This is a genomic window from Neobacillus sp. B4I6 (assembly GCF_050434045.1).
Lineage (GTDB): Bacteria > Bacillota > Bacilli > Bacillales > Cytobacillaceae > Neobacillus.
In genome coordinates this window covers 2,710,563-2,768,068 of the sequence record NZ_JBNPWB010000002.1, presented here as the reverse complement: position 1 = coordinate 2,768,068, position 57,506 = coordinate 2,710,563, and the positions used below count along the sequence as shown (strand labels likewise).

The following is a 57,506-nucleotide window of genomic DNA, read 5'->3' as shown; positions in this document are numbered from 1 at the left end:
GTGGTAAATTCTTAGTTATTTTCGCCGGCGGGATTATTGGTCTAATTATTATGAGGTTTGCAGCAAATCAGTTTGTAAAACTTTTAGAAAAACGTCCGGGTCTAGAGATTGCAGCCTTTACGATTGTTGGCTGGGTTGGTGTGAAACTTGCAGTTTACACCTTATCACATCCAGCATTGGCTATTTTAAGTGAGGAATTTGCGCATTCAATGGGATGGAAAGTAACCTTTTATGTTGTTTTGGTAGGTATTGCTGCCGCAGGCTGGTTTTTCTCAAAAGACAACAGCACAGAACCAGTAAGAAAAGAACCAGAGACTTTATAATTATTAATTCATTTTAGCCTAATAAAAGGCAGACTAAAAAGTTCTGCCTTTTATTATTATTCCTAACTAAGAACATACATTTTTGAGATACTTTTCAAAGTCTCAGTGATAGTATAGACAGTAAAGGCTTAAACTAAGAGCACATTATTATCGTACAATCACAATTCCAATTTGCCTGAGAGGTTTGAGTTGATGAATTTAAAAACGTATCTTGTTATTGCCTTTTGCATTAGTGCTGTTTCCATAATTGGATTTAGTTTGATATCCTTATTGATAAGTGATCAGAAAATCATCTATTTTGACCGTACAGTAATTGATATGGTCCAAGGGTCTGAAACATTGGTTCTTACAAATGTGATGAAATTTTTTACGTTTATTGGTTCTGCCCCCTTTTGTCATAGTTCTTAGTCTTTTTCTGTTACTTTTTCTCTATAAAGTACTTCATCATCGCTTGGAATTAATATTGTTTGCTGCGGCAATCACGGGATCGGCGATATTAAATGGTATCTTAAAACAGTTTTTTCAAAGAGTCCGTCCTGATTTCCATCGTTTAATTGATATTGAAGGCTATAGTTTTCCAAGTGGACATGCGATGAATGCTTTTACGGTTTATGGTATTCTTTCGTTTTTATTATGGCGTCATATTCCAAGCAGGTTTGGCAGAGGTGTGTTAATCTCCGTAAGCATTATAATGATTTTAGCAATCGGAATCAGCCGAATCTATTTAGGTGTCCATTATCCAAGCGATATAATCGGCGGCTATTTTGCAAGTGGGTTCTGGATTACAACGGCGATTTTGTTTTTTCAATATTACCAAGAGAAACGTTATAATAAGAAGAAACAACGAGAAAAGGGTATTGCATGATTATCTTAATTAGTATGGAGTGATACATATCATCAGAAACAGTATTCCTAATTTATTTACGATTTCTAATTTATTTTTTGGATTTTTATCAATTATGTATTCTGCGCAAGGGGATTACAAAAACGCAGCTATTTTAATTTTGATAGGGATGATGCTCGATAGTATGGATGGCCGAATTGCAAGAATGTTACGGGTGGATAGTGAATTGGGGAAAGAATTGGACTCCTTAGCAGATGTGGTAACCTTTGGGGTGGCACCAGCAATGATGGCATATTATTCGTATTTCTCAGAGTTTGGGGTAGCTGGTATGGCCATTTCTGGCCTATTTCCTTTATTCGGTGCCTATCGGTTAGCACGGTTTAATATTAATGCAGTCAAATCATCCAATAAGTATTTTACTGGTGTCCCAATAACGGCCGCAGGGGGATTGTTAACACTTCTTACCTTGTTCCACGGGAAAATGCCAGCGATTATCCTTCCTTTTGCCTTTTTTATTCTGTGCTACTTGATGGTTAGTACCATTAAAATTCCTAGCCTAAAGGATATCCCGCTGCCAAAATACGGAATTATCGTCACACTATTTTTGGGATACGCCATATACCTTGTCTTTAAAAAAGAACAGCATCGCTTTCCGTACTTCATATACGTAGCAATACCGCTTTATATAGCTTTTATCGGCTACCAATTAGTTCGGAACAAAAGAAAAAATAGTCCAAAATAAAGAAGGGTGTCAGGCACCATGTGAAATTTTCACATGGTGCCTGACACCCTATTTATATTTCCTTACTTACATTCCAAACGACATGACCCAAATGGATCCAGCAACGGTTACGAAGGCAATGAAGAAGCCGTAGATGACGTTGATGATCTGGGATTTTCCGTCTTCACCTTCATTCATATGCATGAACATATAAAGTTGAAGAGAAGCCTGGATTACAGCTAAGGAACCTATAATCCAGAGTATTGTTTTAAAAGGAAGATTGGTTTTCAGTGCCACACCAAGTGCAGCAAAGGTTAGCACTAATGACATGATAAAACCTAACACGTGCGTAAGCGGAAACCCTTTTGTATTTTTAGCCATTTATGCCACCATCCTTGCTAAATACACAAATGTGAAAATAAAAATCCATACAAGATCTAAAAAGTGCCAATATAGACCGATAATAAATGTTTTACGGGCAGTAACAGGTGTTAACCCTCTTTTTAAAATTTGGATAATCACCATAATTGCCCAGCCAATCCCCATGCTTACGTGCAGTCCATGTGTCCCAAGTAATACAAAGAAGCTAGATAGAAAAGCACTAGTTTGCATCGTTGCACCTTCGTGGACATAATGGATGAATTCCGTAATCTCCATGAACACGAAGCCAGCACCAAGTAGAAGGGTAATAATAAACCATAATAATAGACCATTACGGTTATGGCGACGCATCTCATAGATCGCAAGACCGCAAGTAAAACTACTTGTTAATAGCAGTATGGTTTCAATCATCACATCTTTTATTTCAAAAAGGTCTTTTGGTGTAGGACCACCAGCATACCGTGCATTGAGTACAGAAAAGACGGCAAAGAGAGTTCCAAAGAGGACAATCTCAGCTCCTAAGAAAATCCAGAATCCTAGAATATTCATCCGGTTCTGTTCTGTTTGATATTCGAGTGGTAAAGCTGTATTTACATTAGCTGACATGGCTGTTCCCCCTTTTATCGACGTTACGCCACGCTTTTTCCGTTTCCTTTATTTCGTCAACAGTAACATGGAAGCCATCGTTATAATCGAACGAACGAATGATTAATCCAATAATTATTCCAACAGAGGCTACAAGAGCCGCAATTTTCCATTCAAAGACAAGGAAGAATCCTGCGATTCCAAAGATCACTCCCATATAGATTGGCAAGCCGGAATTACTTGGCATATGGATTTCTTTAATTTCGTCGTCTTTCAGGGTCAATCCTTCGTTATTCTTTTTCATATACCAAAAGGTATCAACAGATTTCACTTCTGGTAGTTTTGCAAAATTATAGAATGGAGGCGGTGAAGCAGTAGCCCATTCTAAGGTTCTTGCATTCCAAGGGTCATTTGAAATATTACGGTCCGCATAGCGTGCACTCCAATAAATGTTATAGCAAAGAGCACCAAAGCCGATAGCTAAAATCACTGCACCAATGGTAGATAACATGAATAATGGTGCATAGCCTGATTCAGCTGAATACGTGTATGAACGGCGGACAGCACCGTCTAAGCCTAGGAAGAACATCGGCATAAACGTTAAGTTAAATCCAATTGTAAAGAACCAGAAATGAATTTTACCGATTTTTTCATTTAGCATATGGCCGAACATTTTTGGCCACCAATAATATAACCCGGCAAACACCGCAAACACAACACCAGGAATTAACACATAGTGGAAGTGAGCGACAAGGAATAGGGTATTGTGGTATTGATAATCTGCAGCACCCATGGCGAGCATTACCCCTGTTACACCGCCGATGATAAAGCAAGGAATGAACGCAAGCGCCCACAGCATCGCCGTTGTAAACTCGATTCGACCTTTTCTCATCGTGAATAACCAGTTAAACATTTTGACACCCGTTGGAATGGCAATCATCATCGTCGTAATGGAGAAAACAGAGTTAACTCCTGGTCCGGCACCCATAGTAAAGAAGTGGTGAACCCAAACAAGCATACTTAATAACGCAATGCCAACAATGGAGAATACCATTGATTTATATCCAAACAGCATTTTTCTAGAAAAGGTTGAAATAACCTCAGAGAACATCCCAAATGCGGGAAGGACAACAATATATACTTCAGGGTGACCCCATAACCAGAATAAGTTTGCCCACATCATATCCATACCGCCACCACTTAAGGTGAAAAAGTGCGTTCCAAAGATCCGGTCAAAGGTCATCAATGCAAGTGCAACAGTGAAAATTGGAAATGAAGCTACAATAATAACCGATGCAATGAATGAAGTCCAAGTAAACATTGGCATTTTCATTAGTGTCATGCCTTTTGTTCTCATTTTTAAAATAGTGACAATAAAATTAATTCCCGTCATTAGGGTACCAATCCCGGCAATTTGCAGGGCAATAGCGTAATAGTTATTCCCGATTCCAGGAGTAAATTCTTTCCCTGCAAGAGGGAAGTAAGCAGTCCATCCGGCATCTGGTGAACCACCAATAACAAATGAAATATTAAACAACATCGCACCACTAAAGAACAACCAGAAGCTTAACGCGTTAAGTTGAGGGAATGCCACGTCACGGGCACCTATTTGCAACGGGATCACCACGTTCATTAAACCAATTAATAATGGCATCGCTGCAAACAAAATCATGATAACACCATGTGTTGTAAAAATTTCATTGTAATGCTGCGCATCTAAAAATTTCATCTCTGGACGAGAGGTTTGAGCCTTCATTAAAAGACCATCTACGCCTCCCCGGAAAAACATCAGCACACCAGAAAGGATGTACATAATCCCAATCCGTTTATGATCAACCGTTGTCAACCATTCTCTCCACAGCCATTTCCATTTCTTTAAATAGGTAACCCCTGCTACTATTCCTATCATTGTTAATAGAATAGCAATCTGAGAACCTAGTATTAATGGGTTGCCGACGATAAAAAAGTCATGCCAATTAATGCCCATTGTGCTCACCTCCATCTGATTTTTCGCCCATGTCCATACCTTCCATGTCCATAGAATGACCATTTGTTTCTTTCTCTTTAAAAATCTTTCCTTTTACGCCATGTACTTCGTACAATTCAGGATTTGTATAAGTTTTAGAATTCATATCAGCATGGTTTACCCAGGCTAGATGAGTTCCAAGGAATGTTTCACGACCCAAGTGTGTAGGCTTAAGAAGTTGATAGTATTTCTTTTCTGTTAACTTTGGTGCAGTATCTTTGACTTCCTTTACCCATTTTTCAAAGGCCTGCGGGGATTTCGCTTCAACTGTAAATTCCATATCAGCATATCCCTTGCCGTTAAAGTTTGTATTTCTACCTAGAAATTCTCCAGGTTTGTCTGCAGTGAGATACAACTCTGTTTCCATCTTGTTCATGGTATACTTTTGACCACCTAAAGCAGGAACCCAGAAGGATTGCATTGTACCAGCAGAGGTTAATTTAAACTGTACCGGAGTGCCAGCTGGAATATTCACATAGTTCACTGTCTCGATCCCTTGTTCCGGATAGCTAAAAATCCACTTCCAATCAGCTGATGTTACATTAATGGTAATAGGTTTTTTATTTTCATACCCGGCAGGTACTTTCTCTAATTTATAGATTGTTTTAACAGTAGGAATCGTTAAAGCAATGACAATCAGAATAGGAATGACAGTCCAAATAATCTCTAATTTTGTACTGCCGTGTTCTTCAGGCGGTTCGTAATCTGCATTTTCAGGTTTCGCACGATATTTCCATATGATATATCCAAATAAACCAAATACAACGACGACCACTAGCAGCATAAAAATAAGTGACCAGTTAATCAAATCAAGAATATCACGTGCTGCAGGTCCTTTTGGATCAAAGACGACCATATTCGAACAGCCGCTTAAAAGTAGAATCGGTAATAAAGCTAACAGTGGAATTATGTAGCTTTTTTTAGACATGAATATTTCTCCCTTCCATAATGTACACTTTTAAGATTATAATCGTGAAATCTTTCACAAACAAGAAAAACTATTTCCTTTCTATTTTTTACTGAAACAAACATGGTTATATTAATTATTATTTAATATTAATTAGTCTTTATGTTTTTTCCTAAGACTTATATTAACAACTTTGCCGTGATGTTAATATAGCTTTTTGAATTAAATTGTGACAAATTTGTTAAGGATTTAATATCCATTATAAGGGGGAATAAGGTAAGTTGATTTTATACTAAAATTTAATTTGTCTTTTGTTGTCACAAACCTTTTAATTGTCTATTTTAGCTGAAAAGTGGGATAATACGAAGGAATACATAGTTGGAGGAGAGCACAAAATGAAGGTAAAAGTTAATCGGAATGCAGCAAAAGCATTGAAGAAAATGATGGAACAAGAAGAGGCACTAGGGAAATTGTTTCGAGTATATGTGACAAGTATCCACGGGGATCACGCCCATTATGATTTAAAGCTTGATACACCAACAGAAAACGATGTAGTGGTTACAAGTGATAAAGAAATTGACTTTATTCTTGATAAAAATGATCCGACCTTAAATAATATCTGGATTCAATATTTCCAATTACCAAAAGAAGAATGGCTAATTACCAACCCAACAATGGGCGTACATCATCACCATTAATAAAACAAGAAAAAACGCTTGTGAGTTCACTGCGTTTTTTTTTTGAATATATTCTTTTCTTTCTATTGAAAATTATTCCAACACACTTTTTCGAGGATAGGATATATGAAGTAGTCCATTATAAATTTGTGTTTGCATTAAATGAGCATAAGTTGGTTCTGGAAGTTCAATGACGCGTTCAAAATCACCATAGATTCGCTCTCTTTTCATTCCCATTTCAAATGGTAGAACCGGCTTTATTTTGCCATTAATTTTTAAATGTGTATTTGTGATTAAGTTAATTGAAAGATCTTCTCGATTTACTCCAGGTATTTCAAAAATAATAAAGTAATAATTTTCATTTAGATATATATCAAATTTTGGATTACATACCGCTTCTCTAAAAAATTCATCAGGATGTTTTTGCTTAAGTACGCTAGACCAAAAATTGCTCTCTCTATACTCATTTGTAATCTCTAGCCATTTTCTCATTTTTTCTATATCCATCTTACTACTCCTTTAAAGTTGATTGGCGATAGGCATAGAAGGGTTAGCTATTTGATCTTGATCACTAACATCTGGATCTACATTGCCTGAGTTCATAAGGGAAGAAGCCGGTGAAAAATCACCCAAAGAAAAATTTGCACCGACAAATTTACTATTAGCAGTATGGCTGTTATGCACAGTTGGACCTATATCAACATTTCCGTTTTGCGTAGCTCCATTAATCTTAAAATTTAAAATATTTATTTGAAATGGCATATCATATAACCCCTATAATGTTAGATTGGTAGTACAGGTTGAATGGGCTTATTTACATTGGCAACATCAGTAGTTCCAATTGAAGTTTGATCATTGACGTCAGGATCATTTAATAGGTTTTCCATCATTGCTTCAGTCGGTGAAGTGTCTCCATATGAAGCATTAATTCCTTGTGATTTAGTATTGGAAGTGGGACTATTATGAGCTGCTTCCCCTATAGTTATGGAACCATTACCCGAAATACTATTGATTTTTAAATAATATAAATTGATTACAACCGATGGCATCTTTAAACACCTTTCTATCCTTTGGCTTATGGGTACTATATGCAAAAGAGTGCCTATCTGTTACTTTATGATACTCATGTATTATGAATGGATGTAAATTCGCAGGGTTCTTCTTTGTTTAACAAATATATTAGGTATACTTAATTGTTTGATTAGTTTTTAGTAATGGTGTTAATCTTATAATGGAAAAAGTTAGAAGGGAGCACGTTAATACATATGGATAATTTTAAAAATGATGTTGAAATCAAATTAGTAGCACTGGATATGGATGGCACACTTTTAAATAATAAAGGCCAGATATCGGAAGCAAATCGCCAGGCAATCAGAGCTGCAAAGGACAAAGGGATTTTTGTCGTTCTAAGTACTGGACGTTCTGTGATTACTAGTCGAGAGCATGCTGATTCATTGGAGCTGAATTCATACTTGGTAACGGTAAATGGAAGTGAAATTTGGGATGAGAAACGGGAGTTAGTGGAAAGGAATTTGGTCAAATCGGAGCTGGTTGAGTGGATGTGGGGGTTATCTCAACAGCATAACACAAAATTTTGGGCGATTAGTACCGAGCGTAATTGGCATAATGAAATGCCGGCTGACCTACATACACTGGAATGGATGAAATTTGGCTTTAACATCGATGATGACGCAACAAGAGCACTAATCTTTAATGAATTACAGGCTAAAGGTGAATTTGAATTAAGCAATTCAACACTGAAGAACATTGAAGTAAATCCAACTGGAATTAATAAAGCGAAAGGACTTGGGATTGTTTGCAGCCGGCTGGGTTTGGATATGAAGAATGTTATGGCCGTCGGCGACAGCCTCAATGATTTAGCGATGATCAAAGCAGCTGGTTTGGGTGTAGCGATGGGAAATGCACAGGAAAAGGTAAAGGAGTCCGCGGACTGGGTAACAGCAACCAACGAAGAAGATGGTGTGGCGCAAGCAATCCATAAATGGGTGCTTTCAAAATAAAATTTGGACGAAAAAATTTATTTAAGAATTAGTATGGTATATGCAAACAGGAAATGGGTAAAAATAATTAGGCAAGTCAATTGAATTTGCAATTTACATGTAATTGTTACATGCTAGGAGGCTACAAAAATGGAACAAGGTAAAGTAAAATGGTTTAACGGTGAAAAAGGTTTTGGATTCATTGAGCGTGAAGGTGGAGAAGATGTATTTGTTCACTTCTCGGCTATTCAAGGCGAAGGATACAAAACATTAGATGAAGGTCAAGAGGTTACGTTTGAAATTGAAAGTGGTCAACGTGGACCACAAGCAGTAAACGTCCGTAAAGCATAATGACCCGCCGATAAAACAGGCCCAAGCATTTGGGTCTGTTTTTTATTGAAAGACTATGTTAAAGCTCATTGTTGATTTTGGCACATGTTGATTGGAGCGGAAGGCGCGAAGACTCCTGCGGGAGGACGGGGCAGGGGAGACCCCGCAGGCGCTTAAGCGCCGAGTTATCATGAACGAAACTAGCTCCTTACTCGTAAATTCGTAGGTTAATTTGGTAAGAATGTTTAATGTTGAAAAACAAAAAACCAAATTAGAGCTACATTACGAAAGGAGCTAGTCATTATGCAGGATGCCATAAAATTTGTAGGTTTAGACGTATCAAAGGAAAAAATTGCTGTAGCTATTGCTGAAGAGGGCCGCGGAGAGCCTAGATACTTTGGAATGATTCCTCATACACCTGAAGCAATTAGGAAATTAATAAAAAAACTTGGAGAACCTAACACTCTTCGAGTGTGTTATGAAGCAGGTCCAACTGGGTACCCACTATTTAGACTATTACTTACTTTGGGAGTTCATTGCGATGTGATAGCTCCATCCTTAATACCTAAAAGACCATGTGAGCGTATCAAGACAGATCGTAGGGATTCTATCCGACTTGCTCAGTTATATCGAGCAGGTGAATTAACACCTATTTATGTTCCTGATACGGAAGATGAAGCTCTCCGTGATTTAGTAAGAGCACGTGAAGACGCAAAAGAAGATGAACTAAGAGCTAAGCATCGTTTATCTAAATTTTTATTACGTAATAATCTTCACCCACCAGCTGGAGTTAATAAATGGACTAAAAAGTATCGTGAATGGCTAAATGTATTAAAATTTGAAAACTCATCTTTACGAGTGGTTTTTCAGGAATATTATCATCAATTAAAAGAGTTAGAACAACGAATTCTAAGACTCGAAGAGGAAATAAAATTACAAGCAGCCGAAGGTGTTCATGCTCCAATGATTCAAGCCTTACAAGCATTAAGAGGTGTTGCGCTTATAACTGCGACTAGTCTTGTCGCAGAAATTGGTTCTTTTAAACGTTTTCCAACCCCGAAACAATTTATGGCTTATGTTGGTTTAGTACCGAGCGAATCCTCTAGTGGTGAGAAAAGGAGACAAGGAGAAATTACTAAAACTGGAAATCGCCATGTTCGCCGTCTATTAATTGAGTCTGCTTGGAGTTATCGATATCAACCTTCAGTTAAAGGTGAATTAAAGAGACGGCAAGACGGCTTATCTCCAATAGTTCAAGGTATATCCTGGAAAGCTCAAAATAGGCTTCATAAAAGATATTTTCAACTACTATCCAGAGGAAAAACAGGTGGTAAAGCAATCACTGCAGTAGCAAGAGAGTTGGCAGGTTTTATTTGGGCTATTACGCAAGAGATAAATGATACTTCCAAAATTTGATTGTAAATATTGAAAATAAAATGCTTTTATATTGATTTAAAAATAGAAGATGAGAATAGGGCTCGAAGGCAAAGAGTAATACCGGAAAGGAAAATCCACGTGCCTCCTCTGTGCTATACCTTATAAGGGTTAACGCACGCGCCGAGTTAGTGGAAAAGTCCTTTAAACGGAAAGATAAAATGTGAAAACCCACGAATATCAGAATGCTAACCGCAGTAGAGATTTTTGCTTTCGTGCCGTGTTCTTAACATCTATTCAAATAAATAAGGAGCGGACATGTGATCATTTCTTCTTTAGCTTAAAATAGTGTCTCATCTCTTAGAATGGCAGTCAAGGAGAGCACTTGACAGCCATTCTAAGAGATGAGAATAGGTTGGTAAGCTAAAGAAGGAGATAATCTAGCCAGAAGGCTAATAAGACAACAATGAAAAGAAGCCAAAATTAGCTTCTCTTCTTAAAATTGCCCAAAAATAATACAAATACTAATTTAGAGTGGGGGCCTTGACAGTTTCGTTCATATCAGGAGGCTCCCCGCTACGCCCGCGGAAAGCGAAGCGCCTGGAGCGCAAATCAACAAACAAATTAACAAAGACATAAAAAAGACTGCCGGCAAACCCAAGTTTTTCGGATTTGTCGACAGTCTGCCTCTACATAAATGTAGAGGATTGGTTTAACGATTGATTTCCTTGACTCTGCCAACTTGACCATCCGTCAACCGCACTTTAATGCCATGAGGGTGAAAACTTGACTTTGTCAATATATCCTTAACAGTTCCCTCAGTGAGTTTCCCGCTTCTTTGATCTGCTTTTAGGACTATTTTGACTAAAGTCCCTGGGACAATGTCTACTCTATTTTGACCACTAGACACCCATTTTTCTCCGTGAATTACTTACTTTTTTAGTCTGCTGGCTTTGCAGCTTTTTAGTTGCCTGTGAGCTATTCGAGCTTGAATTCCCAAGGGCTGACTTGTTTTTCTTATTTTCCAGCTGTTGTTTCATCGCTTCTTGCAGACTTATTTTCTTCTTCGGTTCTTCCTGTGGATTGGTTTGGTTTGAATCACTCATAAAAAATCCTCCTAATAAAGTGTTAACCACATTATAAGCTATTTTCGTCCAAATAAAAATTTTTTGGACGTTATTTCTCATTTTTGGAATAACGTCCTTTATTTTTAATACCTATGTTATAGTGGGTACATGTTATCCTGTTGATAATCAATATTAATTTATATTAATTATAATTTAGTATTGATTTTAATAAAATTTATATTATAATTTGTTTAAGCTTTAAAAAATAGTTTACGAGGTGATCAAATGGGTAATGGTAACAAACACTTAACAACAGGATATGGAGCACCAGTCGGTGATAATCAAAATTCGATGACGGCTGGATCACGTGGACCAACATTGATTCAAGATGTACATTTACTAGAGAAATTGGCACACTTTAACCGTGAGAGAGTTCCTGAGCGTGTTGTCCACGCCAAAGGTGCCGGAGCACATGGCTATTTCGAAGTGACCAATGATATGTCAAAATATACAAAAGCAAAATTGTTTAATAGCGTTGGAAAACGCACACCTATGTTTATTCGCTTCTCAACTGTAGCAGGTGAACTTGGTTCAGCTGATACAGTTCGTGATCCGCGTGGGTTTGCTGTTAAGTTTTATACGGAAGAAGGAAACTATGATTTAGTAGGGAACAACACGCCAGTCTTCTTCATTCGTGATGCGATTAAATTTCCTGATTTCATTCATACTCAAAAAAGAGATCCTAAAACCCATTTGAAAAATCCAACTGCAGTTTGGGACTTCTGGTCACTGTCACCTGAATCCTTACACCAAGTTACCTATTTAATGGGTGACCGAGGACTTCCGGCAACACTTAGACACATGAATGGCTATGGCAGCCATACCTTTAAATGGGTTAATGCGGATGGAGCGGCAGTTTGGGTCAAATATCACTTTAAATCCGAACAAGGTGTTAAGAATATGGCACCAGAGCTTGCTGGTAAGTTAGCTGGAGATAATCCTGATTACCATACGGAAGACTTATTTCAAGCAATTGACAAGGGTGACTTCCCAGCATGGAGACTCCATGTTCAAATCATGCCTTTTGAAGATGCTGAATCGTATCGCTTCGATCCGTTTGATGTCACAAAGATATGGTCACATAAGGACTACCCATTAATCGAGGTTGGACGTATGGTGCTCAACCGTAATCCGGAAAACTATTTTGCAGAAGTCGAGCAGGCCACATTCTCTCCTGGAACAATGGTCCCTGGTGTTGAGGCTTCGCCGGATAAAATGCTTCAAGGCCGACTATTTGCTTATTCGGATGCCCACCGCTATCGTGTAGGACCGAATCATAATTTGCTCCCAATTAATCGTCCAAAGGTAGAAGTAAATAACTATCAACGTGATGGGGCGATGCGTTCCGATCATAATGGTGGTGGTTCGGTTTACTATGAGCCAAACAGTTTTGGAGGACCAAAGGAAGAACCTGAACATAAACAAACTGCCTTCCAGGTTAATGGACTTGCTGAACAAGTAGCCTATGATCAAAATGACCACTACACACAAGCCGGTGATTTATATCGCTTAATGTCAGCAGAAGAGCGGGCCCGCTTAATTGAAACAGTGGTAGGCGCAATGAAGCCAGTTGAGAGGGATGACATAAAGCTTCGTCAAATTCAACATTTCTACAAAGCAGACCCAGAATATGGTGAGAAAGTAGCCAAAGGGTTAAATCTAGCTATTCCTCAAGAGGTAAAGTGACTATTAAACTAGTAAAAGGCCGTTTATTAAGATGGACGGTCTTTTTTCATGGTAACAGGAGCTGAGATCTCGTCAGTTTTTTAAATGATTAGTCGAACTATTTTTGCAGGAATTTAAGGGCTAAGATTAGAATTATATTAATATGATGATTCAAAAGGGGGATTAGTATGAGTATCCAGGTAATAGAAAAAGAAGAAATGAAAGTTGTTGGGATTTCATGGAATGGAACTTACTCACAAATCAATACACTTCCACGTCTTTTTCAAGAAATGGTTAATCGACTAGAAGAAGTATCCTATCAAACGAAAGAACCTGTCTTGATTGCACCTTTTCATAGCAGAGAAACAGAATTCACCTATTATGTAACAACGCCCGTCGAAAAAATTGACGAAATTCCTGATGGTATGGTTGGATTTACGATTCCGAGTAAAAATTATGTTTTTGCTACCCATAAAGGAAAGCAAGAGGAAGTCGAAAATACATATCAACAAATATATGCTTGGATGAAAGAATATGGCTATGAACAGGATCATAACGCATTAAGTATTGAAGTATATAAAGAAGAGCATAAACATCTGTATGCTTCTGGGGAGCTTCACTTTGATATTTATTTACCAGTAAAGACTTATAAAGAGTAAACTAATTCTTTCAATGGAAGCAAGCTAAGGGGAGAAGAAATCACCTTAGCTTATGGATTTTATGTGAAATAATGATCAAATGATTTTAGTATGAAAATACTTTTTAGTGCGTTTCCCTTTACTGATCCAATAGAGTATACTATCATTAAAATAAGAATTGTATATTTCCTTCGGGGTCAGGTGAAATTCCTAACCGGCGGTGATGAAGCGTTGCTTCTTAGTCCGTGACCCGGTTAACATATTATTGTTAAACGGTGGATCTGGTGAAACTCCAGAGCCGACAGTTAAAGTCTGGATGGGAGAAGGAAAAGACAGGATTAATTGTAGGGTGAAGTGTACCTATTTTTAACCCTTTATTTTCTATTGTCTTTTACAGGACCCTGAGGACTTATTGTCTTCAGGGTCTTTTTCATTTTAGGGTAAGAATTTAAGTGGAACCATAGTAAGGAGAAGGAAATTATGTTTACTGGAATTATTGAAGAAATTGGGGTAGTCGCGAACATCCAGCGGACTGGCGAGTCGTTTGTTTTAGCCATTGAGGCAAAAAAAATACTTAATGATGTTCACCTTGGCGACAGTATTGCGGTCAACGGGGTATGTCTAACGGTGACATCCTTTACGGGTAAGCTGTTTACGGTAGATGTTATGCCCGAAACGGTCAAAGCTTCAAGTTTAAATATGGTCAAGCGAGGTTCCAGAGTAAATCTTGAGCGGGCGATGGCAGCAGGTGGAAGGTTTGGCGGCCATTTTGTCTCAGGACATATCGATGGAACAGGCATAATTAAAAGTAAACAGTCCTTCGAAAATGCTGTCTACTATGAGATTGAAGCAGAGCAGGACATATTAAAATATGTAATCTTAAGAGGGTCTATAACGGTAGATGGGACAAGTTTGACTGTTTTTGCGGTAACTGAAAATAGTTTTACACTATCGATCATCCCCCATACATTGTCGGAAACGATTTTGGGACTAAAGGGGTCAGGGGATATCGTTAATCTAGAATGCGATATGATTGGTAAATACGTTGGTCATTTTATGAAAAACCTTTCAGGTGATACTGCGCAAAATCATAAGACAGGGATAACGGCACAATTTTTAGCAGACAATGGTTTTAATTAAATTATAGTTTGGAAAAGTCCAATCTTAAAGGGTTTGTCATTTTGAAAGGAGAGATGTTGCGTGTTTAATACGATTAACGAAGCTCTTGCTGATTTAAAAGAAGGAAAGGTTGTTATTGTCTGCGATGATGAAAACAGGGAAAATGAAGGGGACTTTATTTCTCTTGCTGAAAAAGCAACCCCGGAGGTCATAAATCTTATGGCCACTCACGGAAGAGGTCTAATCTGTGTTCCTATTGACGAGGCATTAGCTCAAAAGCTCGACTTACATCCAATGGTTTCCAAGAACACGGATCCACATCGAACAGCTTTTACCGTAAGCATTGACCATAAATTTTCTACAACTGGAATTTCTGCATTTGAACGATCAGCAACGGTGTTGAGTATGGTTGACCCGGAATCAAAAGCATCCGATTTTTTAAGACCAGGGCATATGTTTCCGTTGATTGCTAAAAAAGACGGAGTCTTGAGCAGAACGGGGCATACAGAAGCAGCTGTAGACCTTGCAATTTTATGCGGTGCCAAGCCTGCTGGTGTCATTTGTGAAATCATGAATGACGATGGCACGATGGCACGTGTCCCACAGCTGCGCAAAATTGCTGATAAGCTAAACATTAAAATGATTACGATTAAAGATTTAGTAGAATACCGAAGCAACAAGGAAAATTTAGTTAAGCGGGAAGTTTAAAACAAATTTAGGAGGCATACTCATGGGTAATATTTTTGAAGGAAATTTAGTTGGCTCAGGATTAAAAGTTGGAATCGTGGTTGGACGTTTTAATGAATTCATTACAAGTAAACTATTAGGCGGTGCACAGGATGCACTTAAAAGACATGGCGTCAGTGAGACAGACGTAGATATTGCCTGGGTACCAGGTGCATTTGAAATTTCATTAATCGCCCAAAAAATGGCTAATAGCAAAAAATATGATGCTGTTATCACGCTTGGTACGGTCATTCGCGGCTCTACTCCACATTTTGACTTTGTTTGTAATGAAGTGGCAAAAGGTGTTTCCGCAATCAATTTAAGTAGTGGCATTCCTGTTATTTTTGGAGTACTAACCACAGATTCTATTGAACAAGCTATTGAGCGTGCTGGGACAAAGGCTGGTAATAAGGGATGGGATGCCGCTTCGGCTGCAATTGAAATGGCCAATTTGTGCAGAACGATTGAACTTTAAAATTATTGCAAAAATACATGTACAATTCATTTCATCTTTTCTATAATGAATTTAACAAAAAATATTTTTTATAATTAGGTGCTAAAATCTTATTGTAAGATTTTCGGCTTAAAAGAGAAGTTTGGTATAAGCCAACGCGGTCCCGCCACTGTAAATGAGAGCAACCTATATGGTGCCACTGTCGACTAAGATGGGAAGGCATAGGAAGCGATGATCATGAGCCAGGAAACCTGCCTAATTCTTGTGCGCCAATAAACCTACGAGGATGGGACGGTGTTGAAGGCTAGACTCCCTTTACTTATTGCTAGTAACCTGAATCTAATCATACCAACATCTCCATTACATAGTGGAGATGTTTTTTGTTTTTATCCAAGCCATTTTGTTTTTGCACAAGAAGATTTATTTTTTGTTACATAATTTTTATTAACTGAAAGTAGGGAGAAAAATGAAGAAGTTGTATTCATTGCTGTTAGTAGTATTATTGACAGTAGGAGTTTTAGCAGGTTGTGCTGAAAAGAAAGATCAAGTTAACGAAGAGAATAAGTCAAGCGTAGAGAAGAAAACAGCGGAAATTACCTATCCAGTTACACTTACTGATGCTACCAAAACTAAAGTTATCATCGAAAAGAAACCTGAAAAAATTGTTTCACTAATTCCAAGTAATACAGAAATTGCGTTTGCCTTAGGTCTTGACAAAGAAGTGGTGGGCGTGTCTGATTTCGATAATTATCCGGAAGCAGCGACGAAAAAAGAAAAAATCGGCGGGCAGGAAATAAACTTAGAAAAAATCATTTCCTTAAAACCAGATTTAGTACTAGCACATGCATCGTCCGCACATAATTCTAAAGCAGGGCTTCAGCAGCTTAAAGATGCTGGAATTACCGTTTTAGTTGTTAATGATGCGCAAAATTTTGACCAAGTTTATGATTCGATTGATATGATTGGGAAAGCTACCGGTGAAACAGCGAAAGCCAATGAGATGATTACAGGAATGAAGAATAAATTGGCCGATATTAAAGCAAAGGCTGGAGAAATAAAAGAAAAGAAAAAGGTATTAGTTGAAGTTTCGCCCGCTCCAGAAATTTATACACCTGGTAAGAATACCTTTATGGATCAAATGCTTAGTATAATCAATGCAGAAAACATCGCAAATGATCAAGAAGGCTGGATTAAAATTGATCAAGAGGCGATGATTAAACGCAATCCTGATGTAATTCTGACTACCTATGGATACTACGTCAAAAATCCAGCGGAACAAGTTTTAACTAGAAAGGGCTGGGAAACAGTCAACGCTGTAAAAAATAAGCATGTAGTCGATGTCGATTCTGGTCGCGTGACTCGCTCAGGCCCTCGGATCGTTGAAGGAGTAGAAGATCTTGCGAAGGCTGTCTATCCTGAAATTTTTAAATAAAAAGTATTTTTCCTATATGATAGCTGGAATTTTCCTATTCCTATCTATTTTATTAGGTATTTCAATTGGAACAGTTTCGGTTCCAATCTTAACCATTATTAAGATTATCAGTGCGAAAGTATTTGGGGTTATTTCATTGGGGACAATTGACCCTATGTATTCGAGTATTGTCCTAAACATTCGCTTACCTAGAGTGATTTTATCAGGTCTTGTCGGGGCTTCTCTTGCAATTGCAGGGGCAGCCTTTCAAGGACTGTTAAGAAACCCGTTAGCAGATCCTTATACATTGGGTGTATCCTCCGGGGCATCTGTTGGAGCGGTGTTGACACTGTTTTTCCACCTATCAATTCCTTTTATTGGTTCCTTCACATTACCATTGCTAAGTATTCTATTTTCCATTTTAACCATCTTTTTAGTCCTTACTTTCGCCAGTAAAATAGAGCGCTCGATGAGAGTGGAAACGATTATATTAACGGGGATAATTTTTAGTTCCTTTTTAGGAGCAATTATTTCTTTGATGATTGCACTGACTGGGGATGAGCTGCGGCAAATTATCGGCTGGCTATTAGGAAGTGTATCGATGAGAGGATGGGTGTACATAAAGATCATTTTGCCATTTTTTATCATTGGCTCAGGCCTGCTGATTTTTAATGCAAAGGAACTAAACGCCATGTCGTTTGGGGAAGAGCGGGCACAGCATTTAGGGGTCAATGTTCAAAAAAGAAAGCTAATTATTTTAACAGCTGGCTCTATTTTAACAGGAGCTGCGGTTGCGGTGTCAGGCACCATTGGTTTTGTCGGGCTAGTGATTCCTCATTTATCAAGATTATTATGGGGTCCCGATCACCGGCATCTCCTTCCGTTATCGATCATAACAGGAAGCGGTTTTTTAATTTTAGCTGACCTAATTTCAAGAACAATCATATCTCCTACAGAATTACCCATTGGTGTAATCACAGCTTTAATTGGTGCACCGGTATTTGCAATAATCCTGCTCCAAAGAAAAAGGACGGAAAGAAGTGGTTAAAGGATGCTTAGTGTTCAACAGATTTCCGGTGGATACTCGAGTGAAGCGGTTCTGAAAGACATTTCTTTTGATGTGGAAAAGGGAGAATTATTCGGGATATTGGGGCCGAATGGAAGTGGAAAGACAACCCTTTTGAAAATGCTTAGTGGAATTTTGCCCATCCAAAAAGGTGAGATTTTTATCAATCGGAAACGGCTGCAGGAATACAAAACAAAACAACTGGCCCAAATGATTGCCGTTCTTTCACAACATTCAACACAATCATTCTCATACACCGTAAAAGAAACTGTCTCGCTTGGCCGTTATGCACATCAAAAGGGGTTATTTCAAAGCTGGAGTAATGCCGATGAAGAGGTTGTCCAGCGAGTAATGAAGCAAATTGGTGTTTCCAGATTCCAAAATAAAAATATTCAAGAATTATCAGGCGGTGAAAAGCAACGAGTATTTCTTGCCCAAGCTTTGGCCCAAGAGCCTGAAATACTTTTGTTAGATGAACCCACCAACCATTTGGATTTGTCGTACCAAAAGGAATTATTAGATTTCTTAAAACAATGGACGTCAGAAAGTGGATTAACAGTTATCTCTATTTTTCACGATTTAAACCTTGCGGGGCTTTATTGTGATCGATTGCTCCTTCTCGAAAATGGAAGAATTAATATCGATCATATTCCTAATGAGGTGCTCCGGGAAGAACGAATAAGAGATGTGTATCATACAGACATTCAAAAACATCCCCATCCTAAAGTCGCTGCACCGCAAATGGTTTTACTGCCAAAAGTGAAAAACAAAGTTGTCGATTTTGACCTAGATGAGTCGATGCTGCATATCTCAGAAGAATTAATCGAGTTAACATCCCCCATGCCATTAAGGACTATGTCATCTGGGGTGATTGGTTCGGGAACCGGATGGCACCTAACATTTGTGAACCGCCATGTTAACAAGGATTACAACTGTAGTGATCATCGTATAGAAATGAGTTCATTTTTAAAATCAAACGGGTTTGAACCATCGGAAACTGTTGGCATGATGACCGCAGTTGTCCTCGAAGATGTAGTATACAAGCGGTTTGAACATAATAGCTTCTCGATATTTGCTGTTGTGACAGCTGGAGTAGGAAATGCGATTGATGCTTCGAAAAGTGAACTGCATTCATTTGAAATGACACCAGGAACAATCAATACCTGGATTTTTGTGAGCGGCGAGCTGACAGAGGAAGCTTTTATTCAAAGTATCATGACCGCAACTGAAGCGAAGGTTAAGGCATTGAATGATCTAAAGGTAATCGACGAAGTCACCGGAACGATCGCCACCGGTACATCGACAGATAGTATCTTAATTGCTGCTACTCAAACGGGTGAAGTATTAGAATTTGCGGGTACGATTACCCCGTTAGGCAAGCTTATTAGCAAGGCAGTTTATCAGTGCACGATCGAAGCGATTCAAAAATCCAGCAAGAGGAAATGCAAATGATCGTCCATCATTTAATCTCAATCACAGTTGCCTATATTATTGACCTGTTTATTGGGGATCCACCCGATTGGCCCCACCCTGTAAGATGGATTGGAAAGATGATAACATTTCTTGAAAAACGTTGGAATAATGGCAATTCTAAGCGGTGGAAAGGGCTGGCCATGCTCCTTTTTATCTTACTCTTAGTTTTTTTCGTCGTTTTGATATTAGTTTTAATAGGATATTGGATTCATCCTGTTGTTGGAATTTTAGTAGAAGGTATAATTATTTCTACAACCATTGCTCAAAAAAGCTTAAAGGTGGCTTCTCTAGAAGTCTATCGTCCATTAATTGAAGGGGACCTTCCTGAAGCAAGGAAAAAACTATCCTATATTGTTGGCCGTGATACAGATTCCTTGGATGAGAGTGAAATCGCTCGCGGTACGATTGAGACCGTGGCCGAAAATACTAGTGATGGGGTGACGGCCCCCTTATTTTGGGCACTAATAGGTGGAGCCCCGCTGGCGATGGTTTATCGCGCAGCCAATACATGTGATTCGATGGTAGGCCACTTGAACGATAGATATAAAGAGTTTGGCTGGGCGTCTGCAAAATGGGATGATGTGATGAACTGGATTCCGAGTCGAGTAACAGGGATCATCATGCTGATAGGAAAACGTCCCGTAAGGATGCCTTTTAGAAAAGCTTGGACGATTTTATTCCGTGATGCGAAAAAGCATCCGAGCCCAAACAGCGGCTGGGGTGAAGCGGCTGTCGCAGCTATTTTAGGGATACAGCTTGGCGGAATCAATTATTATAAAGGATTGATATCGAACCGGGCAAAAATGGGTGAACCCATTCAGTCCATCCAAGCGGAACATATCATCAAGGCCAATCAAATTCTTAGCAAAACGGTCTTTTTATTTTTATTATTTTTATGGATAGGGGGAATGGTCCTTGAATTGGCCGTCACATGGCTCGAATCCTCAATATTTATATGAGGCAATGGGCCTTGCACTCCCGTTGCAGTTTATTGATTTTAGCGCAAATATCAACCCAATGGGCCCGCCATCTGCTTTGAAAGAAAAATGGCTGGATTTTTTTCAAGAAATTAATGTTTATCCAGATCCTTATGCAACACAGCTGAAGGGAAGGATTGCAAAATCGGAGCAGACCCCGATCGATACAATCCTGATTGGGAATGGAGGAGCAGAGCTTATTACGCTGCTTGCCCGTATGCTTGCCGGCAAAAAAGTAGTCATCGTGGAACCCACATTTTCGGAATATGAACAAGCATGTCGGGCAAACAAATGTGAAATTGTCTACCATCAACTTGTGGAGCCAAACTTTGAATTGAATCCAGTCGATTTTCACTCGAGTCTGATGGATGCAGATGCGGTGTTTCTGTGTAATCCAAACAATCCAACAGGTATTTACTATCCGGCCTCTACGGTTATTTCGATCATAGAGGAATGTGAAAAGCGAGATTGCTTGGTCGTTTTGGATGAAGCATTTTTTGATTTTTTAATAGAATATGAATCAGTTGTTCCATACATAAACAAGTTTTCAAATTTAATTATTATTCGCTCGCTGACAAAGATGTTTGCAATTCCAGGAATACGCTTGGGATATTTAATCGCTCAGCCAGCGATTGTTTCGGGTCTTAGCCAGTTACAATCACATTGGAGTACCAATACCATTGCGTTATTAGCAGGGGAACTTTGTCTGCAAAATAAATTTTTTATTAAAGAGACACAGGCATATATTAGTCATGAGCGGAAAAGGCTGTTTGCCTTTTTTACACAGGAAGAATTTGTGGTTTCGTCTTCCAACGTGAATTTCTATTTATTGAAGGATCCGCATTTGAAAGATCAGTTTGCGTTGTTTGAGTTCCTTCTAAATCAAGGCATCATACCAAGGCATACCTTTAACTTTCCTGGTTTAGAGGGAAGATGGCTTCGGTTTGCCATAAAAAGTAATCAAGAAAATAATCAACTAATGGAAGTGTTGGCGAAATGGCGTCATCATCATTAATCTTCATAACAGGCGGAGTAAGAAGTGGGAAGAGCAGCTTTGCTGAGAGGAAAGCAGTAGAGATCGCTCGTAAGACAGGCTGCCAACTTAACTATCTGGCAACCGGCGTTCCTTCTGACTCAGAAATGAAGGAACGAATTGAAAAGCACCAACGCGATCGAGATTCAGCGACTTACCGGTGGAAAACGTATGAACAGTCAGTTCAAATCGGGAAAATAGCTGATGACTTTAATGGCGAGGATGTTATTTTGTTGGATTGTGTCACAACGCTATTAAATAATGAATTGTTTTCTTCTGAGCAAGTGTGGGATGAACATTTTTTAGAAACGGTTAAAGAAAATGTGATTACAGGGATTACTTCGATAAAAAATCGTGCTCGGACAATAATTGTCGTCAGTAATGAAGTATTAAACGAGCCGTTACTTGGCAATGAATTGGTTTTTACCTACGGCCGCTTGCTGGGCCAAATCCATCAATATTTAGTCAAGGAAGCGGAGTTAGTGTTTTTAGTGGAGGCAGGGATTCCTATCGTAATGAAGGGAGTAACGCAATGAAAGGGATCATGATTCAGGGTACGGCTTCAGATGTGGGCAAAAGTCTAATCGTAACGGCGATGTGCCGAATACTTGCCAATGAGGGAGTAAAGGTCGCCCCATTTAAATCTCAAAACATGTCCAATAACTCGTACGTGACACAAGACGGTAAAGAAATTGGCAGAGCACAAGGGATTCAGGCGGAAGCTGCTAGAGTGGAGCCAACCGTTTGGATGAACCCTATTCTATTAAAGCCAAGGTCAGATCAGCATGCAGAAATTGTTTATCTAGGAAAAGCGATCGAAACCCTTTCGGGGCGTGGGTATCGGGATCATTTTTATAAGAAGGGGTTAGAGGTAATAAAGAAATCACTTCATCAGCTTGCTGATGAATTTGATGTAGTGGTGATTGAGGGAGCAGGCAGCCCGGTTGAAATCAATTTAAAGGACCGCGAGTTGGTCAATATGAAGGTCGCCGAACTAGCCGATGTACCAGTTGTACTGGTTGCTGATATTGATCGCGGCGGGGTATTTGCTAGTATTGTTGGCACACTTGAACTATTGGAGCCTTACGAAAGGCAACGAGTTGTCGGTGTGATTATCAATAAATTCCGCGGTGATATTACCCTATTTGAGGACGGAGTTCAGTGGCTGGAAGAGAAAACGGGTGTACCTGTATTAGGTGTATTGCCGTTTGTGGAAAATCATATGATTGATGGTGAGGACTCATTATCGATTCGCAGCCAATTTTCTAATCGGAATGAAGGGACAATTGATATTGCCGTCATCAACCTGCCGTTTATTTCAAATTACAGTGATCTGGAACCATTTTTATTTGAAAAAGATGTTTCGCTCCGTTTGGTGAATCATGCGAGTGAGTTTGGACAGCCAGATGCCGTTATCCTTCCGGGTACAAAAAGTACGATTAGCGACTTAAAAAATTTAAAAGATAAACAGTTAGATATCTTAGTCCAAAACCACGTAGAAAATGGCGGTTATGTTGTTGGGATTTGTGGCGGGTATCAAATCCTTGGCGGATATTTGATCGATGAAGTTGGTTCCGACACTGGGATACGGAACTACAAGGTGGAAGGGTTAGGAGTGATTCCTGCTGCTACCACTTTTTATAAAGAAAAAGAAACAAATCGAGTCACTGCCCAGTATCACAAGAGGATAGAATTACCCATTCACCAGCCAATCGTAGGGTATGAAATCCATTTAGGAAAGACGATATTTTCTAAAGAGGTCTGTCCGTTTTTAACATTAGCAAACGGGGAAGAAGAAGGCTATTTCGCAAATGACGGTCAAATCATTGGAACGTACCTTCACCATCTATTTCATAATGATGAGTGGAGAAATCACTGGTTAAACATGATTCGGACAAGGAAAGGACTCCCTGCAGAAGAAATCCGTTCAATTAGCGACTATAAAGACAAACGATTTGATTCTATCGCAGACGAAATGAAAAGTCATCTAAAATGGGATCTGATTAAAAAGATTATCAATCAATGGGGTTCAAAAACATGACGTTCTTGAAAGGTTTCTTGATTAATATTCAATTCTTTACAGCAATCCCTATCACACTCGAGTTACCAATGGATAAAGACCATCTTAAAAAGGCAGTCCAAGCCTTCCCACTCGTTGGATTAATACAAGGGATCATTTATTCAGCGGTATTTTATCTGTGTCTTGAATTTACTCCTTTTTCCCATCTTGCCTGTGCATTCTTGCTTTGGCTGGCAACGATTCTCCTGACCGGAGGAATTCATCTGGATGGCTGGATGGATGCAAGTGATGCTTATTTTTCCTATCAAGATCAAGGGAAAAGACTAGAAATTATGAAGGATCCAAGAACGGGTGCATTTGGCGTTCTCTCCATTCTTGTTTTATTAAGCTGTCGGTTTCTATTTATGTATGAGAGTACAGCAAAGGTCGAAAATATACTATTTATCATGATTGCTGTCATCCCTTTTTTAAGTAAAACTGTCATGGGTGTTCTGTTGTTAACGGTAAAGTCAGCCAAGAATGAAGGGCTGGGCACGTTATTCCAAAGTGCGGCGAAACCGCAGGCATTATGGCTATATCCTATTTATTTAGTTGGTGTTTTAGTTCTTGTTAATTTATTCATAAAACAATTCTTCTTAATAGGTTTATTGATTTTCGCTGCAGCCTGCTGTTTATTCCTTTTTCGTCGGAAAGCTGTGAAATGGTTCGGTGGAATTACGGGGGATGTATTAGGTGCGGCTGTTGAAGGGACTGAGTTAATCCTGTGGATGACCGTGTGGTTATTGCATTATTTCGTCATGGTATAACAGAAGAAAATAGACGAAAAGCCTATCTAGGGTGGAACGATTCGCCGTTATGTCCGGAATCAAAACCTATATCGGTAACAAAAAGCTATCAGCGCTATTTTTCAAGTGATTTGCAAAGATGTACTGATACAGCGGAAATATTATTTCCAAACTCTAATCTATCCCTATTAAAAGAATTACGAGAAATAAATTTCGGTCAATGGGAAGGGAACACGTACGAAGACTTGAAAGAAAATAGACTCTATCGTCAATGGCTGGCAGATCCTGTTACGCATTGTCCGCCCGACGGTGAATCATTTGATAAGTTCACCAAGAGAGTTGATGCTGGCTGGGCCAGGCTGATTGGAGAGATTCTCGATTCTAGTTTGCAGAACGCAGCAGTAATTACTCATGGGGGAGTCATCAGATATCTTTTATCAAAATTTGCCCCACACCAAAAAGAATTTTGGGAGTGGCAGGTTAATCATGATCAGGGGTTTGAACTCATATTTGAAAAAGAATCTTTAAGGAGGGGGATGCGGTGCACTTTATTATTGGAGGTGCCTTTAACGGCAAACGGGCTTGGGTAAAGAATACCTACACTGTTTACGAGAATAAACATTGGGTCTCAGCTTATGATAACCATTCTCTCCCGTTAAATTTAATTGATTTTGGCAAGGATGTGATGATCCTTGAGGGTGTAGAAATATGGTTGAAAGATTTAACTGTGACATATGATGGCGACAAGTGTCGAGAGATTTGGAATAAATGTCTCGAGAATTGGCTTTCTTGGGAGCAGGAAGCTCTACATCGCCAATTAATTGTGATTGGGACTGATATTACAAAAGGAATTGTGCCATTGGAAGTAGAAAATAGACTGTGGCGGGATGTAACAGGATGGGCCTATCAAGATATCGCCGTAAAATCAGCTAAGGTTGACGTCATTTGGTATGGATTAAATCAAACGATTAAGTAAAGGGGAGAAGTTTCAATGAGAATTTACACAAGAACAGGTGACAAAGGAAAAACAAGCATAATTGGTGGCAGGGTAGACAAGGATGATACCCGTGTGGAAGCGTATGGAACGGTCGATGAAGTGAATTGTTTTGTCGGTCAGGCCATTCAAGAGCTTGACCTCAAATTATTCAAGGACGTGCTTGATGATCTGGAGAAAATTCAACATGAATTATTTGATTGTGGAGGAGACCTTGCTAATGTGACTGAGAAGCGAGTAATAAAGCTGCAGCAAGAATCGATTGATTACCTTGAAAAGAAAATAGATGAATATATTAAAGAGGCACCAGAATTAGAAAGGTTTATTTTACCAGGAGGGTCTAAGCCCGCGGCATCGATTCATATTGCTAGAACGGTAACAAGAAGAGCGGAAAGATTAGTTGTTAAGCTAGTCAAGGCTGATTCGAAAACACCTGAATTAGCCTTAATGTATCTAAACCGCTTATCAGATTATTTCTTTGCATTGGCTAGAGTTATAAACTTCCGATTAAATGTCAGCGACGTTGAGTATATGCGCAGTGCAAAAGTATTCAGGGATGGGAAGCGTAAGGAGGAAAAGTAGTATGAAGGGAAAAGTGGTGAGCGGGCTGGCCATGTTAACAGCATTGTCAGTTGTCGGAGCAATGATTAAAATTCCAGCCATTGTCGGCAGTGTCGCATTGGATGTTTTTCCTGCGCTATTGGCAGCAGTCCTGTTTGGAGCGAGGGCTGGAGCGGTTGTGGCTGCATTTGGTCATCTGCTATCCGCTCTAATAGGTGGTTTCCCATTGGGTCCAATGCACTTTTTAATTGCTGTAGAAATGGCAGTGCTCGTTTGGATGTTTGGCCGTTTTTATAAAAACAATAAGGTTTTAGCAAGTGTGCTCTTCATTATTGGGAATGCATTTGTTGCTCCCTTACCATTTATGTTTTTAATGAATGTCGGTTTTTATTTAGGAATTGTCCCTTCACTGCTAATCGGTTCGGTCATCAATACAGTAATCGCACTGGTTGCAATTCCACGGCTTTCTTCATTGGTCACTTTTGGCTTAGCGAAGCGTGAAGAAAAATTATGAGAGATATTATAACCATTCCTTTTAACAATATGGACTCGCTCATTATTGCATGCGACAATAGCGGAGCCATTGGATTGAAGGAACAAGACCTTGTTCAGGTCCCATACGAAACGGTAGCTTATTATTCGTTTAGAGTTGCTGTCATGGAATGTATGGCAGCAGGGGGGGAGCCCATTTCAGTGGTGCTCCACAACTTCTGCGGAAATGAACCCTGGGACGAGTTAGTTTCAGGAATACAAAATGGGCTGCAAGAACTAAAATTATCGGATGTACGGATAACTGGTAGTACAGAAAGTAACTTTTCACTCATGCAATCTGCTCTTGGTTTAGTCGTTCTTGGGAAAAAGTCCATTGCTCGAACGACAGAGCTAGCTTACTCTAACCAATTGAAATTTGCAGTGGTAGGCAGGCCTCTTGTTGGAAACGAAGTGATCGAACAAAAGGATCAAGTTGCCCCTCTGTCCGATTTTCAGATGATCAGCAAGATTCAAGATGTCATGGTCTGGCCGGTTGGTTCCAGAGGGATTTTATATGAGATCAATCAGATGTTCCCTAATGAAGAAGTTTCAAAGGAAATGGTCATCACAAACGTGGATATTTTAAAATCGGCTGGACCAGCTACCTGCTTTCTGGCTGTGTATGATCCAGGACAGGAAGAAACAGTAATAAATACAGCAGGAAGATTTTTCAACCTATTGGAAATAAAAAAATAGCACGCATCGATTGCGTGCTATTCACCTCTATTCTTAACCTTTTCAACTAATGAATTTACGGCCTCGCCGAGCTTATATAAAGCCTTATCCAAGCCCTTTTTCCATCCAGGGGCTTGTTCTTTTATGGTTTCACCTAGTTTTTGAGCATTTTCATTTAATTCTTTGCTTATCTTCTTCGCCTGTTCATTGATTCTTAGATTTGGGGGAGCTTCTCCGGCGAGCTGTGCATTAATTGAAGAAACTTCGAATTGTTCTTTCGGAAGATGCTGAATAGACTCCTTCATCATCTCTTTAAAAATTGGCACCACATTGGCCGAACTCGCACTTGGCAGGTAATGCTCTCGGTCGGTTTGGTCAAATCCTAACCAGATTGCCCCGACAAGATTTGGAGTATATCCAACCATCCATTGATCCTTCGTTCCACTGACATCCTTAAATGGTAACTGGGTCGATCCTGTTTTTCCGGCGAGTTGCACTCCAGGAATACGGGCGCGTCTACCCGTCCCGGTTTCTACTACATTTAAGAGCATCGAAGTCATTTCATCCGTGACCTCTTCTGACGTCACTTTTGTAGTTTTCGCTTCCCTCTCTGCTAAAACATTTCCAGTCGGCCCAACAATTTTAGTAATTAAGTGGCTATCTTCACGCTTCCCGCCATTTGGGAAAGCTGAAAAAGCGTTTGCCATTTGAAGGGGGGAGACCCCTTGACTCATCCCGCCCAGTGCGATTGCCAGGTTTTTATCTTCTTTTGTAACAGGGATGCCAAACCTTTTTAATGAATCGATCCCTCTATCTAGGCCAATCTTATTTAACAGCCACACAGCCGGGATATTCAGCGATTTCTCAAGTGCCTTATACATTTCAACCTTTCCCTCATATGTTTTTGAAAAATTCTCTGGTTTGTAATTTCCGAAGGTGGTTGGTTCATCGACAAGCTTGGATGAATAGTTGTATCCTTCTTCAAGAGCAGGTGTATATACTGCCAATGGTTTGATCGTTGACCCCGGCTGTGCCCGTAATTGTGTTGCTCGGTTAAAGCCTCGGAATACATGCTCGCCGCGGCCGCCAACAAGGGCTAAGACTCCCCCTGATGCTGGGTCCATTAGAACGGAACCACTTTGAACTAAATTCTCCCCTTGGCTCCTTGGGAACAAGTAGTTTTTACTATAGACCTTTTCAAGGCCAGACTGAAGATCTTGATCCAAAGCAGTGTAAATTCGATAGCCTCTTGTTAAAATTTCCTCCTGTGTTATGCCATATTTATTGATAGCTTCATTTAAGACTGCATCCACATAATAAGGGTATTTTCGTTCAACAAAGCTCCCCCCGCCATCGTGAAGGCGAATCTTTTCTTTCTTAGCCTTCGCATACTGTGAATTATTTATCATCCCTAGTTCTTTCATTTTTGCTAACACTGTATTTCGTCTTTTCATCGCTAAATCATAGTTTTTATAAGGGTCAAGATAATTCGGTGAATGCAATAGTCCGGCTAGCATCGCTGCCTCACTGACCGTTACATCCTCGATATTTTTATTAAAATACTTTTTTGATGCATTGCTAATACCCCAGGCACCGCTCCCGAAGTAAACCTGATTGATATACATTTGTAGAATCTCGTTTTTGGTATAAACCTTTTCGATTTTTACCGCTAAAAATAATTCCTCAGCTTTTCGCTTATAGGTCCGTTCTGGTGAGAGAAGGGCGTTCTTCGTTAGCTGCTGTGTTAAAGTACTGCCACCGCCTGTAATTCTTCCCGCAAACAAATTACTGAAAAAGGCACGGGCAATCCCTTTGATATCAAAACCGCCATGCTGATAAAAGCGTTCGTCCTCAATGGCAACGACCGCATTGGGTACATACTTTGGCAAGTCTTCGATTTTTACGCCTTTCGTCCGATTGGTAGCGACATTGCTAGCCACTTTTCCATTTTTATCATAAATAACTGTCGGCTGGCTGAGACCCTGCTTCAAAGATTGGACATTTGCTCTCATCGCGAGCCAGCCAAAATAGAGGATGGTCGCTAAAACAACCACTAGAATAATTAATAAGAATATTTGTGTTAAATGTTTCTTTTTCCAGAAACGAACGATTTTTTCCCAAAATGGATGCAATTTCTCCATGTGATCTCCTTACTTTAAAAAAGTAATTTTTAATTCTTTTATTATAAATTTTATCGAATAAAAAGACTAGCAAAAGCCATTTGGCTATTATTATTCCCTCTTGTAACAAATAAAACTTAGTCACGTCTACAAAGTACTTAAAAAATATTTTAAATTTGTGTAGGGTTCATTAAAAAAACCTTCGTCTATTAGGTGTAATGAATGGGAAACAGGAGGAAATAATGATTACGATAAAAAAATTAAGCCATGATTTTGTGATTGGAAAAAAAGGAAGTCAAACGATTATTCCGGTACTTAGAGATATTACTTTGACGGTCGAAAAAGGTGAAATTGTTACGATTGTTGGTAGAAGCGGATCGGGGAAATCGACGCTTCTTAATTTAGTGAGTGGCTTCATTCATCCGAAAGAGGGTGAAATTTGGATCAGCGGGGAAAAGGTATCAGATCTGAATGAAACGAAATTTGCAGATTTCCGGATTAATAATCTAGGATTTATTTTTCAAAGCTTTCAATTGATTCCGAGCATGACTGCCTTTCAAAACGTGGAGCTGCCGCTTATATTAAAAGGTATTAACGAAAAGGAACGAAAAATCCAAACGGAAGAAATGCTTAAAAAAGTTGGTCTGCTAGATTACCAGGCTCATTATCCAGGAGAATTATCAGGCGGGCAGCAGCAGCGGGTAAGCATCGCCCGTGCCTTAATTGTTAATCCCCCGATTATTCTTGCCGATGAACCGACCGGCAGCCTTGATAGTGAAACAGAGGAAGAGTTATTGAAATTCATTAAGGAATTAAATACGGATTTAGGAATCACCTTTTTGATAATCACCCATGATGACAAGGTGGCCGATATCGGCAGTCGAAAGATTGAGTTAAAAGATGGCCGCATTGTCGAGGAGGTGCTGTTATGAAGTTAAAAGATCAATTCCGCTTCGTCCGCCAGAATATGAAGAAAAATAGAACGAGAGTATTTATGACGATTCTTGCGACAGCAATGGGTTGTGCCTTCCTAATTGTTCTCGCCTCTGTCGGGTTTGGCTTACAGAAATCAGTGGTAAAGGAAATTACTGAACGCAGGGTCATTACTCAAATTGATGTCCATGGCAAAGAAACAAAAGATCAAGGGGTTTTTCGTCCTTTAAATGATAAAGATATTCAAGTTTTTGAAAAAGTTAAAGATGTCAAAGCTGTCACAAGAAGGAAAATGTTGCAACAGGAAAGCACCTATTCGATTGGGAATTATCAAGAAGCAACGCAAACTTTTGTGGCGAATTTTCCTGCAGAAATAAAATCCGGTTTTGAATTATCTGAGGGCAGGCTGCCAAAGGGAAAAGATGAAGTGGCCGTAGGGTACAATTTCCTAACTAATCTCGCAGAAAAGGATGCTGGCGATGATTTGTACGATGAAAAGGGTCAGGTTAAAGAGGAGTATCTCTATAAAGGCGAATTACTTGGCAAGGAAATTAAGTTAACGATCAGGCAGTTTAAAGAGGGCAAACAAGTAGAAAAAACGATTCCATTGAAGGTTGTTGGCATCTCTAAAAAGCCAACGAAAGAATGGGCCGAAGATAGAAGTGTGTTTATTTCGGATGATATGCTAACGGAAATTGAGACGTTTACCGGAACACCAAAAGGGTACCAGCTCGATGCCAATGGTGAAGTACCTGTCGACCTGAATGTCAATAAAAACTCGTATGATGAAGTTAAAATCTATGCTAAAAACATGGAAGCCGTCCAAAGTATCTCTGATCAATTAAAAGACAAGAATTATGCTTCGTATTCAGTGGTAAATGAATTAAAAGAGGTAAATATGGTGTTTATGATTGCAAAAGCAGGACTCATATTTATTGGAACGATCGCCATTTTAATCGCTTCTATCGGAATTTATAATACGATGACAATGGCGGTGACCGAGCGGGCTCCTGACATTGGAATTATGAAAGCAATCGGGGCGAGTCCAAAAACAATTAAACGAATCTTTCTGCTTGAAAGCAGTTATATTGGGTTGATCGGTGCACTCATTGGTACAGTCGTTTCCTATGGGATTAGCTATGCGGTGAATTTTGCGATTCCATTAATTATCAAACAGGCATTTGGTCAAGAATCGGACTTAGACTTAATATTTAGCGACATCCCGCTTATTTTACCAATCATTTGTATTGTAATTTGTTATGGTGTTACGATTATCTCAGGATTTCGACCAGCACAGCGGGCAACAAAAGTTGATGTATTAAAAGCAATGCGGAGAGAAGTTTAGTTACGAGGTTATCCAATGAAATTCCGCACCATTCGCGGACAACCAATTCCTAGTCCAAGCATATGTTAATAGAAAGATTGTTTAACATAAAGGAAAGGGCTGGGGAAGATGATTAACTGGAAGGTCCGATTAAGAAACCGGAACTGGGTTATCGCGTTTGTATCTCAAATTATGATTGTTGCTCAAATGGTGTTTGCATGTTTAAATTCCTTTGGGATCATTGATTTTCAACTCACTGATGCTATTCAAAATTCTGTGTTAACCTTTTTAAATGCTGTATTTGTATTGCTGTCTATGTTAGGAATCGTACAGGATCCAACCACCAAGGGCTATGGGGACAGTGAACGGGCATTAAAATACAAGGACCCAAATTAATCTAATGAAAACTGGCTACCTGGTTACCCAGAAAGATAAAAAAATGCCTCTGGTGATGAAAACCAGAGGCATTTTTCATATCTTCAATTCTAGGACTGTTGACCCAAATTCTACATTTATTACCATAATGTCTACAATTTGCTAAATGTTTGTTAAAATAAGGATGAGAGATATGGTAAGAGGGATATTTAGGTTTGACCCTGGGTAGTACTTCTTTGTTGTTTTTGGAATAGAATTAATGATCCATTGGGAAAGGGGTCCTTAAAATGTGGTTTTGGATTACTATTTCTGCTTTATGTTTCGTCCTATTGCTGATTGTAGAGGAATTCATCTACTTTTTTTGGAACCGTTATGTGTATGGTGCAAATTATGAAAGAAAGAGGAGATGGTGGGGTAGTCTGTCTGCTGTAGGTGCTATATATAAACGGTTGTTCCATAAAAGAGAAAAAGAAAGATCAAATACTAATTCAGATAAGGGCTTGCCATTATAAGGTAAGCTCTTATCTTTTTTTATATTTCCAAGAAAAATGAAAACCGTATTATTTTTACGTTTTAGTTAGATGAATTCCCTTTTTTCTTATTTAAATAAGCACCGAAGGAATCAATGACGAAAAACAATATAAATAATAAAACAATGATATATTCGGCTGCCTCCATTACCCTAAAAGGGTTAATTGCCTTCCAAATAATTCCTGAAATACTTGCGCCCATCAAAAGATCCAACGAAATAATTAGTATTAAGCTGCCAAATGCCAGCAGGGTCGTTACAAACAATATTTTCAACCTCAGCACACCCTTAGGAATATCTTGTTTTTATTGTTCTTTTCTAAGCTGTTCCTTATTCTAACCCGTATATTTTAATTATGGTTGTATAAAAAACCACTTTCAATGGGATAAAGTGATATACCTTGGGCAATATATCCAGTATTGGGAGAAAAGTGTTCAAATAATTTTTAAGGAGGCCGGTATTGTGTCGATTTTGTCTAAGATGCTTAAAAATAAACAAAAAAAGAGACAGGATGATAATTATAGGCAAAAACAAGATCCGCAAAAACCGGAGGACTTGCCGATTTTAAGAGACTATCAAATGAATATATCTCATCTAAAAGAGGAAGTTGGCAATAGTAGCGATATTAACGTTCGCGAGTTTAAAATTGGTGCACATAAAGGTGCTCTTGTTTACGTTGACGGAATGGCTAGTTCTGATGCAATAGCCGACTATATATTAGAAACAGTAATCGAAACAAAGGTACCTGATGAACCAGTCGATCTAATACAATACATGCTGGATAAAACAATGGCACTTGGAAGTGTCAAGACCATTGATAATTGGAATCAGGTATTTGATTCATTGTTCTCAGGAGATACGGTCATCTTTTTACAGGGATGCAATAAAGCTATCAGTGGTGAAACAAAAGGATGGGAAAGGCGTTCGATTACGGAGCCTACCACACAATTATCAATTCGAGGTCCAAAAGATTCGTTTACGGAAACACTCCGTACGAATACGGCTTTAATTCGCCGCCGTATAAAAAGTCCAAATTTACGGGTGGATTCCATGAAACTAGGGTCTGTTTCCCAAACAGATATCGCCATTATATATTTGGAGGGAATTGCCAATGAAAAAATTGTTGGAGAGGTCAAAGAAAGGCTTCAACAAATCAATATCGATTCCATCCTTGCTTCTGGATATATAGAGCAATTGATTGAAGACCAAACATGGACAACATTTCCAACCACCTACCATTCCGAAAGGCCCGATGTCGTGACATCACATTTACTAGAAGGGAGAATTGCCATAGTAGTCGATGGGACTCCGTTTGTTGTTACAGTTCCAGCTATTTTTATTCAATTTTTCCAAGCACCGGATGATTACTATTCACGATTTGACATATCAACAGGAGTTCGATTGTTAAGAATTTTAGCATTCCTTATCGCAGTTATTGGACCTTCTGTTTATATTGCTGCGACCACCTTTCATCAAGAGATGATCCCGACGACGATGGCGATTGCTATTGCCGCTCAACGTGAAAATGTTCCCTTTCCAGCCTTTGTTGAGGCATTAATCATGGAGGTAACATTTGAAATTTTACGGGAGGCGGGGCTTAGGCTTCCAAGGGCGGTTGGTCAGGCCGTATCGATTGTAGGGGCTCTCGTAATTGGCCAGGCAGCAGTACAGGCTGGGTTTGTCTCTCCTGTAATGGTAATTGTCGTTTCAATCACTGCCATCGCAAATTTTTCCACACCCGTATTTGCTATGGCGATTGCGGCAAGATTAGTACGCTTTGTCCTGATGGGATTAGCTACGATATTAGGCTTTTATGGAATCATGTTAGGGCTGATGTTCATGTCACTTCATTTATGTTCGCTTCGCTCGTTTGGAATTCCATACATGATGCCGCTAGCACCTTTCAACATCCATAATCAACAAGACGCATTTGTTCGCTTTCCAGTCTGGGCTATGAAAAATAGACCAATGTTTATTAGCAAAGGCAATATGAGGAGGACAGGAGATCATCAAAAGCCTGGTCCACCTAAACCAACAGAAAATCAACCTAAAAATGGTGAAGAATGATGAAAAAATGGTTCATTATTATTTTGATCTTAATCATGTCTCTGCCGATACTGAGTGCTTGCTGGAATCAGAAAGAGTTAACTGATTTGGCCTTTGTGATGGCACTTGGTATTGATAGGGGAGAGGACGATCTGTACCATATTTCGTTCCAGCTTGTTAATCCAGCGAATGTTTCAGCTGCGCAAGGTGGAGGAGGCCAGGGGCTGCCGATCGCCGTTTATAAAAGCACTGGTAGAACCATTACTGAAGCATCTAGAAATGCAACTAAAAAGGTTTCGCGCCGTTTATATTATGCGCACACCAATGTAGTCGTTGTTAGTGAAGAAGTGGCACGTGATAGAACTCTAATGCTTAATATGTTAGATGCCTTTGCAAGGGATCCAGAATTTAGAACAACTACAGAGCTAATTATAGCAAGAGATTCTACGGCAGAGGAAATAGTCACAACTCTGACTATTCTCGATAAACTGCCTGTTACTAAGATTACAAAAGAGATCAAATCAACTGAAGCTATGAAAGGGGAAAATATAAGTATAAGTATAGACGATCTCATTGATGGAATTGTCGGCAGTGGAAAAGAACCTATTCTAAACGGTTATCGACTAATTGGTAAGAAAGAAGAAGCCAATAAAGCAACTAATTTGCAAAAAACAACAACCGATGCTTACCTCTCAGCTGATGGCTTAGCGGTTATTAAAGACGGTGAATTGACCGGTTGGATTGAAAGTAACAAGGCTCGTGGAGTGATCTGGGTCCTAGATAAAGCGAAGAGTACCGATATAACTCTAAAGTGGAATGGGAAGAAAAATGCCATTAGTATGGTGCCTATTAGATCAAAAACCAAAGTCTCAACTATCTTTAAAAATGGGAAACCTGTAATAAATATTAAAATTGAGAATGAAGGCTGGATTAGTGAAGCGAATACCGCAATTGACTTGATGGATCCAACAATTATTGGAAAAATTGAAAAATTAGTGGAAAAAGAGATTAAAAAGGAAATACAGTCTTCAGTAAAGGAAGCCCAGAAACTAAAGTGTGATATCTTCGGGTTTGGTGATAGTGTACATAAAGCTAACCCTGAATTATGGAAGAAGCTAAAGGGGAATTGGAACGATTATTTTGCAGACCTGGAAGTGAATGTAAAGGTAGATTCATACGTGCGTCGCGAAGGAGTACGGACAAATCCATTTTGGTCAGGCATTAATAAATAACGCGAAGTAAGGAGGGGGGGACGATCGTACATGGAAAAAGCAAAAGTAAGTGGTTTCCAATTGTTCGTGCTGATTGTTTTGTTTGAAATGGGTAGTGCCATTCTTCTTGGTCTCGGATCAGAAGTGAAACAGGACGCCTGGATAGCTATATTGTTCGGTTTAGCTGGGGGAATCATTGTCTTTTTTATTTATTACCGCTTATATATGTACTATCCTGACCTGCCCTTAACTAGTTATCTTCAAAAAATTTTAGGAAAATGGCTTGGACGGTTGATTGGGTTCTTTTATATTGTCAATTTTATTTATCTTGCATCAAGGGTATTACGAGATTTTGGAGAGTTATTAACAACAACTATTTATAATAGCACTCCACTATTTGTGATCAATACTTTGATGATTCTTACTATTATTTATGGGCTCCATAAAGGGTTTGAAGTAATAGCCCGAGTTGGAGAAATTTACTTTGGAGTTGTTTACCTGACAGCGATATTAGGCATGCTGCTAATTACCTTTTCGGGTTTAATTCATTTGAGTAATCTAACCCCGATCTTAGAGAATGGATTGAAACCTGTTATTAAAACCTCTTTAACTCAAACCATCAACTTTCCTTTTGGAGAAATGGTTGTTTTTACGATGCTGCTCCCGTTCTTAAATGATAAAAAAAAGGCCAAAATAGTCTGTGTGGGTGGGATGATATTAGCGGGAATAAATATTGCCATTACAGCGGTAGTAAATATTTCTGTTTTGGGAGTGGATCTCTTTCGTCGGTCCTCTTTCCCCTTATTAAACACAATAGGAAGAATCCAAATTGCCGATTTTATCGAGCGTTTAGATGTATTATTTATGCTCTATTTAATCATTGGTGGTTTCTTTAAAATTGCCATTTATTATTATGCTGCAGTGGCCGGAGCTGCCGATATCTTTCAATTTAAAGATCAACGCAAGCTTGGGTTTCCAATTGGAATGCTCGTTTTGTTTTCATCAATTACGATTGCATCAAATTTTGCAGAATTTTTAAAGGAAGGGCTGATTTTTGTACCAATTTATTTGCTTTGGCCTTTTCAAATCATCATCCCCTCCATCTTACTAATCATTGCTTTTATTCGTAACAGGAAGAAACAAACAAGCCCGGCTTAAATAAATAACCCTTTTTAAGGGGGGATCAATCGTATATGGAAAAGGCGAAAATAAGTACAATCCAATTGTTCGTCCTGGTCGTTTTGTTTGAAATGGGCAGTGCTATTCTGGTTGGGATTGCATCAGATGCGAAACAGGATGCTTGGATAGCCATTTTGCTCGGTTTAACTGGCGGTATCATGATCTTTTTTATTTATTACAAATTATTTTTGTACTATCCTGACCTTCCCTTAACGGGTTATATTCAAGAAATAATGGGAAAATGGCTTGGACGGTTGATTGGGTTATTATATATTGTTTATTTTATTTATCTTGCAGCAAGGGTATTGCGAGATTTTGGTGAATTATTAACAACAACTATTTATAATAGTACTCCGTTATTTGTTATCAATTGCTTAATGATCATAACGATTATTTATGCCATTCATAAGGGGTTTGAAGTAATAGCCCGAGTTGGAGAAATTTACTTTGGGATTGTTTACCTGACGGCGATATTAGGCATGCTGTTAATTATCTTTTCTGGGTTAATTCATTTTGGGAATTTAAAACCGATTTTAGAGAATGGGTTGAAACCGGTAATAAAGACATTTTTAACTCAAACCATCAACTTTCCCTTTGGAGAAATGGTCGTCTTTACAATGCTGCTCCCGTTTGTAAATGATAAAAAGAAGGTTAAAATAGTCTGTTTAAGTGGCATGATATTAAGCGGAATAAATATTACCATTACAGTAGTAGTAAATATTTCAGTATTAGGGGTAAATCTCTTTAGTTATTCCACTTTCCCACTATTAACGACAGTAGGGAAAATTCAAATTGCTGATTTTATCGAACGTCTCGATGTCTTGTTTATGCTCTATCTAATCATTGGAGGTTTTTTTAAGATTGCAATCTACTATTATGCTGCGGTGGCTGGTGCCGCTGATATCTTTCAATTAAAAAACCAACGAAAGCTCAGTTTCCCACTAGGAATTATCGTCTTATTTGCATCTGTTACGATTGCATCTAATTATTCGGAACATATAAAGGAAGGGCTAGTTATAGTACCTACTTATTTACATTGGCCCTTTCAAATTATCATTCCTTCCATGTTATTAATTATTGCTTTTTTCCGGAATCGGAAGAAAAAGAAAAACCCGTCGTAGTGGACGGGCTAATCACTCATTTGTCTTACACTCCTTCAGGAATCGAGCGCTGGTTGTTTTTAGGGTCTTTTTGCTTGATCGGTAATGAAATTTGAACCGAAGTCCCTTGATTTTTCTGACTATCAAAATGGATATTGCCTTGATGGGATTGAACAATCTTGAAACTAACCGTTAAACCTAACCCAGTCCCTTTTTCTTTAGAAGAGTAGAAAGGTTCGCCAATTTTCTCTAATCTTTCTTTTGAAATTCCGCAGCCATTGTCTTTAATGAAAATTAACACATGACTATTTTCTATTTGCTCTAGAATAATGGAAACCGTTCCGCCATTTTGGCTTGCTTCAATCGAATTTTTAATCAAATTGATAAACAATTGCTTGAGTTGATTTGGTTCGCATTCAATCCATATGTCGTTTTCTGGAAAAAGAGATTCAATTTGAACATTATATAAACTGGCTTCGGTGTTTAATAATGATATGACGTCCATTAATAGCTTCTGAAGATCTGCTTTGGTATATTTTAAAAGCTGAGGCTTTGCCAATAACAAAAGCTCACCAACAATGTCATTGATACGATTTAATTCGTCGAGCATAATTTGATAAAAAAATTGATGCTTCTCATCTTCCATTTGTAAAAGTTGGACAAATCCTTTTAATGACGTCAGCGGATTCCGAATTTCATGGGCAACGCTGGCAGATAATTCTCCAACGATTGATAGCTTTTCTGTCCTGCGAAGACGTTCTTCTGCATCCCTTAAGGTGGTCACATCACTGCCATAGCCAATGATCCCAGTGATATTTCCATTAATTATCATTGGAAGGGAAGTACATTGTATGATAATCCGATTCCCGTTTGCATGTGGTATATACAGCTCATACATGACCGGTTTTATTTCTTCCACAACAGTGGAAATGAACTTTGGAAGATATCGTTTATAACTTTTCGGTAATAATTGTTTTACATTTTTCCCAATCGCTTCTTCCCGTTTGAAGCCTGTAATGACATCATACTGTGGGTTTAAATTGGTAATAGTTCCGCCTAAATCCATCATATAAACAATATCTGGACTGTATTCAAATAATGACTTATATTGTTGCTGACTCTCTGCTAATTTTAAGGCCATTTCCTTTTTTTCGGTAATATCACGTCCAATGATGACCAAACCTTGTCGACTGCCATCTTCGTGAAATAGTGGTACTTTAATCGTGTCAAATATTTTTACTGATCCATCTGGAACAGGAAGGACTTCCTCTATGCGAGTGATTTCTCGATTAATCCAAGCTTCTTCATCAGAAGTTTCACAAAATCTGAGAGCATCACCGTAAAAGTCTGTATACTCGGCTAATTCCGAATCTTTTTTCCCCCGATAATCCACATTCTCAAGCTGGAACAATTGTAAACCAAATTCATTTGCTTCAATCCATCTGCCTTCACCGTCTTTAAAGTTAACAAAATCAACCATTGAATTGATTAAAGTAGATAGACGTTTCTGATCTTCCTGGGAAACATCTAACTCCTCTTTTTTACTAATGAAGAAATAAATGAACCCTCCAGTCATGGCAACATAAAAGATCTCTTTTGACCTTAACACCAACTCAATAAGTGAAGAAGGCACATATTGTTCGATTACATAATTGGACCCATATATCCAAATAATACTTGTAAAAAAGTAGAAGATGATGATCTTTATTTTATTCATGGAAATCTCCAGTTCTCTTCAAGGAATAAAGTTTATTAAAAACAAGGAGTAGTGAGTATTTATTACTCCTTAGTCTATAGTACTAGATAATCCATTATATTGGAATAATGCAACGCTTGAAATATTAATAACTATAAAAACTTTTACTACATTATTATCTGATTGCCTACATGGAAAAGGCTTATGGAGTGTATTCCATAAGCTATCTGTTCTTCGATTTCAAGATTTTTAGAAGAGTCTTTTTCCAAGGATAACTAAATCACGTTCAATGCCATCCAGCTCAGCCACATTCGGAAGCTGTGCCCATTTTTCAAATCCAAAACTTGAGAAAAGTTTAATGCTAGCTTCATTATGACCAAAAATAAAACCTAGTAAGGTTTTGATTTGCAGACTTGGACAGGCATCGATTGCTTTTTGGATTAAATATTTACCAAGTTTCCTGCCTCGAAAGTCGGGATGAATATAGATACTAATTTCTGCTGTCGCATTATAGGCGGGCCTGCCGTAAAAAGATTGGAAACTAACCCATGCGCAAATTTCTCCTTGATTTTCTACAACCCATAATGGACGAAAGGTTGATGAATGATCGTTAAACCATTGAACTCTGTTTTCAACTGATATTGGTTCAAGATCGGCTGTAACCATCCTACTTGCTATGGTTGTATTGTATATATCAACAATTACAGGCAAATCACACATATCGGCATCTCTAATCGTAAAGTCATCAAACATGTCATGTTCCACTCCCGTTTTTTTCTTAATAGATTTTATGATATCTTTTGGAACAAACATTATCAATATTGTAATAACAAATTACTTAGAAAAAGAAAAACCTTTTCTCGAAATTGCTGTTCGAGAAAAGGTCATTTCTAATGACAGTAATTGTTTATGCTGCCATTACTCGTTTCTTTGCCTAAGCCTTACCAACGGTGGGCCTTGGCATTGCTCCTTAAGATGATCGTGTTGTGCGTCACTTGAGTTTGCCCATTCACTTGTGAATTTTGACGTTTTGGACGCGTCGTATGGTGGTGAAAGAGCTCTGAGTGCGGATCTAAATGGTCTTTATAACTCATCTAAAATCACCTCATCAAAGGATTTGAAACGACGATATTCTAATGAATATCACCATTATCTTTTGTAAATTGAAAGGAAATTAGTCACCAAAAATGAATTTTTTAACGGATTTATTTATTCTCACAAATGTGAAATCGCTTTAAAACACATCTGAAAAGTCCTTTAGTGAAGTAGCTAGAGAAATTTTTTTTATTAGGAAAATATTAACTTGTATTATCTGAAAGTTCGGAATAAAATAAAGTTAACATACCAACCGGTAGGTATGCCTGCTATCGGTTCAGCATATTATAAATTAACGGCATTAAACTTGATGTTAAGAATAAGAATGGAGTGAATGGTATGTATTTACGATTGACTGATGAACAAAAAATGGTCCAAAAAACAATTAGAAGATTCGTAGAAAAAGAACTGATTCCTCTTGAAAACGATGTACTTCGTAATGAACGAGAAGGTAAACCGAGTCTTCCTGCAAGTAAACTAAAAGAGCTGCAACTAAAAGCGAAGGAAGCAGGTTTTTGGGGAATTAACACTCCAGAGGAATATGGTGGTGCAGATCTTGGTCAAATGATGATGGCAATTGTGTTAATGGAAGTGTCAAAAACCTTTGTCCCATTCCAGTTCGGCGGTGGAGCAGATAATATTCTTTACTATGGTAACGAAGAACAAAAGAAAAAATACTTACTTCCAACAATAAATGGTGAGAAAAAGTCCTGCTTTGCAATGACCGAGCCAGGTGCTGGTTCTGATACCCGAAATATCAAAATGACAGCTGTGAAAGACGGAAGTGAATGGGTTCTAAATGGTGAAAAAACGTTCATTACCGGCGGAAACGAAGCGGACTTCGTTATGGCGATAGCGATTACGGATAAGGAACGACATCAATCAACACAAGGCCGCGAAGGGGTTACATGCTTTATTGTTGATCGCGATATGGGCTGGAAATCAGAGTATATACATACAATGGGAGAATGGGGTCCAGCCGGCTTAGTATTCGATAATGTCCGTGTTCCGGAGGAAAATATTCTGGGTGAATTACACAAGGGGTATAATCTCGGTCTCGAGTGGATTGGGTTTGCACGCTGGGTTGTTGGGGCAAGAGCAGTCGGTGCCGCTGAACGCTTGCTGCAAATGGCGATTGATTATGCCAAGGAACGGGTTACATTTGGGAAACCTATTGCTGAAAGACAAGCAATCCAATGGCAAATCGCAGATTCTGCGGTTGAAATTGAAGCAGCAAGATGGCTAGTCTTGAACGCTGCCTTTACTCTAGATCATGGGGAAGATAATCGACACGTAGCATCGATGGCAAAATTATATGGTGCAAATATGGGCAACAACGTCGTTGACCGTGTCCTTCAAATTCACGGCGGGATGGGGTATACAAGAGAATTACCAATTGAGCGCTGGTATCGTGAAGCAAGACTATGGAGAATTTACGACGGCACAGACGAAATCCAACGAATGATTATCGCACGTAACCTGATTAAAGGTCATGTGAAGATTGGTCAATACGTGTAAGAAATTAATGTAAGCGCAATCTATAAATTTATTAAACTCAGGAGGAATAGAAATGGCAGGCAGATTTACGGGAAAAGTTGCTTTTGTTACGGGTGGAAGCCGTGGAATCGGCAAAGGGATTGTCGAGCTTTTTGCACAAGAAGGAGCAAAGGTAGCTATAATAGATTTGAACGAAGAGGCGTTAAGTGAAACAACTAGTGAATTAAAAGAAAAAGGTTATGACGTTTATTCAAAGGTTGCAAACGTCGTTGATGCCGAGCAGGTTGAAGATGCAATGAAAGAGGTTTATGAGGCATTTGGCTCCGTAGATATCCTCGTGAACAATGCCGGGGTAATCCGCGATAATCTATTTTTTAAAATGACCGATTCAGATTGGCAGACCGTTATGGATGTGCACTTAAAAGGATCATTCAATGCAGCCCGAGCTGCACAAAAATATATGGTCGAAAATAAATATGGGCGTATCATCAATATTTCTTCGACATCAGCACTTGGAAATCGCGGTCAAGCCAATTATGCGGCGGCAAAGGCCGGCTTGCAGGGCTTTACAAAAACACTCGCAATTGAGTTGGGAAGATATGGGATTACAGCAAACTCAGTGGCGCCAGGATTTATTGAAACGGAGATGACAAAGGAAACCGCTGCCAGAATCGGCATTCCTTTTGAGCAATTAATTCAAGCAAGTGTGGCACATATTCCAGTCGGCAGAAGTGGCAAGCCAGAAGACATTGCCAATACAGTAGCCTTCTTTGCTGATGAAAAATCGTCTTTCGTGAATGGCCAAGTAATTTATGTTGCCGGCGGACCAAAATGTTAATTAGGTGAGGTGAGGATGAATTGTTTAAAGACCAGATAGGCAAACAATCAAACAAGGTTAAAAATGAAGTTGAAAGAGGAGCAGTCAAAAAATTTGCGGAGGCGATTGGTGACCTTCATCCCATTTATTTTGATGAAGAAACTGGAAGAAATTCAAGAAACAAAGCCAACATTGCACCTCCTACCTTTCCAAGAACTTTTGATTATGGTGTCACCGAAGGATTAAATCTTCCCAATAATGGTCTAATCCACGGGGAACAAAGATTTCATTACGAGCGGCCATTAAGGGTTGGCGAAACAATTTACTGTTATTCCAAAGTAAAAAGCTACTTTGAGAAAAAAGGGAGCTTTGGGAAAATGGGATTCCTGGTTGTGGAAAATTACGGTGAGGATCTATCCGGCGCTTTAATTTTTAGCTCATCCTCAACGATTGTCATCTCTGAAGCTGTGAGGAAGGTGTTGGCACAATGAGTACTCTTACTGAATTACAAGTTGGAGAATCGGTCAAAGAAATTCAATTGGAGCCTGTTTCGCGTCTTGACTTAATCAAGTATGCGGGTGCTTCAGGAGACTTTAACCCAATACACACGATTGATGATGAGGCGAAAAAAGCAGGATTACCAGGAATAATTGCCCATGGAATGTGGACAATGGGGAACCTTGCAAAGCTTTTTACTACTTATTATGACGAAGGCTTCATACAGGATTACTCGATCCGTTTTAAAGGAATGGTATTTTTAAATGATGTGATTACACTGAAAGCGACACTGAAAGAAAAGCAGGAACAAAATCTGCGCTTTACGGTCCAAGCAGTCAATCAACAAGGAAATGAAGTATTAAAAGGTGAGGTAGTCTATCACCAATATTGATTACATGAAGTATATTTAGACCCGGCACCAAGAAGAAAAAAACCTTCTTGCTGCTGGGTTTATTGTTATCAAGTCGGATGTGAATAATATGAAAATTTTGGTATTATAAGAAATATCTACATACCAACTGGTTAGTATTTAGTGGTTGTCTATATAGGGAAGTGCAGGAAGCTTTTCACCGGTTTTGGTGGTAACGGGCTCAATGATGCTTTTAATAGGAGGAACGATCAATGAATGTGAAAGAGTTGTTTGATTTAACGGGAAAAGTAGCTATTGTAACAGGCGGCGGCAGGGGACTTGGCCAGCAAATCGCTGAAGGCTTTGCGGAAGCAGGTGCAAATGTAGTGGTTTGTTCAAGAAAATTGGAAGCCTGTGAGGAAGTAAGCGAAGGCATAAAAAGACTGGGTGTGGAGAGTTTTGCCTTAAAATGTGATGTCACCAGCCCCGAAGATATCAAGAATGTCGTCAAGCGGACGATTGAACGATTTGGGAGAATCGATATTCTCGTAAATAATAGCGGTGCCTCTTGGGGAGCACCAGTCGAGGAAATGCCGCTCGAAGCTTGGAAAAAGGTCATGGATGTAAATGTTACTGGTACCTTCTTAATGTCACAGGCGGTTGGAAAAGTGATGCTCGAACAAAAATCAGGAAAAATAATTAACATTGCATCAGTGGCTGGTTTAAAGGGCAGTAATCCAAAGTATATGAATGCAATTGGCTACAACTCTAGTAAAGGGGCTGTGATTACTTTTACTAAAGATTTAGCTGTTAAGTGGGGACCTAGTGGCATATATGTAAATGCGATTGCCCCAGGTTTTTTCCCGACGAAAATGTCAAAAGGGCTGCTTGATCAAGGGGGAGAAGCCATTCTGGAAGGGACACCATTAAGGAAATTTGGTACCGATAATGATCTTAAAGGCGTTGCCTTATTCCTAGCTGCACCAGCTTCGGACTTTGTGACGGGAGATATCGTGGTTGTCGATGGAGGGGCGCATGCGATGTAAATATTATCACCAAAATGAGATTCGCTGATTGAATTAGCAGATTCGCCCATAAAACCGTGGGATTCGCCCATAAAACTGAGGAATTCGCTGATAAAACCAGAAGTTTTGCTAATAGAATCCTATTTTTCAAAAAAGATGACTCCTAACAGGGTTATTTAGATAGAAAGAACAGTAAAATATCCTAAAATTACTTGAAATTCTATTAAAAAGTTCAACATTCAATATTCCAAGGGGTGAAAGCGTAATGAAAAGAGATGCGGTCATCGTTTCAGCCGTCAGAACTGCGATTGGCAGACAAGGAAGTGCTCTTGCAGGTGTTCCTGCCCACGTATTGGGGGCAGAAGTTATTAAAGAAGTAGTTAAACGCGCCAATATTAATCCGGAAATCATAGACGATGTTATTTTTGGAAATGTCTTGTCCGGCGGTGGAAATATCGCTAGATTAACAGCCTTACAGACGGAGTTATCGCTAGATTTGCCAGGAATAACAGTAGACCGTCAGTGCGGGTCAGGACTGAATGCTATCAATCTTGCTGCCCAAGCAATACGTGCCGGGGATGGGGATGTCTATATTGCTGGCGGGACAGAAAGCATGAGCCGGGCCCCTTATTTCGGATGGACCTTGAAAAAGTAAATAAAAACGGTGGCGCTATTGCCCACGGACATCCACTCGGGGCAACAGGTGCCATCCTCGTCACAAAAGCAATCTATGAATTAAAACGATCAGCTGGAAAATATGCCCTGATCACCGCCTGTATTGGAGGCGGACAAGGAATTGCAACGATCATAGAGCGTGAATAATCATTAGTGTCAGGCACCAGATGGTGAAGCAAAAATAAGCTTCAGTAAAATATCTCAACAGGGGGAGTGGGCCAATCTTGGTAAGCTCCCTGCAACTTAATCATATTTCTTATGAAAAAGAAATATAGTTTTGATAGTGCTTAGGTCGTTCCTCCTGTCAAAAAGTGATAGTTAAATAATGTTTTAGTAGGGAGGGGTATTAAATTGTTTAGAATTGTACCGCTTGAATTAGAAACCCATTTTGCTGAGGGTACGGTCAATGCCTTTTTGGCGATTGGTGATTCAGTTACGTTAATCGACACGGGTAACCCAGGTAAAGCGTCCTTTCAACAACTCAAAAGTAAACTACATAAGCATGGCGTTACATTGAAGGATATTGATCAGATTGTCCTTACTCACATCCATATCGACCATGCGGGTGCAATTCCTTACATTTTGGAAGAAATAGATGTGCCAATCTATGTCCATGAACAGGCGAGAGGTTCGATTAATGTTGGTGTGGAAGAGTATCGGCGAGTGCAGGCTTTTTTTCACAAGTTTTTAACGAACTGTGGTGCCGATCCATTCATTCACATCATCGAACGGCCATTTAACGAGGAAAAGTGGCGGAATATTACCTATCTAAATGAAGGTGATGTTATTCCTTTAGGTGGAAAGAGGTATGAGGTAATTCATGTTCCCGGCCACAGCCAATCTGATATTTTACTATGGAACCAAGAAACAGGCGATACCTTTGCCGGCGACCATTTATTAAAGTCTTTTTCCGTGAATGCCTTTATCGAGCCACCTAATCCGGGCGAGGTCAATCGTCCGAGGCCGTTAATGCAATACCGAGACTCGCTTGAAAAAGTAAGCCGACTGCAGTTGGAAATGATTTACCCTGGTCACGGCGAGGCATTTAGTGATCATTTATCCTTGATCAAAACAAGATTACTAGAACAGGAAAAGCGGTGTGAACAGATTCTAGCGATTCTTTCAACAGGAGGAAAATCCATCTATGAAATCTGCAGGCAAATGTATCCACGATTGCAGGGGAATACCGTGTTCTTAGGATTATCACAAATTCAAGGCCATTTGGATTTACTTGAAGAAAGACAGCAGGTTAGTTATGAGCAAAAAGATTCAGTTGTTATTTATCGTTCGACCTAGTAATAGTGGTAGTCCTATACCTTCGGGTGTTTGATAAGATTTTTAAAAAGGGAGCGGATGTTGTGAAGTTGAAAGACCTGCTGGAAACAAATATCGCCGAGTATGGTGAGTATCCTTTTTTATTTTACAAAGAAAAGACGTTCACTAATATTGAAACGAAGCAATTCTCGGACCAATTTGCATGTGGTTTGCGAAATCTTGGAATTGCTAAGGGTGACAGAGTAATAGTTTGTATGCCCAATTGTCCTGAGGTCCTCTTTGCCTATCAGGGAATTACCAGAGCAGGAGCAACGATAGTCCCGGTTATGTTTACTTTGCATCCAAAGGAGCTTCACTACATAGCACGAAATTCTGGCGCAAAAGCAGTAATTACCTCCTCCGCAGTAAGGAATAATGTTGAAAGTTCATTTGAAGGATTACCGGCTAAACCACAGTTAATTGTTGTTGATCTGCCATCAGACGAACGTGCGAAAAACTTTTATGACGTGTTTGTCCCCGCCGAAAATCAACTTGTCGATGGTGTGAACTCAGATGATACAGCAGTCATTCTATATACCTCAGGTACGACTGGAAATCCAAAAGGGGTGCTATTAACCCATAAAAACTTATATTCTAATGCCGAGAATTCAGCAAAGCATAATGAAACAGAGCGGGGCACAACACTTGGAGTCCTGCCGCTTGCTCATGTGTATGGCTTAACGATTTCGAATATTTGCTTTCTAACAGGCAGCTCTATCGTTATTTTTTCAAGCTTTGATACACAGGAGGTATTTAAAGCGATTGAAAGACATCAGGTTAAGACGTTCTCAGCTGTTCCCGCGATGATTCATGCCTTAGTATCTTATCCACACGCCGACCAATATAATACCTCCAGTCTTGAATCAGTTGGTTCCGGGTCTGCACCGCTGCCGGTTGCCTTATTGCATGCTTTTGAACAAAAATTTGGCGCAAAAGTGTACGAGGGCTATGGGTTATCAGAGGCTGCACCGGTTGTTACTGCTCATCGCAAAGGGATCGAAATAAAACCAGGCTCTGTTGGAATACCGATTCCTGGGGTAGAGTTGAAAATCGTCGATGAAAATGGCAAGGAAGTTCAAGCCGGAGAAGTAGGGGAGTTAATAGTCCGAGGTGATAGTGTCACGCCCGGCTACTATCAAAATTCGGAAGAAACCAGCCGTGTCTTAAAAGGTTCGTGGTTATTTACAGGCGATATGGCCCGGATCGATGACGATGGCTATGTCTATATTGTTGACCGAAAGAAGGATTTAATTATTCGAGGAGGATTTAATGTGTATCCTCGTGATGTCGAAGAAATATTAAATGCTCATGAACAAGTTTTTGAGGCAGCGGTTGTAGGTGTTCCTGATGAACGAATGGGAGAAGAAATGGTTGCCTGTGTCGTGAAAAAACCCGGTGCAAAAGTAACGGAAGAGGATTTAATTCACTATTGCCAGGACCATTTAGCAAAAAACAAAACACCGCGAAGAATCGTTTTCCTAGAGGCACTGCCAAGGAATGGTGTCGGGAAAATATTAAAGACGCATCTCCGCAAGCGGGCATCAGAAATTGTAATCAAACCGTAAAGGAAAAAAGGAGGAGAACATATATGGAAAAAAGAACCATAATAACAACTAGCAGTCGAGGTTTGCTTGAAGATTCTTTCCCGTACCGCTTATTCCAAAAAGCAAAACGGTTAGGAACCTGGAACCCAGCAGATATTGATTTCAGTCAGGACCAAAAGGACTGGAAAACACTAAATGCGGAACAACAAGTAGATATCTTGCGGCTTATTTCTCAATTTCAAGCCGGCGAGGAAGCGGTTACATTAGATCTTCTTCCACTGATTATGGCGATTGCGAAAGAAGGGCGCCTTGAGGAAGAAATGTTTTTGACGACCTTTTTATACGAGGAAGCGAAACATACCGAATTTTTCCGGCTAGTTTTGAATGCAATCGGGGAGCGAGGGGACTTATCTCACTTTCATACCGAAACCTATCAGAAGATATTCTATGAGATTCTCCCAACAACAATGGAACGGCTGATTTCCGACCAATCCCCAGAAGCGATCGCCGAGGCATCCGTAGTGTACAACATGTTTGTTGAAGGAGTATTAGCAGAAACCGGTTATTATTCTTTCTATCAAACATTAGAAACCGCGGGTATCATGCCAGGATTGCTTGAAGGTGTTGGTAATTTAAAAAAGGATGAGTCCAGGCATATTGGCTATGGGACTTTCCTTTTGCAACGGTTAATTTGTGAACATCCACATCTCTTTGATTTTGTGGCAGCCAAGATGGGCGAGCTGACCCCATTAGCGATTAGGCTAAATCAAGAAGGCATCGCAGGAAGAGAGGTAAGTGCATTCGGCGGGGATCCTGCAGATATCATGAACTTTACCTTAAAACAACTCTCGGTCCGAATGGAAATCTTAGCACGGGCACAAGGCAAAAAAATCGAAGAGATTTATAGATACACAGATAGTGAGTTAGGAGTGCTATAAGTGATTTTAGAAAAGGAGGAATTATCATGACAGTAAAGGTTGATGTGCAAACATTTCCCCATTTTATTAACGGAAAGTGGGAGCCAGCTTCCAGTCAAGAAACGTTTGATGTATTGAACCCGGCAAATGGTGAACTTGTAGCTAGAGTAGCAAAAGGAACTACGGAAGATGTTGACCGTGCTGTAAATGCGGCCCGTGAGGCATTTGATCAGGGTGACTGGAAAGACATGAAGCCAAAAGACCGAGCCAAGGTGTTATATGCGATTTCCTATCAAATCGCCGAACATGCCGAGGAACTAGCATACTTAGAAGCGATTAGCTCAGGTGGAACAGTACGCCGAATTGGCAATAGTGATATTTTGCAAATGGTTGACTTGTTCCAAACATTGGCCAATTTTACGGTTGAGTATCCATTCTCGGAGACACTGCCAGTGCCGCCATTCCCAGGACCAGCACATAATTTTATTTGGCGTGAACCAATCGGTGTATGTGCAGCGATTACTCCTTGGAACTTGCCAATGGTGATTGCTACCTGGAAGATTGCACCGGCACTGGCGATGGGGAATACAATTGTGATCAAGCCTGCCAGCTACACGCCACTGTCCACTTTGAAGTTAGCAGAAATTATTTCAACCGTGGTCCCTCCAGGTGTAATTAACGTTGTCTCAGGTTCTGGTGCGGAAGTGGGCGAAGCTTTAGTTAACCACCCAAAGGTCGATAAAGTGGCATTCACTGGTTCGACTGAGGTTGGCAGACGAATTATGGGAATTGCTGCTGGGACGATTAAGAAAACCACACTAGAACTAGGTGGAAAATCACCTAATATCCTTTTAGAGGATGCCGATCTTAGTATTGCTCTTCCTGGAAGTCTATTTGGAGTATTTCTCCATTCCGGTCAGCTTTGTGAATCAGGGGCGCGTTTATTTGTACCAGATAAGCTGTATGACCAAGTGGTTGCAGGTTTAGTTGCTCTCACAAGTAAATTAAAGCTTGGGAATCCACTTGATCCGACCACCGATGTTGGTCCAGTAATCTCGAAAAAGCAAAAGGAAACCATCCTTTCCTATATTGAAGCAGGTAAACAAGAAGGCGCGACCCTTGTCTGTGGTGGCAAGGAAGTTAAGGTTGATGGCTGTGAGGAAGGACATTTCATCGAACCAACGATTTTCACAAATGTCACCAATGATATGAAAATTGCCCAAGAAGAAATTTTCGGCCCAGTCCTCTGTGTGATTCGTTATTCTGATCTGGACGATGCGATTCGAATGGCCAATGATACGATTTATGGCTTAGCTGCAGGAGTTTGGACACGTGATGTCAATAAAGCCTACGCGGTGGCTAGAAAACTGCAGGCGGGCGTGGTCTGGATTAATGAATGGCATATGCTCAGAAGTGATGCCCCGTTTGGCGGGTACAAACAAAGCGGAATTGGCAGAGAAATGGGACAGCATTCACTCGATGCCTATACCCAGGTAAAGCATGTCCACACATCGATGTCGCCTGAACTAGATCGACGCAATTGGTATGGAATTCTGTTTGGCAAAAACTAATGAAGAGGTGAGGATGAAAATGAAAACAACCTTATCACAGTTTATGTTACGTACGGGTATATACAGCGGTTCAAACTCAAGGGCGATGGTCCCCAGTCTTTTTGCTGGTCTGGGTGCCAAACGGGTGCTCCTTTTAAGTGATAGAGGACTAGAAGCAGCAGGAATTGTTGAAAAAGTGGCCGATATTTTTTCGCTGACAGGTCATGGCTCTGGCCCAGAACTTGTCGGTCAATTCCTTGATATCAAACAAGATGCCGAAAGCAGCTGCATCAATGAAGCTGTCCGCTATGCAAGAGAAATAGGTGCAGATTCGTTACTTGCAGTTGGCGGGGGCAGTGTCCTGGATACCGTAAAAGGGGTAAAGTATGCGCTCCACAAAGGATTGACAGATATAAAAGAGGCGATCCCTGGCGGTTTGTTGTACGAGTCATTCCCAAAAGCAAATTACATGTCGATTCCCCATATTGCCATTCCGACTACCGCGGGAACCGGTTCAGAGGTATCACCGATTGCCGTTATTTTTAATGAAGAAATTCAAATGAAGACGAATATCATCAATCCGTTTATTAATGCCGATATGGCGATCTTGGATCCAGATTTAACCGTCGGACTACCACCAGTCATTACGGCATTTACAGGATTTGATGCCTTAACGCATGCCATCGAGGCGCTCGCATCACCAACCGCAACAGGTTTAACCGATGCCTATGCCCTTCATGCAATTCGCCTTATTGAAAAAAATCTACCAGTTGCCGTTGTTGATGGTTCGAACCTTGATGCCCGCATGGATTTATTGCAAGCTAGCTTAATGGGGATCACCGCTTTCAGTTTCGCCTTAAATGCGATTCCTGTTCACAATATGGCTCACGCGTACGGGGCCTTGTTCCGAATTCCACATGGCTTAGCAAATGCTGTCTTTTTACCGGTGGTCATGGAAATGGTTCCTGATTTATATCTGCCAAAGGCTGCTGAATTGGCACAAGCCTTGAACGTGGATGTAAAGGGAGATACCCCGCAAACGGCATTAGCAAAAGTGATTGGGAAAATTAAATTGCTTCAGTATAAGGTAGGATTACCGGCTGATTTCAAGCAATTCAACATTAGCGAAGAGGCACTCCAGATGGCGATTCCAGCGGTCATGAAGGACCCAGCTGCATTAAGCTTCCCAATGCCAAAAGAATTAATTGCGGCAATTGGGCAAAAGGTTGTTCCCTTGCCGGTGAAATAGATTTTTAATGTGACCCAGCCAGCGCGAAGACAAGCTGGCTGGGTTTAATAAATTGCTGAATTTAGTTATACATACCAAAGGAAGAACCTTAGTCGCCATTAAAAAGAGGCCATCCGCCAGTAAAAGGAGCCATCCGCCAGTAAAAGGAGCCATCCGCCAGTAAAAGGAAGCCATCCGCCAGAAAGGGTTGAAAATATGAAAATTACATTTAAAAGATTAACAGAATGCACCATCCAAGATACGATAACGGCTTGGAATCGGGGGTTTGAAGGTTATTTTGTGCAAATGGAAATGACTGCCGAATTGTTTTTTAACCGATTGGTAAATGAAGGATTATCTTTGAAGCACTCTTTAGTTGCTTTTGATGGAGAAGACCCTGTAGCGATTGTATTAAATGGATTTCGTGTGATCGACGGAAAAAAAACTGCATGGAATGGCGGGACAGGAATCGCCCCCAAATACCGTGGAATGGGTGTTTCAAATCTTTTAATGGAGGCAGCCATAAAAGTTTACTCCGAAGAAGAGGTCGAGATTGCCACACTTGAAGCCATTAAGGAAAATGAAAGGGCCATTCGATTATATAAAAGTCATGGCTATGAAATAATTAATTCACTTGTTTATCTAAATGGGACCATAGCGTTTGATCACACTCCCATTGCCTTTAAATCTATCCGGCCCGAGCAACTGCCAACTTTCCATTTTTATAATGAAAAGGTTCCATGGCAATGTCAGTGGCAGAGTGTTAAGTCGGGTGAAACACAGATCTATTTCGACAGTAATCAAAAGCCATTAGGATATTCATTATTTAAGAGAGTGTGGAACCAGGACGGGCAACTGGAAAAAGTAATTTTATATCAGCTTGAACTATTCAATGACATTAAAAAGGAAACGATAAAGTCTATTTTCACTTCTATATCTGGAGAACATCAAAAGCCCGTCAACTTCATGACAATTAATTCCATATTATCAAATCCTGTTATCCTATTCTTACTAGATTTAGGCTTTGAGAAAAAAACGGAGCAAGTCCAAATGATAAAAAAAATGTAATTTAAAAAATTTTTTTGAATCCTAATTCATAATATTATATAATTTTCGTTAGGGCCATTCTCAGGTAGATTGGGCTTGACCTACATAAATTCATCAGATTAGGAGAAATAAAATGGAAAAAGTACTTATTTTCGGTCATAAAAATCCTGACACAGATACGATTTGTTCTGCTATTGCCTATGCAGACTTAAAAAAACAATTGGGTATGGATGTTGAACCAGTGCGCTTAGGACAAGTAAATGGTGAAACACAATATGCACTAAACCAGTTTAATGCAGAGGCTCCACGCCTTGTTGAAGCAGTTTCAAGTGAAGTAAACGCGGTCATCCTAGTTGATCACAATGAGCGCCAGCAAAGTGCAAATGATATCGCTGAAGTTCGTGTATTAGAAGTAATCGATCACCACCGGATTGCTAACTTTGAAACAAGTGATCCGTTATATTACCGCTGCGAGCCTGTTGGGTGTACAGCAACGATCTTAAATAAAATGTACAAAGAGAATAATAAAGAAATAAGCAAAGAAATTGCCGGATTAATGCTTTCTGCGATTATTTCTGATTCATTATTATTTAAGTCTCCAACTTGTACGCCAGAAGACGTGGCAGCAGCACGTGAGTTAGCTGAAATTGCTGGTGTCGATGCAGATGCATATGGACTTGAAATGTTGAAAGCTGGAGCAGATGTTCGCGACAAATCAATTAACGAACTGCTAAGCCTAGATGCTAAAGGATTTGAAATGGGCTCAAGTAAAGTAGAAATTGCTCAAGTCAATGTGGTTGATACAGCAGATGTGCTTGCTCGTCAAGAAGAATTAGAAGCGGCGATCTCTACGATTATCGAAGAAAAGAACTTAGATTTATTCCTGTTTGTGGTAACTGATATCTTAACAAACGATTCAGTTGGTTTAGCTTTAGGAAGCAAAACAGCTGCAGTAGAAAAAGCTTATAATGTTACCCTTTCAAATAACACAGCTACCCTAAAGGGTGTTGTATCACGGAAAAAGCAAATCGTACCTGTGTTGACTGATATTTTTACTAAAGGGTTATAAGATAGGCCGTCCATGGACATTTTCATGGACGGTTTTTTCTATCCCTATAAATACTCAAAATTAATTCCTTCTTTCCATCAACTGACTTTTGTTGTAATCTATTAAATATTTAGAAAATCGAAATTCTCAAATATTTAAATTGAGAGGAAGGAATATACGGATGCTGTTTTTGTCACTGATCAGTTCTTTTTTTAATGCATTGAATGCACTCTATGCTAAGAAAATTGTGGGGGAAATGAAGGATAATAATAGTTTCATTGTTACATCATTTGCATACATAGGTTTGTTTCTCGGACTTACTTTACCGTGGCTCTATTTATTTAAAGCGAACACGATCTCGATTTCCTTGCTTATCTTAGTTGTCCTTTTAGATATGTTAGGAAATTTACTATTCTTTAAAGCAATGAACAAAATCGAGGTATCAGTCCTTTCCGTTTACATGGCATTAACACCATTATTCACATTTATTCCGAATAGCGTCTTATATGGATTTCATCCATTTGTACTTGTGTCTGTTTTATTTATCATGGTCGGTGTTTATTTTTTAAATTTGAAAGGTCGGAACCCGCTGACTCCATTTCTTGAATTAAAAAAACCTGGGAATTTATTGGGGATCGCATCAGCAGTTGTGTTTGGAGTTAGTATGGTGCCTTCGCAGCAGTTACTTGTTCATGGATGGGTAAATCCGGTGACGCTTTACTTCTATCGAGCCTGCGGTATTGCCCTAATTACCTATCTAGTTTACCGTCCAAAGGTGTGGTTTCCGAGCCTGCATAAACATCTAAGTTTACGCGGAATTACGGTCATCATCCAATGGATTTGTCTTTTTACTGCCTTAAAATTTGCCGATGGAACACTTGTTGTGTCACTCGCTTTCACTTCACCGTTATTTGCTGTTTTCCTATCATGGTATTATTTTAAGGAGCAAATTACGCCCGCTAAGCTAACTGCTTGTGTCATTACAATCTTAGGTATTATTATTACAGTCGTATAAAGGGAACAATGAACAAAGGAGGGATGAACAGTGAAACGAATGCACTCGACCACCATGTTCTTGGCTGGTCTGCAATGGTTATTTTTCATGTTTGCAAATACTGTGGTCATCCCGTTAACTATCGGGGATGCCTTTGACTTATCATCTGTTGAGGTGGCTAGTGCACTGCAAAGATCATTTATCTATACAGGGACAGCCTGTATCCTGCAAGCTGTTTTTGGGCATAAATATCCACTTATGGAAGGACAATCTGGCTTGTGGTGGGGTGCCATCCTAAGTCTTTGTGCTTCAGCTTCTTCAGCGGGAATTAGTTTGACTGAAATAGGGGGTGGTCTTGCGCTTGGTATTATTATTTCAGGCGCTTTAGTTATCATTCTCGGAGCTTTAGGAATGGGACAGGTGTTAGAGCGGTTATTTACACCCGTAGTTATGAGTACCGTGCTTTTTCTGCTCGCGAGCCAGCTTATTGTCATTTTTACAAAAGGGATGCTCGGATTGGGAACAGCAACTCAGATTGATATACCAACAGCAGGATTATCGGTCCTGTTAATTATACTCGTTGTATGGATTAATCTTAAGGGGCCTGGTGTGATTCGGAATTTTTCCATCCTAATTGGGATTGTAACTGGGTGGGGGGTTTACGCACTATTTTTTCCATCACCCCCAACTAATCCGAGTACATCAACGGAACTTTTTCAGTTATTTCCTTGGGGGAAACCTAGTTTTAGCTTTGGTCTAATTCTGATGGCAGTCATCACTGGTTTGGTTAATACAACGAATACTATGGCTTCCATAAAAGGGATTGAGCCAATCATAAAGACGAAAACCACAAATAATCAATACCGCCGCTCATTTGTTTTAACAGGGATTAATTCGATCGTATCGGGCCTATTTGGTTTGGTTCCGTATGCACCCTATATTTCTTCACTGGGATTTTTACAGTCAACGCTCATTTTTGATCGGGCACCAATCGTCATTGGTGGTGCTTTGTTTATATTACTTGGTTCGGTGCCTGCGCTGAGTCAACTGTTTTCTACTTTGCCCATCAGTGTCGGGGATGCAGTTTTATTTGTAGCCTATTTGCAATTATTTAGCGGAGCACTTACAAATTTGAATGGAATTCGCTTTAACCAAAGAACAATTTATCGAATCGCTGCACCTGTTCTACTAGGAATTGCGATCATGAATATTCCTGCTGAAATGTTTGGTTCCATCCCGATGCTTGTTCGACCGCTCTTAAGCAGCGGCTTACTTGTAGGAATTTTGCTTGCGATTGTGCTTGAAAATACAATTGATTGGTCCAAACTAGAGAAATCGATACCTAGTCCCCAAAAAAAGATCAGTTGAATAAATAAAAAGGCGCCCCGTTTAAATTAGGAGCGCCCTGTTTTTTAATATCGGTATTAAGCGAGTGGAGTAAGTTTTTCTTTTATAAAAGGATGAAGGCTTACTGCTAGATGAATATTCAAAAATTGTTGACTATCAGATAAATCAGTGGAAAGAATTTCTTCAATCCTTTTTAACCGATACATCAATGTATTGGTATGAACATGGATGGATTCTGCTGCTTCTTTCGCATTTTGATTGTGTTCAAGATATGCAAACAACGAAGGTAGCAGTTCGCCTTTACGGGATTGGTCATATTCAAAAAGAGGCCCGAGTACTTCCATGATAAAATCAATAAGTTCTTCTTCGGTATTTTGTAGCAAAAGTCTTTGAACGCCAAGTTCTTTATAACTAATCACTTGGTTTTTCCCTCCATAACTTTGAAGGAATTGAAGACATTTCGCTGCCTCCTGCATCGATTTAGTAACTTTTAATAAGCTGGAATGAATTCTCCCAATACCTATCGAAACATTAGTGCCCCAATTTTTAATTTGGATTTCCTGTTGAAATTTAGACACCAGCTCTTTAACTTGATGGTGTGCATAGGCAGGTGAAACCTTTTGTT

Annotated in this window: 62 protein-coding genes, 2 pseudogenes and 2 riboswitches (2 of these 66 cut by a window edge); of the genes and pseudogenes, 49 read left to right on the top strand and 15 right to left on the bottom strand. The window is 39.5% G+C overall.

Annotated elements, in window-relative coordinates; all coding sequences use genetic code 11:
- The 4 genes from QF028_RS15785 to pssA form a co-directional block, all read left to right on the top strand.
- A protein-coding gene (locus tag QF028_RS15785) for a TerC family protein (protein ID WP_215001760.1) crosses the window boundary here: on the top strand, positions 1–323 show its 3' portion. It extends 466 nt beyond the left edge of the window; the window shows 323 of its 789 coding nt (coding positions 467–789); its start codon lies off the left edge, out of view; its stop codon occupies positions 321–323.
- A gap of 192 nt (positions 324–515) precedes the next feature.
- Positions 516–731 (top strand): hypothetical protein, encoded by a 216-nt coding sequence (locus QF028_RS15780; RefSeq protein WP_429466794.1) that lies wholly within the window; start codon positions 516–518, stop codon positions 729–731.
- 55 nt (positions 732–786) lie between these two features.
- The gene (locus QF028_RS15775) at positions 787–1,188 is read left to right on the top strand and encodes a phosphatase PAP2 family protein (RefSeq protein WP_429466792.1); all 402 of its coding nucleotides are present in this window, start codon (positions 787–789) and stop codon (positions 1,186–1,188) included.
- Between the two features lie 94 nt (positions 1,189–1,282).
- On the top strand, positions 1,283–1,909 hold the full coding sequence (gene pssA, locus QF028_RS15770) for a CDP-diacylglycerol--serine O-phosphatidyltransferase (protein ID WP_251026664.1): 627 nt from the start codon (positions 1,283–1,285) through the stop codon (positions 1,907–1,909).
- Positions 1,910–1,975: 66 nt separating this feature from the next.
- On the opposite strand, the gene qoxD is transcribed toward pssA, so the two are convergent.
- Genes qoxD through qoxA form a run of 4 tightly spaced genes read right to left on the bottom strand, consistent with a single transcriptional unit; the run spans position 1,976 to position 5,808 of the window.
- Positions 1,976–2,269, bottom strand: a complete 294-nt coding sequence (gene qoxD, locus QF028_RS15765; RefSeq protein WP_335439850.1) for a cytochrome aa3 quinol oxidase subunit IV — start codon at positions 2,267–2,269, stop codon at positions 1,976–1,978.
- A complete protein-coding gene (qoxC, locus tag QF028_RS15760; protein ID WP_429466789.1) occupies positions 2,270–2,875 on the bottom strand; it encodes a cytochrome aa3 quinol oxidase subunit III in 606 nt (201 codons plus the stop codon). It abuts the gene before it with no gap.
- On the bottom strand, positions 2,865–4,841 hold the full coding sequence (gene qoxB, locus QF028_RS15755) for a cytochrome aa3 quinol oxidase subunit I (protein ID WP_429466787.1): 1,977 nt from the start codon (positions 4,839–4,841) through the stop codon (positions 2,865–2,867). The genes qoxC and qoxB overlap by 11 nt, the downstream gene beginning before the upstream one ends.
- Entirely contained in the window at positions 4,831–5,808 is a 978-nt protein-coding gene (gene qoxA, locus QF028_RS15750) for a cytochrome aa3 quinol oxidase subunit II (RefSeq protein ID WP_429466785.1), read from the bottom strand. The genes qoxB and qoxA overlap by 11 nt, the downstream gene beginning before the upstream one ends.
- Positions 5,809–6,182: 374 nt before the next feature.
- On the opposite strand from qoxA, the gene QF028_RS15745 reads away from it, so the two are divergent.
- A complete protein-coding gene (locus tag QF028_RS15745; RefSeq protein WP_429466783.1) occupies positions 6,183–6,485 on the top strand; it encodes an iron-sulfur cluster assembly accessory protein in 303 nt (100 codons plus the stop codon).
- A gap of 72 nt (positions 6,486–6,557) precedes the next feature.
- Here QF028_RS15745 and QF028_RS15740 read toward each other — a convergent pair whose 3' ends face one another.
- From QF028_RS15740 to QF028_RS15730, 3 genes are read right to left on the bottom strand one after another with little or no spacing between them, the layout of a single operon-like run.
- Positions 6,558–6,971 (bottom strand): Hsp20/alpha crystallin family protein, encoded by a 414-nt coding sequence (locus tag QF028_RS15740; protein WP_215001773.1) that lies wholly within the window; start codon positions 6,969–6,971, stop codon positions 6,558–6,560.
- A gap of 12 nt (positions 6,972–6,983) precedes the next feature.
- Positions 6,984–7,226 carry a spore germination protein gene (locus tag QF028_RS15735; RefSeq protein ID WP_215001775.1) on the bottom strand — a complete coding sequence of 81 codons (243 nt, stop codon included), beginning with the start codon at positions 7,224–7,226 and terminating at the stop codon, positions 6,984–6,986.
- A 20-nt stretch (positions 7,227–7,246) separates the two neighbouring features.
- A complete protein-coding gene (locus QF028_RS15730) occupies positions 7,247–7,513 on the bottom strand; it encodes a spore germination protein (RefSeq protein ID WP_215001777.1) in 267 nt (88 codons plus the stop codon).
- Positions 7,514–7,729: 216 nt separating this feature from the next.
- Here QF028_RS15730 and QF028_RS15725 point away from each other — a divergent pair, with 216 nt between their 5' ends.
- From QF028_RS15725 to QF028_RS15715, 3 genes are all read left to right on the top strand, one after another.
- Positions 7,730–8,485: a Cof-type HAD-IIB family hydrolase gene (locus QF028_RS15725; RefSeq protein ID WP_429466779.1), complete on the top strand. Its 756-nt coding sequence runs from the start codon at positions 7,730–7,732 to the stop codon at positions 8,483–8,485.
- Between the two features lie 129 nt (positions 8,486–8,614).
- Complete coding sequence (locus QF028_RS15720) at positions 8,615–8,815, top strand: cold-shock protein (RefSeq protein ID WP_215001781.1); 201 nt, start codon at positions 8,615–8,617, stop codon at positions 8,813–8,815.
- Positions 8,816–9,097: 282 nt separating this feature from the next.
- Positions 9,098–10,210 carry an IS110 family transposase gene (locus tag QF028_RS15715; RefSeq protein WP_429466777.1) on the top strand — a complete coding sequence of 371 codons (1,113 nt, stop codon included), beginning with the start codon at positions 9,098–9,100 and terminating at the stop codon, positions 10,208–10,210.
- 670 nt (positions 10,211–10,880) lie between these two features.
- On the opposite strand, the gene QF028_RS15710 is transcribed toward QF028_RS15715, so the two are convergent.
- Both QF028_RS15710 and QF028_RS15705 read right to left on the bottom strand, forming a co-directional pair.
- Positions 10,881–11,078: a YwbE family protein gene (locus tag QF028_RS15710; RefSeq protein WP_088086847.1), complete on the bottom strand. Its 198-nt coding sequence runs from the start codon at positions 11,076–11,078 to the stop codon at positions 10,881–10,883.
- Positions 11,071–11,274, bottom strand: coding sequence for a hypothetical protein (locus tag QF028_RS15705; RefSeq protein WP_429466775.1), 204 nt, complete (start codon positions 11,272–11,274; stop codon positions 11,071–11,073). Before QF028_RS15705 ends, QF028_RS15710 begins: the two co-directional genes overlap by 8 nt.
- Positions 11,275–11,520: 246 nt before the next feature.
- On the opposite strand from QF028_RS15705, the gene katA reads away from it, so the two are divergent.
- From katA to QF028_RS15615, 18 genes and pseudogenes are all read left to right on the top strand, one after another.
- Positions 11,521–12,981 carry a catalase KatA gene (gene katA, locus QF028_RS15700; RefSeq protein ID WP_429466773.1) on the top strand — a complete coding sequence of 487 codons (1,461 nt, stop codon included), beginning with the start codon at positions 11,521–11,523 and terminating at the stop codon, positions 12,979–12,981.
- Positions 12,982–13,148: 167 nt separating this feature from the next.
- Positions 13,149–13,619, top strand: a complete 471-nt coding sequence (locus tag QF028_RS15695) for a GyrI-like domain-containing protein (protein ID WP_215001789.1) — start codon at positions 13,149–13,151, stop codon at positions 13,617–13,619.
- Between the two features lie 162 nt (positions 13,620–13,781).
- Positions 13,782–13,930: riboswitch (FMN riboswitch) on the top strand.
- A 148-nt stretch (positions 13,931–14,078) separates the two neighbouring features.
- Positions 14,079–14,738 (top strand): riboflavin synthase, encoded by a 660-nt coding sequence (gene ribE / locus QF028_RS15690; protein ID WP_429466771.1) that lies wholly within the window; start codon positions 14,079–14,081, stop codon positions 14,736–14,738.
- Between the two features lie 60 nt (positions 14,739–14,798).
- Positions 14,799–15,422, top strand: a pseudogene (gene ribB, locus QF028_RS15685) (3,4-dihydroxy-2-butanone-4-phosphate synthase); the annotation flags it as partial.
- A gap of 25 nt (positions 15,423–15,447) precedes the next feature.
- Positions 15,448–15,918: a 6,7-dimethyl-8-ribityllumazine synthase gene (gene ribH / locus QF028_RS15680; RefSeq protein WP_214716906.1), complete on the top strand. Its 471-nt coding sequence runs from the start codon at positions 15,448–15,450 to the stop codon at positions 15,916–15,918.
- Between the two features lie 59 nt (positions 15,919–15,977).
- Positions 15,978–16,170, top strand: a riboswitch (cobalamin riboswitch).
- Positions 16,171–16,363: 193 nt separating this feature from the next.
- Positions 16,364–17,329 carry an ABC transporter substrate-binding protein gene (locus QF028_RS15675; RefSeq protein ID WP_429466769.1) on the top strand — a complete coding sequence of 322 codons (966 nt, stop codon included), beginning with the start codon at positions 16,364–16,366 and terminating at the stop codon, positions 17,327–17,329.
- Entirely contained in the window at positions 17,295–18,356 is a 1,062-nt protein-coding gene (locus QF028_RS15670; RefSeq protein ID WP_429466767.1) for a FecCD family ABC transporter permease, read from the top strand. Before QF028_RS15675 ends, QF028_RS15670 begins: the two co-directional genes overlap by 35 nt.
- A gap of 3 nt (positions 18,357–18,359) precedes the next feature.
- The gene (locus QF028_RS15665) at positions 18,360–19,826 is read left to right on the top strand and encodes a heme ABC transporter ATP-binding protein (RefSeq protein ID WP_429466765.1); all 1,467 of its coding nucleotides are present in this window, start codon (positions 18,360–18,362) and stop codon (positions 19,824–19,826) included.
- Complete coding sequence (gene cbiB / locus QF028_RS15660; protein WP_429466763.1) at positions 19,823–20,806, top strand: adenosylcobinamide-phosphate synthase CbiB; 984 nt, start codon at positions 19,823–19,825, stop codon at positions 20,804–20,806. Before QF028_RS15665 ends, cbiB begins: the two co-directional genes overlap by 4 nt.
- Positions 20,763–21,839, top strand: coding sequence for a threonine-phosphate decarboxylase CobD (gene cobD, locus QF028_RS15655; RefSeq protein ID WP_429466761.1), 1,077 nt, complete (start codon positions 20,763–20,765; stop codon positions 21,837–21,839). Before cbiB ends, cobD begins: the two co-directional genes overlap by 44 nt.
- The gene (locus tag QF028_RS15650) at positions 21,821–22,393 is read left to right on the top strand and encodes a bifunctional adenosylcobinamide kinase/adenosylcobinamide-phosphate guanylyltransferase (protein WP_429466759.1); all 573 of its coding nucleotides are present in this window, start codon (positions 21,821–21,823) and stop codon (positions 22,391–22,393) included. Before cobD ends, QF028_RS15650 begins: the two co-directional genes overlap by 19 nt.
- Complete coding sequence (locus QF028_RS15645) at positions 22,390–23,898, top strand: cobyric acid synthase (protein WP_429466757.1); 1,509 nt, start codon at positions 22,390–22,392, stop codon at positions 23,896–23,898. Before QF028_RS15650 ends, QF028_RS15645 begins: the two co-directional genes overlap by 4 nt.
- Positions 23,895–24,683: an adenosylcobinamide-GDP ribazoletransferase gene (gene cobS / locus QF028_RS15640; RefSeq protein WP_429466755.1), complete on the top strand. Its 789-nt coding sequence runs from the start codon at positions 23,895–23,897 to the stop codon at positions 24,681–24,683. Before QF028_RS15645 ends, cobS begins: the two co-directional genes overlap by 4 nt.
- Positions 24,653–25,252, top strand: a complete 600-nt coding sequence (locus tag QF028_RS15635; protein WP_429466753.1) for a histidine phosphatase family protein — start codon at positions 24,653–24,655, stop codon at positions 25,250–25,252. Before cobS ends, QF028_RS15635 begins: the two co-directional genes overlap by 31 nt.
- A complete protein-coding gene (locus QF028_RS15630) occupies positions 25,204–25,638 on the top strand; it encodes a bifunctional adenosylcobinamide kinase/adenosylcobinamide-phosphate guanylyltransferase (protein WP_215001813.1) in 435 nt (144 codons plus the stop codon). Before QF028_RS15635 ends, QF028_RS15630 begins: the two co-directional genes overlap by 49 nt.
- Before the next feature lie 15 nt (positions 25,639–25,653).
- Entirely contained in the window at positions 25,654–26,238 is a 585-nt protein-coding gene (locus QF028_RS15625; protein ID WP_429466751.1) for a cob(I)yrinic acid a,c-diamide adenosyltransferase, read from the top strand.
- A gap of 1 nt (position 26,239) precedes the next feature.
- The gene (locus QF028_RS15620) at positions 26,240–26,731 is read left to right on the top strand and encodes an ECF transporter S component (protein WP_429466749.1); all 492 of its coding nucleotides are present in this window, start codon (positions 26,240–26,242) and stop codon (positions 26,729–26,731) included.
- Entirely contained in the window at positions 26,728–27,444 is a 717-nt protein-coding gene (locus QF028_RS15615; protein WP_429466747.1) for an ATP-binding protein, read from the top strand. Before QF028_RS15620 ends, QF028_RS15615 begins: the two co-directional genes overlap by 4 nt.
- 17 nt (positions 27,445–27,461) lie before the next feature.
- On the opposite strand, the gene QF028_RS15610 is transcribed toward QF028_RS15615, so the two are convergent.
- A complete protein-coding gene (locus QF028_RS15610) occupies positions 27,462–29,564 on the bottom strand; it encodes a transglycosylase domain-containing protein (protein WP_429466745.1) in 2,103 nt (700 codons plus the stop codon).
- Positions 29,565–29,785: 221 nt separating this feature from the next.
- Between QF028_RS15610 and QF028_RS15605 the strand changes: the two genes are divergently transcribed.
- The 4 genes from QF028_RS15605 to QF028_RS15590 all read left to right on the top strand — a co-directional run bounded on the left by QF028_RS15605 (position 29,786) and on the right by QF028_RS15590 (position 32,687).
- Complete coding sequence (locus QF028_RS15605) at positions 29,786–30,475, top strand: ABC transporter ATP-binding protein (RefSeq protein ID WP_429466743.1); 690 nt, start codon at positions 29,786–29,788, stop codon at positions 30,473–30,475.
- Positions 30,472–31,821 (top strand): ABC transporter permease, encoded by a 1,350-nt coding sequence (locus QF028_RS15600; RefSeq protein ID WP_429466741.1) that lies wholly within the window; start codon positions 30,472–30,474, stop codon positions 31,819–31,821. Before QF028_RS15605 ends, QF028_RS15600 begins: the two co-directional genes overlap by 4 nt.
- A gap of 108 nt (positions 31,822–31,929) precedes the next feature.
- Positions 31,930–32,196 (top strand): phage holin, encoded by a 267-nt coding sequence (locus QF028_RS15595; RefSeq protein WP_088086936.1) that lies wholly within the window; start codon positions 31,930–31,932, stop codon positions 32,194–32,196.
- Between the two features lie 266 nt (positions 32,197–32,462).
- Positions 32,463–32,687: a hypothetical protein gene (locus QF028_RS15590; protein ID WP_410883100.1), complete on the top strand. Its 225-nt coding sequence runs from the start codon at positions 32,463–32,465 to the stop codon at positions 32,685–32,687.
- Between the two features lie 61 nt (positions 32,688–32,748).
- On the opposite strand, the gene QF028_RS15585 is transcribed toward QF028_RS15590, so the two are convergent.
- A complete protein-coding gene (locus QF028_RS15585; RefSeq protein WP_215001829.1) occupies positions 32,749–32,979 on the bottom strand; it encodes a hypothetical protein in 231 nt (76 codons plus the stop codon).
- A 205-nt stretch (positions 32,980–33,184) separates the two neighbouring features.
- On the opposite strand from QF028_RS15585, the gene QF028_RS15580 reads away from it, so the two are divergent.
- From QF028_RS15580 to QF028_RS15565, 4 genes are read left to right on the top strand one after another with little or no spacing between them, the layout of a single operon-like run.
- Entirely contained in the window at positions 33,185–34,771 is a 1,587-nt protein-coding gene (locus QF028_RS15580; RefSeq protein WP_429472371.1) for a spore germination protein, read from the top strand.
- A complete protein-coding gene (locus QF028_RS15575) occupies positions 34,768–35,982 on the top strand; it encodes a Ger(x)C family spore germination protein (protein WP_429466738.1) in 1,215 nt (404 codons plus the stop codon). The genes QF028_RS15580 and QF028_RS15575 overlap by 4 nt, the downstream gene beginning before the upstream one ends.
- A gap of 30 nt (positions 35,983–36,012) precedes the next feature.
- On the top strand, positions 36,013–37,119 hold the full coding sequence (locus QF028_RS15570; RefSeq protein ID WP_429466736.1) for a GerAB/ArcD/ProY family transporter: 1,107 nt from the start codon (positions 36,013–36,015) through the stop codon (positions 37,117–37,119).
- A gap of 35 nt (positions 37,120–37,154) precedes the next feature.
- The gene (locus QF028_RS15565) at positions 37,155–38,261 is read left to right on the top strand and encodes a GerAB/ArcD/ProY family transporter (protein WP_429466734.1); all 1,107 of its coding nucleotides are present in this window, start codon (positions 37,155–37,157) and stop codon (positions 38,259–38,261) included.
- 25 nt (positions 38,262–38,286) lie between these two features.
- Here QF028_RS15565 and QF028_RS15560 read toward each other — a convergent pair whose 3' ends face one another.
- The 3 genes from QF028_RS15560 to QF028_RS15550 all read right to left on the bottom strand — a co-directional run bounded on the left by QF028_RS15560 (position 38,287) and on the right by QF028_RS15550 (position 41,030).
- Positions 38,287–39,957, bottom strand: a complete 1,671-nt coding sequence (locus tag QF028_RS15560; RefSeq protein WP_429466732.1) for a PAS domain S-box protein — start codon at positions 39,955–39,957, stop codon at positions 38,287–38,289.
- A gap of 228 nt (positions 39,958–40,185) precedes the next feature.
- Complete coding sequence (locus QF028_RS15555; RefSeq protein WP_429466730.1) at positions 40,186–40,689, bottom strand: N-acetyltransferase family protein; 504 nt, start codon at positions 40,687–40,689, stop codon at positions 40,186–40,188.
- Positions 40,690–40,877: 188 nt separating this feature from the next.
- Positions 40,878–41,030, bottom strand: coding sequence for a YpzG family protein (locus QF028_RS15550; protein WP_214716880.1), 153 nt, complete (start codon positions 41,028–41,030; stop codon positions 40,878–40,880).
- A 340-nt stretch (positions 41,031–41,370) separates the two neighbouring features.
- Between QF028_RS15550 and QF028_RS15545 the strand changes: the two genes are divergently transcribed.
- From QF028_RS15545 to QF028_RS15475, 15 genes and pseudogenes are all read left to right on the top strand, one after another.
- Positions 41,371–42,549 carry an acyl-CoA dehydrogenase family protein gene (locus tag QF028_RS15545; RefSeq protein WP_088086948.1) on the top strand — a complete coding sequence of 393 codons (1,179 nt, stop codon included), beginning with the start codon at positions 41,371–41,373 and terminating at the stop codon, positions 42,547–42,549.
- Between the two features lie 52 nt (positions 42,550–42,601).
- Entirely contained in the window at positions 42,602–43,366 is a 765-nt protein-coding gene (locus tag QF028_RS15540; RefSeq protein WP_429466727.1) for a beta-ketoacyl-ACP reductase, read from the top strand.
- Positions 43,367–43,386: 20 nt separating this feature from the next.
- Positions 43,387–43,836 carry a MaoC family dehydratase N-terminal domain-containing protein gene (locus tag QF028_RS15535; protein ID WP_429466725.1) on the top strand — a complete coding sequence of 150 codons (450 nt, stop codon included), beginning with the start codon at positions 43,387–43,389 and terminating at the stop codon, positions 43,834–43,836.
- Positions 43,833–44,234, top strand: a complete 402-nt coding sequence (locus QF028_RS15530; RefSeq protein WP_429466723.1) for a MaoC family dehydratase — start codon at positions 43,833–43,835, stop codon at positions 44,232–44,234. Before QF028_RS15535 ends, QF028_RS15530 begins: the two co-directional genes overlap by 4 nt.
- A gap of 230 nt (positions 44,235–44,464) precedes the next feature.
- Positions 44,465–45,238, top strand: a complete 774-nt coding sequence (locus QF028_RS15525) for an SDR family oxidoreductase (RefSeq protein ID WP_429466721.1) — start codon at positions 44,465–44,467, stop codon at positions 45,236–45,238.
- Positions 45,239–45,482: 244 nt separating this feature from the next.
- Positions 45,483–46,039: pseudogene (locus QF028_RS15520) on the top strand (beta-ketoacyl synthase N-terminal-like domain-containing protein).
- A gap of 204 nt (positions 46,040–46,243) precedes the next feature.
- A complete protein-coding gene (locus QF028_RS15515) occupies positions 46,244–47,188 on the top strand; it encodes an MBL fold metallo-hydrolase (protein ID WP_429466719.1) in 945 nt (314 codons plus the stop codon).
- Positions 47,189–47,250: 62 nt separating this feature from the next.
- Positions 47,251–48,771 carry a long-chain-fatty-acid--CoA ligase gene (locus QF028_RS15510; RefSeq protein WP_429466717.1) on the top strand — a complete coding sequence of 507 codons (1,521 nt, stop codon included), beginning with the start codon at positions 47,251–47,253 and terminating at the stop codon, positions 48,769–48,771.
- A gap of 23 nt (positions 48,772–48,794) precedes the next feature.
- A complete protein-coding gene (locus QF028_RS15505; protein ID WP_429466715.1) occupies positions 48,795–49,688 on the top strand; it encodes a R2-like ligand-binding oxidase in 894 nt (297 codons plus the stop codon).
- A gap of 26 nt (positions 49,689–49,714) precedes the next feature.
- Complete coding sequence (locus QF028_RS15500; RefSeq protein ID WP_429466713.1) at positions 49,715–51,238, top strand: aldehyde dehydrogenase family protein; 1,524 nt, start codon at positions 49,715–49,717, stop codon at positions 51,236–51,238.
- A gap of 19 nt (positions 51,239–51,257) precedes the next feature.
- Entirely contained in the window at positions 51,258–52,466 is a 1,209-nt protein-coding gene (locus tag QF028_RS15495; protein WP_429466711.1) for an iron-containing alcohol dehydrogenase, read from the top strand.
- A gap of 195 nt (positions 52,467–52,661) precedes the next feature.
- Positions 52,662–53,513 (top strand): GNAT family N-acetyltransferase, encoded by an 852-nt coding sequence (locus tag QF028_RS15490; RefSeq protein WP_429466709.1) that lies wholly within the window; start codon positions 52,662–52,664, stop codon positions 53,511–53,513.
- Positions 53,514–53,625: 112 nt separating this feature from the next.
- Positions 53,626–54,561: a manganese-dependent inorganic pyrophosphatase gene (locus QF028_RS15485; RefSeq protein WP_215001860.1), complete on the top strand. Its 936-nt coding sequence runs from the start codon at positions 53,626–53,628 to the stop codon at positions 54,559–54,561.
- Positions 54,562–54,721: 160 nt separating this feature from the next.
- Complete coding sequence (locus QF028_RS15480) at positions 54,722–55,555, top strand: EamA family transporter (RefSeq protein ID WP_429466707.1); 834 nt, start codon at positions 54,722–54,724, stop codon at positions 55,553–55,555.
- A 39-nt stretch (positions 55,556–55,594) separates the two neighbouring features.
- Positions 55,595–56,902: a uracil/xanthine transporter gene (locus QF028_RS15475; protein WP_429472369.1), complete on the top strand. Its 1,308-nt coding sequence runs from the start codon at positions 55,595–55,597 to the stop codon at positions 56,900–56,902.
- 56 nt (positions 56,903–56,958) lie between these two features.
- Here QF028_RS15475 and QF028_RS15470 read toward each other — a convergent pair whose 3' ends face one another.
- Positions 56,959–57,506, bottom strand: partial view of a helix-turn-helix domain-containing protein gene (locus QF028_RS15470; protein WP_429466705.1) — the final stretch only. Its footprint extends 1,297 nt past the window's final position; 548 of the gene's 1,845 nt are visible here — the last part of the coding sequence; its start codon lies beyond the right edge, outside the window; the stop codon is at positions 56,959–56,961.

Excerpts from the sequence above, each read along its gene's own strand:
- QF028_RS15780 (WP_429466794.1), top strand. The coding sequence starts at position 516 with ATGAATTTAAAAACGTATCTTGTTATTGCCTTTTGCATTAGTGCTGTT.
- pssA (WP_251026664.1), top strand. The coding sequence starts at position 1,283 with ATGTATTCTGCGCAAGGGGATTACAAAAACGCAGCTATTTTAATTTTG.
- qoxD (WP_335439850.1), bottom strand. The coding sequence starts at position 2,269 with ATGGCTAAAAATACAAAAGGGTTTCCGCTTACGCACGTGTTAGGTTTT.
- qoxC (WP_429466789.1), bottom strand. The coding sequence starts at position 2,875 with ATGTCAGCTAATGTAAATACAGCTTTACCACTCGAATATCAAACAGAA.
- qoxB (WP_429466787.1), bottom strand. The coding sequence starts at position 4,841 with ATGGGCATTAATTGGCATGACTTTTTTATCGTCGGCAACCCATTAATA.
- qoxA (WP_429466785.1), bottom strand. The coding sequence starts at position 5,808 with ATGTCTAAAAAAAGCTACATAATTCCACTGTTAGCTTTATTACCGATT.
- QF028_RS15745 (WP_429466783.1), top strand. The coding sequence starts at position 6,183 with ATGAAGGTAAAAGTTAATCGGAATGCAGCAAAAGCATTGAAGAAAATG.
- QF028_RS15740 (WP_215001773.1), bottom strand. The coding sequence starts at position 6,971 with ATGGATATAGAAAAAATGAGAAAATGGCTAGAGATTACAAATGAGTAT.
- QF028_RS15735 (WP_215001775.1), bottom strand. The coding sequence starts at position 7,226 with ATGCCATTTCAAATAAATATTTTAAATTTTAAGATTAATGGAGCTACG.
- QF028_RS15730 (WP_215001777.1), bottom strand. The coding sequence starts at position 7,513 with ATGCCATCGGTTGTAATCAATTTATATTATTTAAAAATCAATAGTATT.
- QF028_RS15725 (WP_429466779.1), top strand. The coding sequence starts at position 7,730 with ATGGATAATTTTAAAAATGATGTTGAAATCAAATTAGTAGCACTGGAT.
- QF028_RS15720 (WP_215001781.1), top strand. The coding sequence starts at position 8,615 with ATGGAACAAGGTAAAGTAAAATGGTTTAACGGTGAAAAAGGTTTTGGA.
- QF028_RS15715 (WP_429466777.1), top strand. The coding sequence starts at position 9,098 with ATGCAGGATGCCATAAAATTTGTAGGTTTAGACGTATCAAAGGAAAAA.
- QF028_RS15705 (WP_429466775.1), bottom strand. The coding sequence starts at position 11,274 with ATGAGTGATTCAAACCAAACCAATCCACAGGAAGAACCGAAGAAGAAA.
- katA (WP_429466773.1), top strand. The coding sequence starts at position 11,521 with ATGGGTAATGGTAACAAACACTTAACAACAGGATATGGAGCACCAGTC.
- QF028_RS15695 (WP_215001789.1), top strand. The coding sequence starts at position 13,149 with ATGAGTATCCAGGTAATAGAAAAAGAAGAAATGAAAGTTGTTGGGATT.
- ribE (WP_429466771.1), top strand. The coding sequence starts at position 14,079 with ATGTTTACTGGAATTATTGAAGAAATTGGGGTAGTCGCGAACATCCAG.
- ribH (WP_214716906.1), top strand. The coding sequence starts at position 15,448 with ATGGGTAATATTTTTGAAGGAAATTTAGTTGGCTCAGGATTAAAAGTT.
- QF028_RS15675 (WP_429466769.1), top strand. The coding sequence starts at position 16,364 with ATGAAGAAGTTGTATTCATTGCTGTTAGTAGTATTATTGACAGTAGGA.
- QF028_RS15665 (WP_429466765.1), top strand. The coding sequence starts at position 18,360 with ATGCTTAGTGTTCAACAGATTTCCGGTGGATACTCGAGTGAAGCGGTT.
- cbiB (WP_429466763.1), top strand. The coding sequence starts at position 19,823 with ATGATCGTCCATCATTTAATCTCAATCACAGTTGCCTATATTATTGAC.
- QF028_RS15650 (WP_429466759.1), top strand. The coding sequence starts at position 21,821 with ATGGCGTCATCATCATTAATCTTCATAACAGGCGGAGTAAGAAGTGGG.
- QF028_RS15645 (WP_429466757.1), top strand. The coding sequence starts at position 22,390 with ATGAAAGGGATCATGATTCAGGGTACGGCTTCAGATGTGGGCAAAAGT.
- cobS (WP_429466755.1), top strand. The coding sequence starts at position 23,895 with ATGACGTTCTTGAAAGGTTTCTTGATTAATATTCAATTCTTTACAGCA.
- QF028_RS15625 (WP_429466751.1), top strand. The coding sequence starts at position 25,654 with ATGAGAATTTACACAAGAACAGGTGACAAAGGAAAAACAAGCATAATT.
- QF028_RS15620 (WP_429466749.1), top strand. The coding sequence starts at position 26,240 with ATGAAGGGAAAAGTGGTGAGCGGGCTGGCCATGTTAACAGCATTGTCA.
- QF028_RS15615 (WP_429466747.1), top strand. The coding sequence starts at position 26,728 with ATGAGAGATATTATAACCATTCCTTTTAACAATATGGACTCGCTCATT.
- QF028_RS15610 (WP_429466745.1), bottom strand. The coding sequence starts at position 29,564 with ATGGAGAAATTGCATCCATTTTGGGAAAAAATCGTTCGTTTCTGGAAA.
- QF028_RS15605 (WP_429466743.1), top strand. The coding sequence starts at position 29,786 with ATGATTACGATAAAAAAATTAAGCCATGATTTTGTGATTGGAAAAAAA.
- QF028_RS15600 (WP_429466741.1), top strand. The coding sequence starts at position 30,472 with ATGAAGTTAAAAGATCAATTCCGCTTCGTCCGCCAGAATATGAAGAAA.
- QF028_RS15595 (WP_088086936.1), top strand. The coding sequence starts at position 31,930 with ATGATTAACTGGAAGGTCCGATTAAGAAACCGGAACTGGGTTATCGCG.
- QF028_RS15590 (WP_410883100.1), top strand. The coding sequence starts at position 32,463 with ATGTGGTTTTGGATTACTATTTCTGCTTTATGTTTCGTCCTATTGCTG.
- QF028_RS15580 (WP_429472371.1), top strand. The coding sequence starts at position 33,185 with ATGCTTAAAAATAAACAAAAAAAGAGACAGGATGATAATTATAGGCAA.
- QF028_RS15575 (WP_429466738.1), top strand. The coding sequence starts at position 34,768 with ATGATGAAAAAATGGTTCATTATTATTTTGATCTTAATCATGTCTCTG.
- QF028_RS15570 (WP_429466736.1), top strand. The coding sequence starts at position 36,013 with ATGGAAAAAGCAAAAGTAAGTGGTTTCCAATTGTTCGTGCTGATTGTT.
- QF028_RS15565 (WP_429466734.1), top strand. The coding sequence starts at position 37,155 with ATGGAAAAGGCGAAAATAAGTACAATCCAATTGTTCGTCCTGGTCGTT.
- QF028_RS15560 (WP_429466732.1), bottom strand. The coding sequence starts at position 39,957 with ATGAATAAAATAAAGATCATCATCTTCTACTTTTTTACAAGTATTATT.
- QF028_RS15555 (WP_429466730.1), bottom strand. The coding sequence starts at position 40,689 with ATGTTTGATGACTTTACGATTAGAGATGCCGATATGTGTGATTTGCCT.
- QF028_RS15550 (WP_214716880.1), bottom strand. The coding sequence starts at position 41,030 with ATGAGTTATAAAGACCATTTAGATCCGCACTCAGAGCTCTTTCACCAC.
- QF028_RS15545 (WP_088086948.1), top strand. The coding sequence starts at position 41,371 with ATGTATTTACGATTGACTGATGAACAAAAAATGGTCCAAAAAACAATT.
- QF028_RS15540 (WP_429466727.1), top strand. The coding sequence starts at position 42,602 with ATGGCAGGCAGATTTACGGGAAAAGTTGCTTTTGTTACGGGTGGAAGC.
- QF028_RS15530 (WP_429466723.1), top strand. The coding sequence starts at position 43,833 with ATGAGTACTCTTACTGAATTACAAGTTGGAGAATCGGTCAAAGAAATT.
- QF028_RS15525 (WP_429466721.1), top strand. The coding sequence starts at position 44,465 with ATGAATGTGAAAGAGTTGTTTGATTTAACGGGAAAAGTAGCTATTGTA.
- QF028_RS15505 (WP_429466715.1), top strand. The coding sequence starts at position 48,795 with ATGGAAAAAAGAACCATAATAACAACTAGCAGTCGAGGTTTGCTTGAA.
- QF028_RS15500 (WP_429466713.1), top strand. The coding sequence starts at position 49,715 with ATGACAGTAAAGGTTGATGTGCAAACATTTCCCCATTTTATTAACGGA.
- QF028_RS15495 (WP_429466711.1), top strand. The coding sequence starts at position 51,258 with ATGAAAACAACCTTATCACAGTTTATGTTACGTACGGGTATATACAGC.
- QF028_RS15490 (WP_429466709.1), top strand. The coding sequence starts at position 52,662 with ATGAAAATTACATTTAAAAGATTAACAGAATGCACCATCCAAGATACG.
- QF028_RS15485 (WP_215001860.1), top strand. The coding sequence starts at position 53,626 with ATGGAAAAAGTACTTATTTTCGGTCATAAAAATCCTGACACAGATACG.
- QF028_RS15480 (WP_429466707.1), top strand. The coding sequence starts at position 54,722 with ATGCTGTTTTTGTCACTGATCAGTTCTTTTTTTAATGCATTGAATGCA.
- QF028_RS15475 (WP_429472369.1), top strand. The coding sequence starts at position 55,595 with ATGCACTCGACCACCATGTTCTTGGCTGGTCTGCAATGGTTATTTTTC.